Source organism: Nocardia jiangxiensis NBRC 101359 (assembly GCF_000308615.1).
Classification (GTDB): Bacteria; Actinomycetota; Actinomycetes; order Mycobacteriales; family Mycobacteriaceae; genus Nocardia; species Nocardia jiangxiensis.
This window is the reverse complement of sequence record NZ_BAGB01000015.1, coordinates 1-41527: the sequence shown is the minus strand read 5'-3', so window position 1 is coordinate 41527 and position 41527 is coordinate 1. Positions and strand designations below refer to the sequence as shown.

Annotated in this window: 38 protein-coding genes and 1 pseudogene; 17 read left to right on the top strand and 22 right to left on the bottom strand. The window is 67.4% G+C overall.

Annotation, left to right across the window (positions count from 1 at the left end):
- Window positions 1-252: 252 nt before the first annotated feature.
- Complete coding sequence (locus tag ON40_RS06690; RefSeq protein WP_040819679.1) at window positions 253-1335, bottom strand: enoyl-CoA hydratase/isomerase family protein; 1083 nt, start codon at window positions 1333-1335, stop codon at window positions 253-255.
- A gap of 134 nt (window positions 1336-1469) precedes the next feature.
- On the opposite strand from ON40_RS06690, the gene icmF reads away from it, so the two are divergent.
- Window positions 1470-4709, top strand: a complete 3240-nt coding sequence (gene icmF, locus ON40_RS06685; protein ID WP_040819705.1) for a fused isobutyryl-CoA mutase/GTPase IcmF — start codon at window positions 1470-1472, stop codon at window positions 4707-4709.
- Window positions 4710-4747: 38 nt separating this feature from the next.
- On the opposite strand, the gene ON40_RS06680 is transcribed toward icmF, so the two are convergent.
- The 4 genes from ON40_RS06680 to ON40_RS06665 all read right to left on the bottom strand — a co-directional run bounded on the left by ON40_RS06680 (window position 4748) and on the right by ON40_RS06665 (window position 10386).
- Window positions 4748-5515 carry a helical backbone metal receptor gene (locus ON40_RS06680; protein WP_040819678.1) on the bottom strand — a complete coding sequence of 256 codons (768 nt, stop codon included), beginning with the start codon at window positions 5513-5515 and terminating at the stop codon, window positions 4748-4750.
- A gap of 65 nt (window positions 5516-5580) precedes the next feature.
- Window positions 5581-6348, bottom strand: coding sequence for an SWIM zinc finger family protein (locus ON40_RS06675; protein WP_040819677.1), 768 nt, complete (start codon window positions 6346-6348; stop codon window positions 5581-5583).
- Window positions 6349-6376: 28 nt separating this feature from the next.
- Window positions 6377-9223 carry a DEAD/DEAH box helicase gene (locus tag ON40_RS06670; RefSeq protein WP_040819676.1) on the bottom strand — a complete coding sequence of 949 codons (2847 nt, stop codon included), beginning with the start codon at window positions 9221-9223 and terminating at the stop codon, window positions 6377-6379.
- 218 nt (window positions 9224-9441) lie between these two features.
- Complete coding sequence (locus tag ON40_RS06665; protein WP_245567694.1) at window positions 9442-10386, bottom strand: hypothetical protein; 945 nt, start codon at window positions 10384-10386, stop codon at window positions 9442-9444.
- A gap of 578 nt (window positions 10387-10964) precedes the next feature.
- Between ON40_RS06665 and ON40_RS06660 the strand changes: the two genes are divergently transcribed.
- A complete protein-coding gene (locus ON40_RS06660; protein ID WP_373281858.1) occupies window positions 10965-11669 on the top strand; it encodes an HNH endonuclease family protein in 705 nt (234 codons plus the stop codon).
- A 41-nt stretch (window positions 11670-11710) separates the two neighbouring features.
- On the opposite strand, the gene ON40_RS06655 is transcribed toward ON40_RS06660, so the two are convergent.
- The 4 genes from ON40_RS06655 to ON40_RS06640 form a co-directional block, all read right to left on the bottom strand.
- Window positions 11711-12517: a sulfurtransferase gene (locus ON40_RS06655; protein WP_245567695.1), complete on the bottom strand. Its 807-nt coding sequence runs from the start codon at window positions 12515-12517 to the stop codon at window positions 11711-11713.
- Window positions 12518-12577: 60 nt separating this feature from the next.
- Window positions 12578-14095 (bottom strand): benzoate/H(+) symporter BenE family transporter, encoded by a 1518-nt coding sequence (locus ON40_RS06650; protein ID WP_245567693.1) that lies wholly within the window; start codon window positions 14093-14095, stop codon window positions 12578-12580.
- Between the two features lie 84 nt (window positions 14096-14179).
- Entirely contained in the window at window positions 14180-14983 is an 804-nt protein-coding gene (locus tag ON40_RS06645; protein WP_040819673.1) for an SDR family oxidoreductase, read from the bottom strand.
- Window positions 14984-15339: 356 nt separating this feature from the next.
- The gene (locus ON40_RS06640; protein WP_051192763.1) at window positions 15340-15882 is read right to left on the bottom strand and encodes an Lrp/AsnC family transcriptional regulator; all 543 of its coding nucleotides are present in this window, start codon (window positions 15880-15882) and stop codon (window positions 15340-15342) included.
- 201 nt (window positions 15883-16083) lie between these two features.
- Here ON40_RS06640 and pdhA point away from each other — a divergent pair, with 201 nt between their 5' ends.
- From pdhA to ON40_RS06625, 3 genes are all read left to right on the top strand, one after another.
- On the top strand, window positions 16084-17436 hold the full coding sequence (gene pdhA / locus ON40_RS06635) for a pyruvate dehydrogenase (acetyl-transferring) E1 component subunit alpha (RefSeq protein WP_306305374.1): 1353 nt from the start codon (window positions 16084-16086) through the stop codon (window positions 17434-17436).
- The gene (locus tag ON40_RS06630; RefSeq protein WP_040819672.1) at window positions 17433-18413 is read left to right on the top strand and encodes an alpha-ketoacid dehydrogenase subunit beta; all 981 of its coding nucleotides are present in this window, start codon (window positions 17433-17435) and stop codon (window positions 18411-18413) included. The genes pdhA and ON40_RS06630 overlap by 4 nt, the downstream gene beginning before the upstream one ends.
- Window positions 18414-18547: 134 nt before the next feature.
- Window positions 18548-19900 (top strand): dihydrolipoamide acetyltransferase family protein, encoded by a 1353-nt coding sequence (locus ON40_RS06625; protein ID WP_040819695.1) that lies wholly within the window; start codon window positions 18548-18550, stop codon window positions 19898-19900.
- 14 nt (window positions 19901-19914) lie between these two features.
- Here the strand turns inward: ON40_RS06625 and ON40_RS06620 are convergent, their stop codons facing one another.
- A complete protein-coding gene (locus tag ON40_RS06620; protein ID WP_245567692.1) occupies window positions 19915-20358 on the bottom strand; it encodes an acyl-CoA thioesterase in 444 nt (147 codons plus the stop codon).
- Window positions 20359-20426: 68 nt separating this feature from the next.
- Here ON40_RS06620 and ON40_RS06615 point away from each other — a divergent pair, with 68 nt between their 5' ends.
- From ON40_RS06615 to ON40_RS06600, 4 genes are all read left to right on the top strand, one after another.
- Window positions 20427-21605, top strand: coding sequence for an MFS transporter (locus ON40_RS06615; protein WP_040819669.1), 1179 nt, complete (start codon window positions 20427-20429; stop codon window positions 21603-21605).
- A 32-nt stretch (window positions 21606-21637) separates the two neighbouring features.
- A complete protein-coding gene (locus tag ON40_RS06610) occupies window positions 21638-22213 on the top strand; it encodes a TetR/AcrR family transcriptional regulator (protein ID WP_040819668.1) in 576 nt (191 codons plus the stop codon).
- 70 nt (window positions 22214-22283) lie between these two features.
- The gene (locus ON40_RS06605; protein ID WP_040819666.1) at window positions 22284-23072 is read left to right on the top strand and encodes an oxidoreductase; all 789 of its coding nucleotides are present in this window, start codon (window positions 22284-22286) and stop codon (window positions 23070-23072) included.
- Window positions 23073-23103: 31 nt separating this feature from the next.
- Window positions 23104-23394: a hypothetical protein gene (locus tag ON40_RS06600; protein WP_051192762.1), complete on the top strand. Its 291-nt coding sequence runs from the start codon at window positions 23104-23106 to the stop codon at window positions 23392-23394.
- On the opposite strand, the gene ON40_RS06595 is transcribed toward ON40_RS06600, so the two are convergent.
- The 4 genes from ON40_RS06595 to ON40_RS06580 form a co-directional block, all read right to left on the bottom strand.
- Window positions 23388-23615 (bottom strand): hypothetical protein, encoded by a 228-nt coding sequence (locus ON40_RS06595; protein ID WP_306305373.1) that lies wholly within the window; start codon window positions 23613-23615, stop codon window positions 23388-23390. The genes ON40_RS06600 and ON40_RS06595 overlap by 7 nt on opposite strands.
- A gap of 253 nt (window positions 23616-23868) precedes the next feature.
- Window positions 23869-25281, bottom strand: a complete 1413-nt coding sequence (locus ON40_RS06590) for an NAD(P)(+) transhydrogenase (Re/Si-specific) subunit beta (RefSeq protein ID WP_040819690.1) — start codon at window positions 25279-25281, stop codon at window positions 23869-23871.
- A gap of 17 nt (window positions 25282-25298) precedes the next feature.
- Window positions 25299-25598, bottom strand: a complete 300-nt coding sequence (locus ON40_RS06585) for an NAD(P) transhydrogenase subunit alpha part 2 (protein ID WP_040819663.1) — start codon at window positions 25596-25598, stop codon at window positions 25299-25301.
- Window positions 25598-26839: an NAD(P) transhydrogenase subunit alpha gene (locus ON40_RS06580; protein ID WP_051192761.1), complete on the bottom strand. Its 1242-nt coding sequence runs from the start codon at window positions 26837-26839 to the stop codon at window positions 25598-25600. Before ON40_RS06580 ends, ON40_RS06585 begins: the two co-directional genes overlap by 1 nt.
- A gap of 360 nt (window positions 26840-27199) precedes the next feature.
- Here ON40_RS06580 and ON40_RS06575 point away from each other — a divergent pair, with 360 nt between their 5' ends.
- Genes ON40_RS06575 through ON40_RS06565 form a run of 3 tightly spaced genes read left to right on the top strand, consistent with a single transcriptional unit; the run spans window position 27200 to window position 29142 of the window.
- Window positions 27200-27676, top strand: coding sequence for an HIT domain-containing protein (locus ON40_RS06575; RefSeq protein WP_040819662.1), 477 nt, complete (start codon window positions 27200-27202; stop codon window positions 27674-27676).
- Complete coding sequence (locus ON40_RS06570; RefSeq protein WP_040819661.1) at window positions 27673-28485, top strand: maleylpyruvate isomerase family mycothiol-dependent enzyme; 813 nt, start codon at window positions 27673-27675, stop codon at window positions 28483-28485. Before ON40_RS06575 ends, ON40_RS06570 begins: the two co-directional genes overlap by 4 nt.
- Window positions 28486-28491: 6 nt before the next feature.
- Window positions 28492-29142, top strand: a complete 651-nt coding sequence (locus tag ON40_RS06565; RefSeq protein ID WP_040819660.1) for a Type 1 glutamine amidotransferase-like domain-containing protein — start codon at window positions 28492-28494, stop codon at window positions 29140-29142.
- A 39-nt stretch (window positions 29143-29181) separates the two neighbouring features.
- On the opposite strand, the gene ON40_RS06560 is transcribed toward ON40_RS06565, so the two are convergent.
- Window positions 29182-29799, bottom strand: a complete 618-nt coding sequence (locus ON40_RS06560) for a TetR/AcrR family transcriptional regulator (RefSeq protein ID WP_051192760.1) — start codon at window positions 29797-29799, stop codon at window positions 29182-29184.
- Window positions 29800-29949: 150 nt separating this feature from the next.
- On the opposite strand from ON40_RS06560, the gene ON40_RS06555 reads away from it, so the two are divergent.
- Complete coding sequence (locus tag ON40_RS06555) at window positions 29950-31470, top strand: MFS transporter (protein WP_051192759.1); 1521 nt, start codon at window positions 29950-29952, stop codon at window positions 31468-31470.
- A gap of 87 nt (window positions 31471-31557) precedes the next feature.
- On the opposite strand, the gene ON40_RS06550 is transcribed toward ON40_RS06555, so the two are convergent.
- Window positions 31558-31878: a GroES family chaperonin gene (locus tag ON40_RS06550; protein WP_040819659.1), complete on the bottom strand. Its 321-nt coding sequence runs from the start codon at window positions 31876-31878 to the stop codon at window positions 31558-31560.
- A 108-nt stretch (window positions 31879-31986) separates the two neighbouring features.
- Between ON40_RS06550 and ON40_RS06545 the strand changes: the two genes are divergently transcribed.
- Together ON40_RS06545 and ON40_RS06540 are read left to right on the top strand one after the other, a co-directional pair.
- Window positions 31987-33387, top strand: coding sequence for an FAD-binding oxidoreductase (locus tag ON40_RS06545; protein WP_051192758.1), 1401 nt, complete (start codon window positions 31987-31989; stop codon window positions 33385-33387).
- Between the two features lie 59 nt (window positions 33388-33446).
- The gene (locus ON40_RS06540) at window positions 33447-33740 is read left to right on the top strand and encodes a GNAT family N-acetyltransferase (RefSeq protein WP_040819655.1); all 294 of its coding nucleotides are present in this window, start codon (window positions 33447-33449) and stop codon (window positions 33738-33740) included.
- Here ON40_RS06540 and ON40_RS06535 read toward each other — a convergent pair.
- The 3 genes from ON40_RS06535 to ON40_RS06525 all read right to left on the bottom strand — a co-directional run bounded on the left by ON40_RS06535 (window position 33737) and on the right by ON40_RS06525 (window position 36245).
- Window positions 33737-34042 carry a hypothetical protein gene (locus ON40_RS06535; RefSeq protein ID WP_040819652.1) on the bottom strand — a complete coding sequence of 102 codons (306 nt, stop codon included), beginning with the start codon at window positions 34040-34042 and terminating at the stop codon, window positions 33737-33739. The two genes, ON40_RS06540 and ON40_RS06535, sit on opposite strands and share 4 nt — an antisense overlap.
- A 152-nt stretch (window positions 34043-34194) precedes the next feature.
- Window positions 34195-35352: an acyl-CoA dehydrogenase gene (locus ON40_RS06530; RefSeq protein WP_040819650.1), complete on the bottom strand. Its 1158-nt coding sequence runs from the start codon at window positions 35350-35352 to the stop codon at window positions 34195-34197.
- A gap of 167 nt (window positions 35353-35519) precedes the next feature.
- Window positions 35520-36245: a TetR family transcriptional regulator gene (locus ON40_RS06525; RefSeq protein WP_083895455.1), complete on the bottom strand. Its 726-nt coding sequence runs from the start codon at window positions 36243-36245 to the stop codon at window positions 35520-35522.
- Between the two features lie 197 nt (window positions 36246-36442).
- Here ON40_RS06525 and ON40_RS06520 point away from each other — a divergent pair, with 197 nt between their 5' ends.
- The gene (locus ON40_RS06520) at window positions 36443-38005 is read left to right on the top strand and encodes an alpha/beta fold hydrolase (protein ID WP_157186219.1); all 1563 of its coding nucleotides are present in this window, start codon (window positions 36443-36445) and stop codon (window positions 38003-38005) included.
- Between the two features lie 13 nt (window positions 38006-38018).
- Here ON40_RS06520 and purE read toward each other — a convergent pair whose 3' ends face one another.
- Both purE and ON40_RS06510 read right to left on the bottom strand, forming a co-directional pair.
- The gene (gene purE, locus ON40_RS06515; protein WP_051192764.1) at window positions 38019-38492 is read right to left on the bottom strand and encodes a 5-(carboxyamino)imidazole ribonucleotide mutase; all 474 of its coding nucleotides are present in this window, start codon (window positions 38490-38492) and stop codon (window positions 38019-38021) included.
- Between the two features lie 34 nt (window positions 38493-38526).
- Window positions 38527-39753, bottom strand: coding sequence for a 5-(carboxyamino)imidazole ribonucleotide synthase (locus ON40_RS06510; RefSeq protein ID WP_051192757.1), 1227 nt, complete (start codon window positions 39751-39753; stop codon window positions 38527-38529).
- Window positions 39754-39817: 64 nt separating this feature from the next.
- Between ON40_RS06510 and ON40_RS06505 the strand changes: the two are divergent.
- Window positions 39818-40354 (top strand): annotated as a pseudogene (locus ON40_RS06505) (GtrA family protein); the annotation flags it as partial.
- A gap of 340 nt (window positions 40355-40694) precedes the next feature.
- Here ON40_RS06505 and ON40_RS06500 read toward each other — a convergent pair.
- On the bottom strand, window positions 40695-41527 hold an 833-nt coding region (locus ON40_RS06500), incomplete at its 5' end, for a sensor histidine kinase (protein ID WP_040819644.1).

Genomic DNA, 41527 nt, shown 5'->3' with positions numbered 1-41527 from the left:
GCAGATCCAGTGCGGCCGAAACGTCAACCAGCACCTGGGAATTGAGCGCGTTGAGCGCCTTGGGCCGGTTCAGCGTGATCACCGCGACGCGGCCGGTGCGCTCCAGGAGAATGGTCTCGAAATCCGGTCCGCCGTTCTGCACGGATTCGTCCTGCGAAGTCATCTCGTGTTCCTCTCCCGATCGAGTCCGGACATCGGTGACCATAGCGGAGTGGTCCCCGATCGCCTCGGCATGGTTGACATTCGGTGCGTTCAGCGCTCGTCGCGCGGTGCGGCCGAACCCAATTCGTGTGCACCCAGTTCGCGGAAATATGCCTCGACCTCGGCATCGGTGACCTCGGCGAGCGTGGCCGGGGACCAGTGCGGATCGCGGTCCTTGTCGATGACCTGCGCCCGGATCCCCTCCACCAGGTCGTGTGTGCCCAATGCGGCGATCGACACCCGGTACTCCCGGTTCAACGACTGCTCGAGATTCGCGTCCGCGCGGGCCTCGCGCAGCGCACGCAAGGTGACCTTCAGCGCCACAGGCGATTTCGCGAGGATATCGGCGGCGGCGCGGGCCGCCTCGGCGCGTCCGTCGTTCTGCAACCGGGACACGATCTCCTCGACGGTGTCCGCACCGTAGCAGGAATCGATCCAGCCCCGATTCTCGACGAAGACCGAAACCGGCGCGGGCTGAGCGAATTTGGCGATGGCGATATCGGCCTCGGCGGTGCACAACGCATCGAGCAGCGCCGGAATCTGTTCCGAGGGCACGAAATAGTCGGCGAATCCGGCGGCGATCGCATCCCCGGCGCTCATCCGCGCGGTGGTCAGCGCGACGTGTGTGCCGATCTCGCCGGGCGCATGTGAGAGCAGATGGGTGCCGCCCACGTCCGGGACGAATCCGATACCGGTCTCGGGCATGCCGACCAGGGAACGTTCGGTCACCACGCGGTGCCCGGCGTGCCCGGACAGGCCGACGCCGCCGCCCATCACGATGCCGTCCATGATCGCCACATACGGCTTGGGATACCGGCCGATCAGCGCGTTGAGGATGTATTCGTCCCGCCAGAACCGCCCGCTGGGCGAATCGGCCCCTGCCGTGTCGCCGTTCTCCACGGCGTTCTTCGCGTCGCGGTGGATGGCGACGATATCGCCGCCCGCACACAATCCGCGTTCGCCCGCACCGGTGAGCACCACGGTCCGCACCCGCTCGTCATCCACCCAGGCGCGCAGGGCGTCGAGGATGACCAGCGCCATCGGATGGTTGAGCGCGTTGATGGCCCTGGGCCGGTTGAGCGTGATCAGGCCGAGCCCGTCACGCACCTCGATCAGAACCTCGGGCTCGCTCATACTGTGTCCTTTCCGGCCGTTCCTGCCGCCGGGCCAACTACTAGCGTTGCGCCCCCCGCCACAGTACAGTTACTTTGACGTCCTACTATCGGGACATCAAATTATTCGACGGGCCTCTTCTGATGGAGGATGTCATGGCCGACCTGCACAATCCGGTACATCCGGTTCGTTTCGTGACCTCCGCGGCCCTGTTCGACGGGCACGACGCTGCGATAAATATCATGCGGCGGATCCTGCAGTCGCAGGGCGCGGAAGTCATCCACCTGGGGCACAACCGTGCCGTGCGCGAGGTGGTCGACGCGGTGCTCACCGAGGATGCGCAGGGCGTCGCGATCAGCTCGTACCAGGGCGGACACGTCGAATACTTCGAATACCTCGCCACCGCGCTGCGCGAGGCGGGCGCCGGGCACGTGCGGATCTTCGGCGGTGGCGGCGGCGTCATCGTGGATCAGGAGATCAACCGCCTCGCCGAGGCCGGGGTGCGGATCTTCTCCCCCGAGGACGGACAGCGACTCGGCCTGCCGGGCATGATCAACGAACTCGTGCACGACTGCGATGTGGATCTGTCCCTCGAACCCGCCGACATCGAGGCCGTCCTGGCCGGTGAGCGCAAGGCGCTCGCACGCACCATCACCTGCCTGCAGCAGGACGCGCTGCCCGAGGCCGACCTCGCGGCGCTGCGAGCCGCGGCAGTCGGCCGGAACGTTCCGGTACTGGGCATCACCGGCACCGGCGGATCCGGCAAGTCCTCGCTCACCGACGAACTCGTGCGGCGGCTGCGCTCGGATCAGCAGGACAAGCTCCGAGTGGCGATCCTGGCCGTGGACCCGACCCGCCGGCGCGGCGGCGGCGCCCTGCTCGGCGACCGGATCCGGATGAACTCGCTGGACGGCGATCACATCTACTTCCGTTCGCTGGCCACCCGCGGCGCGCACGAACTGCCGGTCAACACCGACGCCATGATCCTGGCCTGCAAGGCGGCCGGATACGACCTGGTCATCCTGGAGACGCCGGGCATCGGCCAGGGCGATGCGGCCGTGATCGATCACGTCGACCTCTCGCTGTACGTGATGACGCCGGAATTCGGCGCGGCCTCACAGCTGGAGAAGATCGACATGCTCGATTTCGCGGATGTGGTGGCCATCAACAAGTTCGAGCGTCGCGGTGCGGCCGATGCGCTGCGGGACGTGTCGCGGCAGCTGATCCGCAACCGGGAGGCGTTCACCAGCACGCCGGACGATATGCCGGTCTTCGGTACCAGTGCGGCCACCTTCAACGACGACGGCGTCACCGCGCTGTACCAGCATCTGGCCGCGCGCCTGGCCGAGTCGGGACTACCGCTCGCCGAAGGCGTGCTGCCGCGCGTGGACACCCGCGCCTCGACTCGTTTCGCGCAGATCATCCCGCCCGCGCGAGTGCGGTATCTGGCCGAGATCGCCGACACGGTCCGCTCGTACCACGCCGACACCGCGGCGCAGATCGTTGCCGCGCAACGTGTTCAGCGATTCGAGCAGGTACTCGAGGAGATTTCGGGACTGGTCGGGAACGCCGGGACGAGCGACGGCGAGTCCGCTGTGCTCACCCTGCTGGAGTCCGCCCGCGCCGAGCTGCACTCCGATAGCGCTGCGCTGCTGAAGAATTGGCCCGCGCTGGCCGAGTCGTACCGCGGCGAGGAACAGGTCGTGCACATCCGCGATCGTGAGCTGCGCACCACACTGCGACGGAAGTCGTTGTCCGGCAGTTCGATTCCCCGTGTCGCGCTGCCGCGGTTCACCGATCACGGTGAGCTGCTGCGATTCCTGCGTTCGGAGAATCTGCCCGGCCGCTTCCCGTTCACCGCCGGGGTGTTCCCGTTCAAGCGGGACAACGAGGATCCCGCGCGTATGTTCGCCGGTGAGGGCGATCCGTTCCGGACCAACCGCCGATTCAAGGTGCTCTCGGAACATTCCGATGCCAAACGCCTGTCCACGGCCTTCGATTCGGTGACCCTCTACGGCCACGACCCGGCCGAACGGCCCGACATCTACGGAAAGGTCGGCACCTCTGGGGTTTCCATCGCGACGCTGGACGATATGAAGGCGCTCTACGACGGCTTCGATCTCACCGCGCCGACGACCTCGGTGTCGATGACCATCAACGGGCCCGCACCGACCATTCTCGCGTTCTTCCTGAACACCGCGATCGATCAAGCGCTGGAACGCTTCTCCGCAGCCGAGGGCCGCGCACCCGACGCGCAGGAGACCGCGGACATCCGGGCCCGGACCCTGGCCACCGTACGCGGCACCGTGCAGGCCGACATCCTCAAGGAGGATCAGGGCCAGAACACCTGCATCTTCTCCACCGAGTTCAGCCTGCGCATGATGGCCGACATCCAGGAATGGTTCGTGCGCAACGATGTTCGCAACTTCTACTCGGTCTCGATCTCCGGGTACCACATCGCCGAGGCCGGTGCGAATCCGATCAGTCAGCTGGCCTTCACGCTGTCCAACGGATTCACCTATGTCGAGGCGTATCTCGCGCGCGGCATGGACATCGACGACTTCGCGCCGAACCTGTCCTTCTTCTTCTCCAACGGCATGGATCCGGAGTATTCGGTGATCGGCCGGGTGGCGCGGCGGATCTGGGCGGTCACCATGCGTGACAAGTACGGCGCGAACGAACGCTCGCAGAAGCTCAAGTACCACGTGCAGACCTCCGGACGGTCGCTGCACGCACAGGAGATGAGCTTCAACGACATTCGCACCACGCTGCAGGCGCTGATCGCGCTCTACGACAACTGCAACAGCCTGCACACCAACGCCTACGACGAGGCGGTCACCACGCCGACCGAGGATTCGGTGCGCCGCGCCCTGGCCATCCAGTTGATCATCAACCGGGAGTGGGGCCTGTCGATGAACGAGAACCCGCTGCAGGGCAGTTTCATCATCGACGAGCTGACCGATCTGGTCGAGGAGGCGGTGCTGCAGGAGTTCGAGCGCATCTCCGAACGCGGCGGCGTCCTGGGCGCGATGGAGACCGGCTACCAGCGCGGTCGCATCCAGGACGAGTCCATGCTGTACGAGCAGCGCAAACACGACGGTTCGCTGCCGATCATCGGGGTGAACACGTTCCGCAACCCGCACGGCGAGGAGCATCGCGAACTCGAACTGGCGCGCGGCACCGAGGCGGAGAAGCAGTCCCAGCTGCACCGCACCCGCGAGTACCAGACCGACCACCGCGATGCCGCCCACGACGCCCTGGCCCGCCTCGACGCCGCCGCCCGCACCGACGAGAACGTCTTCGAGGTCCTCATGGACGCCGCCCGCGTCTGCACCCTCCAGCAGATCACCGACGCCTTCTTCACCGTCGGCGGGCAGTACCGCCGCAACGTCTAGGTCGTCCGGCATGCATGCACACCGTGCATGCATGCCGCTCAGGCTCGGGTCAGTTGGTCGGACAGGCGCGCTCGCGCGCTGACCAGGGAAGGGCCGTACCAGGTGAGGTCGCGGCCGGAGACCAGGGCTACCGGGATGTCCGGGAAGGCTTCGGGGCCGTCGGTTTCGGTGAAGACGTAGGGTTCGTCGGGGAGTACGGCGAGGTCCACGCCGGACAGCAGTTCGGTGGTGGACACCTTCGGATAGCGGTCGGGGCGGTCGGCGTGCACCAGCCGCAAGCCGAGGCGGTGCGCCAGATCGCCGGTGAAGGTGTCGCGGCCCACCACCATCCACGGGTCACGCCAGATCGGGATCACGGCGTTGCGCGCGGGCTCCGGCGGCGGTGCGGCCCAAGCGGATTCGGCTTCGGACAGCCAGTCCGGGCGTTCGACGCCGAGCGCCGCGGTGAAGAGGCGGCCCATCGACTCGAATGCCTCGTCGACCGTGCGAATCCTGGTGACCCACACCGTGATTCCCGCATCGCGCAGCCGGTCCACGTCGATACGGCGATTCTCCTCCTGATTGCAGATCACCAGATCCGGCGCCAGCTCGGCGATCCGCCGCACATGCGGATTCTTGGTCCCCCGCACCCGCTCCACCGCCAGTTCCCGGGGATGCGTGCACCAGTCGGTGGCCGCCACGAGCATTCCCGGACAGCTCAGGGCGATCGCTTCGGTCAGCGACGGGACCAGCGATACGACCCGGCCCACCGGGCGGGCGATCGGCACCGGTGTCCCGAGATCGTCGACCGGCTCGGCATCGGACATGTTTCCAGCCTAGTTCCCCGCCGGAGAACACGGACATTCCCGCGGCGGGACCGGGCGTGACCAGGTCAACGGTCCAAGGTGCCGTAGAGGGTGTCGAGGTCGCGCAGGCCCGATTCGGCGGTCTGTTCGTCCTCGGCGGTCATGCGCAGGGCCTGGCGGAGCGGAATCGGGTCCAAATCGTCCACGACGGGGTGGAATTCGGGTTCGGGGAGACTCGGGAGGGTGAGGTTCTCGCCGTAGAGGTCGTCGGAAACCGTTGGGCCGCTGTCATTCTGAACGCCGCCGATCAGGGTGTCCAAGTCCAGGCCGCGCAACGTGAGCATGACCGACGGTTCCTCGTCCAGGCGTTCGGCGATGATGTAGCAGACCGCGGCCACATGTTTACAGGGCCAGCCGTCGTCCGGGCAGCTGCAGGCGAAGTCCAGTTCGGCGGCGGTGGCGGGCAGTAACAGGGGACCGAGTGCCTTCGGCAGTGCACCCGAGGCCAACTGGGCGAGCATGCCGGGAGTGGCGCGGACCAGATCGATCAACTCGTCGAGACGTTCGTCGCGCAGCGTGCGCAGGGTCAGCGCGGCGGAGAACGGGCGCGGCTGACTGCCCTGCACCTCCGCGGCCACCGCACCGGGTTCGATGTGGTAGTTCACCACCTGACCGGCTCGCGCGTAGGTGCGCCCGCGAGTCAGCCGTCCGGCATCGGCGACCTGCTCGACCGCCTCGATGAACGACCTCCCCCACCAGGTGCGCGCGAACGAACCTCTGCGGCTGCGTGATTCGACTCCTCCGCGCACCGGTCGGCGTTTGCCGTATCGGTCGTAGTCGATGAACGGACTCATCCCCGCACCTCCCCCGCGACGTGGCAGCTCATTCGCCGACCGCCTCGGAACCCAGGGCGAACAGCGCGCCGATCTCCTCGGTGCTCAGTTCGGTGATCCAGTTCTCGCCCGCGCCGACGGTCAGATTCGCCAATTCCCGCTTGCCGCTGATCATATCGTCGATGCGTTCCTCGATGGTGTCGACGCAGACCAACTTGCGCACCTGCACATCGCGCCGCTGACCGATCCGAAACGCCCGATCGGTGGCCTGGTTCTCCACCGCCGGATTCCACCAACGGTCCAGATGTACAACATGATTGGCGGCAGTGAGATTGAGCCCGGTACCACCGGCCTTGAGCGACAACAACATCAGCGGCGGACCGTCCGCGCCCTGGAACCGCTCCACCATCGTATCGCGTCGCTTCTTGGACACCCCGCCGTGCAGGAACGGGATCTGCGTGCCGAACCGCTCGTCCAGATACGGTCCGATCAGATCGCCGAATTCGCGAAACTGGGTGAACAGCAATGCCTTCTCGCCGTCGGCCAGCACCGATTCCAGGACGTCCTCGACCAGGCCCAGCTTGCCGGACCGGTGGCGGCCGCGGCGCAGCACACCCGATCCGTCGCCCAGGAAATGGGCGGGGTGATTGCACACCTGCTTGAGCCTGGTCAGCGCGCCGAGTACCGCACCCCGACGCGACATCCCCTGTGCGTCCTTCAGTTTCGCCACCATATCGTCCACCACGGCCTGATACAGGGCGGCCTGTTCCACGGTCAGATTGGCGCGCACCGTCATCTCGATCTTCTCGGGCAGATCGGAGATCACGGCCGGATCCGTCTTCACGCGCCGCAGCACGAAAGGCGCTGTAACCGTGCGCAATCGGGTGATCGCGTTCTCGTCGCGCTCACGCTCGATGGGGATCGCGAATCTCGCGTGGAACTGGGATGCCTTGCCCAGCAGGGCCGGCGCCGCGAAATCGAGAATCGAGCGCAACTCCTCGAGCCGGTTCTCCACCGGAGTTCCGGTCAGCGCCAGGCGATGCGGGGCGGGCAGCGCTCGCGCGGCCCGCGCCTGCCGAGTGTTGGCGTTCTTGATGTGCTGCGCCTCGTCCAGGGTGATCCGCCGCCAGGGCTGCCGCTTCAACTCCTCGAAATCGCGGGCGAGCAACGCGTAGGTGGTGATCACCAGATCCGAATCCGCCACGGCGGCACCGAGTTCGGCACCCGAACGGCGCGCCGTGCCGTGGTGCACCAGAACCCGCAGGCCCGGGGCGAAGCGCTCGGTCTCGCGCTGCCAGTTGCCGACCACCGACATCGGGCATACCAGCAGTGTCGGCCCCGGCTCGGAATCCGCTGCCGCGCTTTCCCTTTCGTGCACCAGTAGGGCCAGGACCTGCACCGTCTTGCCCAGGCCCATATCGTCGGCGAGGATGGCGCCGCAGCCGAGCCGATTCATCGTCGCCAGCCAGGACAGGCCGCGCAGCTGATACGGCCGCAGCTGCGCCTTCAGCCCCGAGGGCGGCTCGACCGGATCCGCCGAGCGAGTCGCCTCGAACAGTTCGGCCACCCAGCCGTTCGCCGTGACGTCCTCGATCGGCACGTTGCGGACCTCGGAGGCAGCGATCTCGGCCAGCAGCGCGGTGAGCGATCCGACCTGTTCATCGGTGCGGCCGTCCAGGTACATCGCCGCCGCGGCGAGCATCCGATGGTCGGCCTGCACCCACTGACCGCGCAGCCGCACCAGATCGGATTTCGACTGCACCAGCCGGGACATCTCCCCCGGGGTGAGCACGATATCGCCGAGCGCCAACTCCCAGCGGTAGGCGACCAATCCGCTCAGACCGACCTCGGTCTCGGTGGCCGCGGGGCTCTGCACCCGCAGGCGCATACTCGGGGCGGCGATGCGCCAGGCCCGCGGCAACAGCAGATGCACTCCCGCGGAACGCAATTCGTGCGCGCCGTGGGCGACGAGGTCCTGCACGACCGCGGTCGGCAGCAGGAAATCCATCCCGCGCGGATCGCGCGGCAACTCCCGCAACATCGGATACGCCTGGATCGCCGCGGTCACCCGGTCACCCGCGATCCGCACCAGCGCGGGATCGCCGAGGATCGGAACAGGCTGCGGCGCTTCACCTTCCATGCGGAGGCAGACCTCGAGCCGCCACAGCGCGTCGACGGTTGCCGTGTCCTGCTGCGGATCATCGTCCGGTTCGAGCAGGCGCAGCACCAGTTCCGGTTCGCCGGTGGTCAGGCTGGTTCGCCACTGGTCGAGCGCATCGGCCACCCGGTGTGAGCCGGAATCGAGCGGGGTATCGGCGATCAGCGCGGTCAGCAGTGGATGGGCGGGGTGTCGATGCGAGCCGATGGCCGCGACGTCCAGGTGCATCCGGGCGATCGGATCGGTCAGCTCGGCGACGAGGTCCTCCAGCAACGCCGCCGGACGTCCGGCCACCCGCAGCGCGGGCGGCATCGCCGCGGCCAGCTCGGCCAGCCAGGCTCGCTGCCGCTGCCCGCCGACCAACCGCCACCGCACCCACCACTCACCGTCGTCGCGACGGACCTCCGGCACGATCCGACCCGCTCGCACCCAACGTTCGACACCATGCGTCACGTGCGCGAGAAACCGCAGATCACCCGCCACAACGGCGGGCGGCAACCGCTGCAACAACACCTGCGCGGCCATCGGCGGTGCGAGCGCATGCCCGCGCACCTCCGACTCCTGCGGCCCTTCTGCCCCCGTGACCAGGACCTGAGCCCGATGCCGGAACCGCGCCGCCTGCACCACCCCGCCCAGCGGATCGGGCAGAGTCACCATGTCGATCGCGGACACCGCATCGGCCTCGGGATGGCGCCACAGCACCAGCCCCGACCCGGGTGTCCACAATCCGTGCAGCATCCAACCATCCAACCAGGTGGCACCGACAACTCGACACGGCATCGGATCGCCGCAGGTGACGCAGGTCTACTCCACGATGCCACGGCCCATCTTCGCCGGGCAGGCAGCCTGCTGTGTCCGGACAGATATGACGCAACCGGCTACTGCGAGCAGAACTGCGCCGCAGGACCGAATGGCCCTGCGGCGCAGAAGTTTCGAACTCGAATATTGGATCCGGGTCAGACCGCGCTGCCGATGGCGGCACCGGCGACACCGCCGAGCGCACCGCCGACGACGGCGGCGGGAATGCCCACTACCGCAGCACCGGCCGCAGCACCGATCGCCGCACCGCCAATGGTCCCGATCGGGACGGACGCACCCACGGATGGAACCGCCAACGTCGCGCCTCCAGCAGTACCGATTACACCGCCGATCACGCCGCCCACGACACCACCGGCCACCGCGGCGGGCACACCGGCCGCCGTGGCGCCCAGGGCCGCACCGGCCAGCGCGCCTGCGGCGACCTTGTCCGAGCGGCTGGGGTTGATGCCGACCGAATTCAGGTTCGTGGAGAGGTTGGCCTCGGCCTGTGCGGCGGTGACGTTGACGTTGTCGAGCACGTCATTGGGCACCGAATCCGGGACCGGGGAGGTGAAGTTGCCCAGGCGCAGCGTCCGCGGCGGCGGAGCGATCGGCTTGACCGGCTTGACCGCGGTGGGCGCGTGCAGCTGGGTCCAGTTGACGGCCGGAGCGGGCTCGTTCTCGTCCTGCGGGATGGGCCGGAAGTCCGGCGGGACGACGTACGGCGCGGGCACGGCCGGGGTGACACCGGGCTGCACGGTGACGTTCGGGCTGACACCCGGCTGCACGGTGTGCGGGGTATACAGGCTGTCGGACCAGGACGGCGTCACGCCGGGTTGCGGGGTGCTCGACGGTCCCGCCTGCGGCTGCGGGCCCTGCTCGTGGCTGGACGGCGGAGTGACCGCTGTACCGGGCGAAGTCGGCTGAGTCGGCTCCTGGGTCGGCGCGTTCTCGGTGGTGGAGGTCGATGCGGCAGTGGACGATTGCCCCGCCTGATGGGTCGTGCTGGAGCAACCGACAACCAGGGCGAGCGGAATCGCGCCCACCGCAGGCAACATCACCCGCCGTGCTGCCGTGCCGAACTTACGATGCCGACCTGCCACGTGAACACTCACCTCATCAGTTTCCGGAAACATCAGCCCCCCGTGACCCCTAGTCACGTGTGCACGCAGGATCGTAACTACCGAATAACGTTGTCACGAAACCATTGTGATCAGGAGCACACTACCGGACGTCCACGACGAATAGATTGATTCTCCCGAACAGCCCTGCCTACCAGTACAATTGCGCCCCATATATTCCGACGGCAGTCAGACACGCCGAAATTCGCGCCGCGCCGAAATTCGGCCCCCGACCCCTTCTGGTCAACGCGTCCGCACACCATCCGGATACGGCCGCAAGACTTTTCCGCGCATACATGCTCAGTTCCACAGAGCTGTAGCCCATCTCGGCGAACACATCGGTCCGCAGGTATACGACCCCGCAGAGGCCCGGTCAAAGCCGAAAGATCTTCGCACCAGTCCCATTTCACATTCCCGCGGCCGGTATTTCCTTCTTCTGCATGGCATGTTGAGCCGTCCGGATTCGTGAAATACCTGCCGCGAGACCGATCTCCGGGGTAGACCGACCGCGACTCGCGCCTCGCTGAAACCTGTCGGTGCCACCGTGTAGAAGTTGTGCCGTGCATTCGAACAGGGGCGGATGGGGGTGGGCACTGGCGGCGCCGGTCGTCGCGGTGCTGGTGGCTGCTGTAGTGCTGGTGGGGCCGGGTCTGTTCACCACGTCGTCGCCCGCGCCGGGCAGTCCCACGCGCGCCCAGCTCGAACGGTTGCTGGCCGTGGTGCGGGTGCTGCCACAGCGGCCGCATCCGGGCGGATACGAGCGCGGCTGCGCGGCCGGGCAGGGCTGTGTATTCGGTACGGCCTGGGCCGACGGGTCCGGCGGCTGCGATTCACGCAATGCCGTGCTCGGCAAGCAGCTCAGCGCCGTGCGGTTCCGCACGAGCACCGAGAAGTGCGTGGTTTCCGCGGGCACCCTGCACGATCCCTATACGGGCAGAGATATCGCCTTCGACAGATCCCACGCCCGCACGGTGCAGATCGACCACATCTATCCGCTGGCCGCCGCCTGGGATATGGGCGCATCGGATTGGCCACTGCCACAACGCATCCGCTTCGCCAACGACATCCAATTCAACCTGCTCGCCGTCGACGGCCGGACCAACCAGGACAAGGGCGACCGCACCCCCGCCGACTGGCTACCGCCCGCCCTCGCCTACCGCTGCTACTACGCGGGCCGCTACCTCACCACCGCGGTCCGCTACACCCTCCCCATCACCGCACAGGACCGCGATGCCCTGTCCCGCCTGGCCGAGGGCTGCCCATGACGCGACCGAAGGCGAATCGATGCGGTGGTGAACCCGTTCGCTCAGTCCGTGGCGACGGGGCGTTGCGGATCGCTGGACCACTGGGACCACGATCCCGGGTAGAGGGTGGCCTCGATACCCGCCGCGGCGAGGGCGGCGATCTGATGTGCGGCGGTGACGCCCGAACCACAGTAGACCGCCACCGGACCCGTGCCGAGCCCGGCGAACCGGGCGCGCAGCTGATCGGGGCTCTTGAAAGTGCCTTCAGGGGTGAGGTTCTCGGCGGTGGGGGCGCTCACCGCGCCCGGAATGTGCCCGGCACGCGGATCGACCGGTTCCACCTCACCGCGGTACCGCTCGCCCGCGCGGGCATCGAGCAGCAGACCCTCCCAGGTCGCCGCGCCGTCCGCATCGATGACCGGCAGAGCGCCCCCGGTCAGCACCACATCACCGGGAGCGGGATCGGATTCGCTGCCGGTGGCGATCGCACCACCGGACTGCTCCCACGCCGGGAGGCCGCCGTCGAGAATCCGCACGTCGTCCATGCCCGCCCAGCGCAGCAGCCACCAGGCGCGCGCGGCGGCCATACCGCCGGTGGCGTCGTAGACGACGACCGGTTCATCGGTGCGCAGACCCCAGCTCCGGGCGCATTTCTGCAGACGCGCGACCTCGGGCAGCGGATGACGGCCGCGTGCCGGAGAGGGCGGCGCGGCCAATTCGGTCTCCAGATCCACGAACACCGCGCCGGTGATGTGACCGTCCAGGTAGTGCTGCGGCCCGTCCGGGTCACCCAGCGCCCAGCGCACATCGAGCACATGCGTGCCGGTCGCGGTGTCGCCCAGCTGTTTCCGAAGGTCCTCCGCCGAGATCAATACCGAGGCCAAGCCGACTCCTCTGTCACATCTGTACCCCCGGGACGCGAACGGCTCTCAGCCTACGGCAGGACGTTCCCCGGTGGGTCGGCGTGGCGAATCGCCCGTGCGGCGTGCCGAGAGCACCCCGCGCACCAGCAGCCCGGCCACCAGCGCCCAGAAAGCCGCGCCGATGCCGAATACGGCGAACCCCGACGCCGCCACCAGGAAGGTCACCGCACCCTCGATCCGATGCTCGGCCGAGCCGAGGGCCGCGGTCAGCGCGGTGGCGAGCGTTGCGATGAGCGCAAGTCCCGCAACGGTTTCCAACACACCCTTCGGCGCGGCGGCGACCAGGACGACCAGTGCGCCCGAGAGCAGCGCCAACACCAGATAGGCGCAGCCGACGGTGAACACCGCGATCCAGCGCCGCCGCGGATTCGGATGCGCGGACGGCGCGGCCGACAGCGCCGCACTGATCGCGGCCAGATTGATCGCGTGCGCCCCCGCCGGTGCGCCGATCACGGTGCCGATTCCGGTCACGGCCATCGCCGACCGCCACGGCACCCGGAAACCGAAGGACTCCATGATGGCCACGCCCGGGATGTTCTGCGCGGCCATCGTCACGATATACAGCGGTATCGCGATACCGATCACGGCCGGCCAACTCCAGTGCGGCACGGTCAATTCCAGCCTCGGCGCCATCGCCGCGAGATCCAGGCGCCGATGTTCGACCGCGATATCGATACCGGCGCCGATCGCGGCGACCGCGAATGCCGCGAGCACGGCCCAGCGCGGGGCGAACCGCTGCAACAGCAGCCAGACCACGATCACCGGGACCACGATCGCCGGACTGGCCGTCAGCGCGTGCATCGGGGCCAGGCACAGCGGCATCAGCACTCCGGCGAGCATGGCCTGCGCGATCTCGGCGGGAATGGCCGCGATCAACCGACCCAGCCGCTGCCAGAATCCGGTCAGCACGATCAACACACCCACCACCGCGAACGCGCCCACCGCCGCGGGCCAGCCACCGGAGACCGCACCGGTTCCCGCCAGCAGTGCCGCACCCGGCGTCGACCAGGCCAGCGCGATCGGCATCCGATACCGGCGACTCAGCACCAGCATCCCCACCGCCTGCGTCAGACAGATCGCCAGCAGACCCGACGCCGCCTGCGCCGGCGTTGCACCCACCTTGGTCAATCCCGCGAGCACCACGGCGAACGTGCTGGTGAAACCCACCAACGCGGCGACGATCCCGGCGCTGACCGGCTGCCAGATCCCCGGATCAGCAGTGCCGCCGTCCTGCGGCAACGCCTCCTCCGAGCCGCCGGAACCGCCCTCGTCGACCAGCATCGGCGATTCGGTTTCCCGCTCCCGCTCGTCCACACCGCTCAGCGTGGCGACGCCATGCGGCGAATCCGCATCGCGCGCAGCAACAACACCGTCCCTAGAAGCGGAGGTGTCCCTCGTCCGCGTCCGGTCCGGGTCGGCGGTTCCGGGGTCGCCCGAGCCGGGCCCGACGGACGGATCGGACTGCGTGGTGAATCGACCGGACCGCGGAGCGGGATCACTGGTCTGCGGTTCGGTAGAGGCCATTGGGCCATCGTCCCCGGTCGCGATCGGTTCGGTCAGCGGCCAATCGTGCGAAAGTGGACCGAATTCGGTCAGGTGTTCATTACGTCACTGGTGCAATGTGGCCTGGTAACGCCGCATCCCGGACAACCAGCGGTCGTAGTCGGCGCTCTTGTGCCGGTACATCTCCAGCACCTGGGCGTGCGGCAGGATCAGGAAACGTTCGTGGGCGACACCGGCGAGCACATCACTCGCCACCTGTTCGGGGGTGAGCACCTCACCTGCGGAGACGACCGCGCGGATCGCCTCCTCGTTGGCCGCGGCCTCGGTGAAATCCTCGTTGCCCGCGCGCAGCAGATCGGTGTCCACGCCCATCGGGCAGATACAGCTGACGCGAATTCCCTTGTCCCCGTACGTAATATTGAGCCACTCCGCGAAGCCGACCGCCGCATGCTTGGTGACCGCATACGGCGCGGACCCGATCTGGGTGAGCAGTCCGGCCGCCGAGGCGGTGGCGACGAAATATCCGCTCCCCCGCTCCACCCATCCCGGAATCAGGATCTGCGCGGCCCGCACGTGCGCCATCACGTTGACTTCCATTGCCGCGGACCACTGTTCGTCGCCACCGTCCAGCCCCCGCGCACCGAAGATCCCCGCATTCGCGAAATACAGATCCACCGGACCGAATTCCGCTTCGGCCCGCGCCACCAGTCCTCGAATCACTTCCGAATCGGTGACATCCCCGACCACCGACACCGCCCGCTCCGCCAACTCCGCGGCAATCCCGGCCACCGCCTCGCCCAGATCGGCCAGCACCACACTCGCACCGGCCCCCACCAGCGCCCGAGCCAATGCCGCCCCGATCCCCGCCCCGGCCCCCGTAACGATCGCCACCTTGCCCGAAACATCCATATCCCGCACCCTAACCCCGCCCCGATCCCCTCAGGCCGGAACACTCGCACCGACGCACGCACCCCGCATGCACGTCGCCCAGTTCTGCTCCCGCCATGCCGGAACACTCACCGAGGCGCACGCACCGCACACACGCCACCCGCTTCGCCCCGTCACACCGGAACACTCGCACTGAGGCACACGCGCGCAATCACATGCTCCCGTCATGCCGTAACGCTCGCACGGTGGCGCACGCCCCGCATGCTCGTCACTCGACCGAGCGAAAGGTGCCGAATCCGTGGCCCGAACAGTCCGGATCGAACAAGTTCAGAGCATTCACCCGGCTGCGGGCGTTCGGCCGATTCGGACGAGCACGGTCAGCGCGAGGGACGAGTGGCGCTGCGCGAGACGTCCTGGCGGGCGGAGCCGTTGCTACGCGCGAGGCGTTGCAGGAGAGGTGCGGTGCGGGGGCCGACCAACTGCTGCATGACCAGGGCCATATTGGTGCGTTCGACGCCGGGGATCTTCAGGATGCGGCCCGCGATGCGATAGAGGTCGTCGGCGTCGCGGGCGACGACGCGGACGGTCAGATCGGTCAGTCCGGTCATCCCGCAGACCTCGGTGACCTCGGGAACCTCGGCCAGTTCGGCGACGACCGCGTCGAGCTGATGCTGATCCACCACCACCGCCACGAATGCGGCCAGCTGGTAGCCCAGGGCGCGTGGATCGACGCGGCGGTCGAATCCCGCGAGGACACCGGCCGCCTCCCAGCGAGCCAGGCGGGCCTGCACGGTATTGCGCGACAGGCCCAGCCGAGTGGCGAGTTCGACACCGGTCGCCCGGGGGTTGGCAACCAGTTCGAGCAACAGCCTCGCATCGGTCGCGTCGACGACGGCTCCGGCGGGTTCAGCACTGGACATGTAACGCAGTATGACAGCAAATAGCGACCAGAGACCACGCACTCTGCACAGTTGGCATGTCGCTACTTGCGCAGGTCGCCCAATCGTGGATGCTGTGAGGTAGAGCACATCGCTTCCCCGCACGGCCCGGAGACCCCGGACCGGCGACATGCCAGGAAGGCAGACGTACCAGAGCGGCTACGTTTCAGGAAGGCGGCAGCCATGCCCACCCCCGCGGCAAAGCCCACGACCTGGGCCACAGCCACTGCCCACGACACCGCGTCCCCCATCGATGCGATCGCCGCCGAGACGGTCACCACCGACGCGACCTCGGCCCATGCGATCACCACCGGCGCGATCACGATCGATGCATCCTCCGCCAAGCCGACCATCGGCCATACAACCGCCACCAGAACGTCCTACACCAACGCGACCTTCGCCGATGCAACGCCCAACGACGGGATCTCGACCGGCAGAATCACCACAACGACCAGCCCCCCGGAGAAGATCGCCTACCCGGTGCAACTGGTCCAGCCGGACGGCCGACGCGTCCTCGATCGCGAACACGCCGCCCTGGTCGCCGACATCGGCCCGGACCGACTGCGACAGCTCTACCTCGACATAGTCGTCGCCCGCCGCATCGACACCGAGGCGACCGCACTACAACGTCAGGGCCAGCTCGGACTGTGGCCGCCCCTGCTGGGTCAGGAGGCGGCGCAGATCGGTTCCGCACACGCCCTGCACCCCGACGACTACGTGTTCTGCAGTTATCGCGAGGCAGGTGTGGCCTACTGCCGTGGCGTCGATCCGGCACAGATCACCCGCCTGTGGCGCGGCGTGGCGCATTCGTGCTGGGATCCCGCACAGATCAATATGACCAATCCGGCCATCGTGGTCGGCTCGCAGGGATTGCACGCCACCGGTTACGCCTACGCCGCTCATCTGGACGGCGCGGAGATCGCGGTGATCACCTATTTCGGCGACGGTGCGACCAGTCAGGGCGATATCGCCGAGGCCCTGGGCTTCGCCGCGACCTGGAGTGCGCCGGTGGTGTTCTTCTGCCAGAACAATCACTGGGCGATCAGCGAACCCGTGCGAATCCAGAGCGCGACACCGATCGCGCGACGCGCCTACGGCTACGGCATACCGGGCATCCAGGTCGACGGGAACGACGTCCTGGCTGTTCTGGCCGTGACCAGGCAGGCCGTCGCGCGCGCCCGCGCGGGCGGCGGCCCGTCGTTCATCGAGGCGATCACCTACCGGATGGGTCCGCACACCACCGCCGACGATCCCACCCGCTACCGCTCGGCCGCCGAAACCGAGCTGTGGCGGCGGCGCGATCCGATCGATCGGATTCGCCGGCTGCTCGAACGAGAAGGCTTGTGGGGCAGCACCTTCGAACGACAGGTGCGAGAGCGCTCGGACGAGGTCGCCGCCCGCCTGCGCACCGCGACCATCGAGATGCCCGATCCCGAACCGAAGGATCTGTTCGAGCACGTCTACGCCACCCCGCATTCGCTGCTGGATCGAGAACGCCGGGAGTACATCGCGTATCTGGAAGGAGTACGGCCATGACCAGCACGTTCGCGGCGGCACTCAACCTCGGGCTGCGCCGGGCCCTCGAGGACGACCCCAAGGTCGTACTGATGGGCGAGGACATCGGCCGGCTCGGCGGCGTCTTCCGGGTCACCGACACCCTGCAGAAGGATTTCGGCGACAACCGGGTCATCGACACCCCGCTGGCCGAATCCGGGATCATCGGAACGGCTTTCGGCATGGCGCTGCGCGGCTATCGTCCGGTGTGCGAGATCCAGTTCGACGGATTCGTCTATCCGGCCTTCGACCAGATCGTCTCCCAGGTCGCCAAGATCCACTATCGGACAGCGGGACATGTGCTCGCGCCCATGACGATTCGAATTCCGTTCGGCGGCGGGATCGGTTCGGTGGAGCATCACTCCGAATCGCCCGAGGCGTATTTCGCGCACACCCCGGGCCTGCGCGTGGTGTCGCCGAGCACCCCGGCCGACGCCTATCTGATGATCCGCCAAGCGATCTCGCTGGACGATCCGGTGATCTTCCTCGAGCCCAAACGCCGCTACTGGGACAGGGACGAGGTGGACTTCGCTGCCCTGGACCGCGATCCGTATCCGCTGGAGCGGGCCCGCATCCGCCGCGCGGGCTCGGATGCGACGGTCGTCGCCTACGGCGGTATGGTCCGCACCGCGCTGACGGCCGCCGAAATCGCAGCCGGGGAAGGGCATTCGCTGGAGGTCGTCGATCTGCGCAGCCTGTCACCGATCGATTTCGACACCATCGAGGATTCGGTGTTGCGCACCGGGCGGCTGATCATCACGCACGAGGCCCCGGTCTTCGCCGGACTGGGCGCGGAGATCGCCGCCCGCATCGCCGAACGCTGTTTCTACCAGCTAGAAGCACCGATTCTGCGCGTCGGAGGCTTCGACATTCCGTATCCCCCGGCTAAGCTCGAACGGCACCACCTGCCCGACCCCGACCGCATCCTGGACGCGGTCGACCGAACGCTTGCCGCCTGATCCGCCCGTTCAGACAGAGGTGCCCGTTGGACGACGCTGCCGCACACGACCCCCGGCCGATCGGCCGGAACCCGGAGGAGCCCACCCGCGCGAGTGCGGAGGATCCCCTACCGAACGGCACCGAAGATGCCCGTGTGCTCGAGTTCCGGCTCCCCGATCTGGGCGAGGGACTGACCGAGGCGGAACTGGTCTCCTGGGCGGTGTCCGTGGGCGACACGGTCGAATTGAATCAGACCATCGCCGAGGTCGAGACGGCCAAGGCTCAGGTGGTACTGCCGTGCCCGTTCTCCGGTGTGGTCACCGAACTGCTGGCCACGCCGGGCGACACCGTGGCGGTGGGCGCGCCGCTGATCCGGGTGCGCAGCGATCGCGGGACGGCCACACCGCCCGCGCCGAGTGAGCGCCGCTCGGTCCTGGTCGGTTACGGCCCGGATGAGGAGAGCACCGCGCGGCGCACTCGAAAACGGACGAATCCCGATGTGCCGGTGCATAATTCACCGGATATCACACAGCAGCTGCCCGCGCCGGCGTATCCGGATCGCCCCTCGGCCACGCCCGGCGCTCGCGCGCTGGCCCGGGAACTCGGCATCAACCTGGCCTTCGTCGCCGGTTCCGGGCCGGGCGGAGCGGTCACCGTGGAAGATGTGCGGCACGCGGTGCCGGTGTCGCAGCCGGTGCACCGGGTGCGCCCCGAGGAGGAGGCGCTGCCCAACGCGCCGCGTCCCAGCATGCCCACGGTGCCGACGATGCGCCCGGACGGCGGCGTCATCCGCCCGACCCCGAGCACCGGTGAGACCCGCGTCCCGGTGACCGGCGTGCGCAAGCGCACCGCCGCCGCCATGCTCACCAGCGCCCGGACGATCCCGCAGGCCAGCGCGTTCGTCACGACGGATTTCACCGCCTCGATGGAACTGCTGGATCATCTGCGCACGACCGATTCGTTCACCGGACTCTCACTCACCCCGCTCGCACTGGTGGCCAAGGCGACGCTGGTGGCGATGGCGGAATTCCCGGACGTCAACTCGTTCTGGGACGAGGAGAACCGCGAGATCGTCACCAAACACTTCGTGCACCTGGGGATCGCGGTGGCCACCGAACGCGGACTGCTGGTGCCGAACGTCAAGGACGCGCACACCCTGAGCCTGCGCGAGCTGTGCCGGGAGATCGGCTGGCTCGCCGATATCGCCCGCGGCGGTTCGGCCACGCCCGCGGATCTGCGCGGCGGCACGTTCACCATCAGCAATGTGGGCATCTTCGGCGTCGATGCCGGTGTGCCACTGGTCAATCCGGGCGAGGGTGCGATCCTGTGCCTGGGTTCGATCCGCAAACAGCCGTGGGTCTACCGCGACGAACTCGCCGTCCGCTGGGTCACCACCCTGGGCCTGAGCTTCGACCACCGGATGATCGACGGCGAGCTGGGCGCGCGTTTCCTGGCGACCGTCGCCTCACTCCTGGAAGATCCGCTGACGCTGCTGGGCCGGATCTGAGTTGTTGCCCGCGCTCACACGGTTTTCGGTTCGACGACCAGGGCGGCGGCGGCTTCTCGGATGACGGCCGGGATCTCGATCGATCTACGGGTCTCGTTGTCGACGTAGACGTGCACGAAACCGCCGGTTGCGGCGAGTTCGAGGTCCTGTCCGGTCTCGCGGAAGATGGCCAGGTCGTAGGTGATGCTGGAGCGGCCGAGGCGGCTGATGCGCAGGCCGACGCGCAGCTGGTCCGGGAAGCTGAGCGATCCGTGGAAATCGCAGGAGGTCCGCGCGACCACTCCGATGGCGGGCAGGTCGCGGATGTCGGTGCCGGTGGCGTGCATCAGCCAGGCGTTGACCGCGGTGTCGAAGTACGAGTAGTAGGTGACGTTGTTGACGTGACCGTAGTGGTCGTTGTCGGCCCACCGGGTCGGTACCGGCCAGAGCACGGGGTAGTCCTGCGCGGAAGATGTCACCACCAAACAGTAACCATCCGTCCGGTTCGGCCGAGCACCCCGCCACCGCGGCCAATACAGTTGTTGCGATGGGCGCTTCCACACTGGTTCCGATGGTCCGGATCTCGCGAGCCGCCGTCTTCACCGTTTTCGGTCTGAACGGATTCCTGTGTTCCATGTGGGTGGTGCACATCCCGGTGATCACCCAGCGCACCGGCGTGTCCAAGGGCACCCTGGGGTTGTTGATTCTGCTGGTGGCGCTCGGCGGCATCGCCGGGATGCAGGCCGCCGGACCACTGGCCGACCGGTTCGGCAGCCGGACACTGGTGGCCGTGGCCGGGACGTGGCTGTCGCTCGCGGTGCTCGGCCCCGCCTTCGCAACCGGCCCGCTGACGTTGGCGGTTGCGCTGCTGCTGTTCGGCACCGGCAACGGAGCGCTGGACGTCTCGATGAATGCGCAGGCGGTGCAGGTGGAACGGGCCTATCCGCGGCCGATCATGTCGGCGTTCCACGCCATGTTCTCCTGCGGCGGACTGGCCGGATCACTGGTCGGCGCGGCGACGATGCATCGCGGCTGGGACGTTCGCGTCACCATGACCGCCGCGGGCGCGATCGGACTCCTCACTGTGGCGCTGAGTATCCCCAGGCTGCTGCCGAGGGTCGAATCCGATTCCGACACAACGACATCCACCGAGGACGAATCGCCGAAGGCACGACGATCCGCATCGTTGCGAGTGCTCGCCCTGGCCGCCATCGCCTTCGGTTTCCTGCTGACCGAGGGGGTGGCCAACGACTGGAGCGCCCTGCAGGTGCGCGAGCATCTCGGCGTCAGCGATGCCACCGCCGCCCTGGCGTTCGGCGCGTTCTCCACGACGATGACCGCCGGACGATTCACCGCCGACCGGGTCAGCGCGCGCTTCGGGCGGGTAGCGGTGGTGCGCTGGGGCGCGGTGCTCGCGGCCGTCGGATTGATGCTGATCGTCTCCTCGATCTGGCTGGTTCCCACTCTGCTGGGCTGGGCCCTGCTGGGCATCGGACTCGCCGGTGGCGTGCCACAGATCTTCAGTGCCGCAGGCAATCTCGGCACCCGGTCGGCAGCGACGGATATGTCTCGGGTCTTCGGCCTGGGCTATCTCGGTTTCCTGGCCGGACCGTCGGCGATCGGCCGGCTCGCGGACCTGAGTTCACTCACCGCGGCGCTGATCTTCCCGCTGGCGCTGATCCTGGTGTGCGCGGCGTCGGCCCGGATCGTCGCACCCAGTTCTTGACCTACAGGTCCAGAATGTCTATCGTTCATGTCATGGGCAGACCACGCACCTTCGAGGACGACGACGTCGTCGATCGCGCGATGGGGGCGTTCTGGATCAATGGCTACGCCAACACCTCCCCGGCGCAGCTCGCCGAGGCGACCGGCCTGGCCAAGGGCAGCCTGTACAACGCCTTCGGCAGTAAACGCGAACTGTTCGAGCGGGCGCTCGCGCGCTACGACCGGATGGGTGCCGACCTGACCGGGGAATACATGTCCCGGCCCGGAAGCACTCGCGAGGTCGTGGGCGCCTATCTGCGGCATCTGGTCGACGCCGACCTGGCCGATCCGGATCGACGCGGCTGCCTGGCCGCCAATACGGCACTGGAACTGTCCGGACAGGACGCCGAGATCCGCCGCATCATCCTCGCCATCACCGAACACAACCTCACCGCCCTGGCCGACCGGATCGATCAGGGTCGCCGCGACGGTGACGTCAGCCGGGACACCGATCCCCGTGCGGCCGCGGAGTTCCTGATGAATTCCATCGCCGGACTGCGCGTCATGGCCAAGAGCTACGACCTGGCGGTTCTGTACCGCATCATCGACACCACCCTGAGCACGCTCTGAATTTCCCCGTCCGATCGCAGCGCTTTCTGCTGCCCTAGTTTTTGACCAGTAGTTCAAGAAAGGGAAGGTCATGGATCTCGAGTTGAGTGGCAAGACCGCCGTCGTCACCGGCGCCGGCCGCGGTATCGGACTGGCCGTCGCGCAGACGTTGACCGAGGAGGGCGTCCGGGTCGTCGGCGGCGCGCGCAACGTCACACCTGAGCTCGAAAAGTACAGTGTTGCAGCGGTTTCCGCAGATCTCAGCTCCGCCGAGGGCGTCACCGCGCTGTTCGATGCCGCGCAGGCGGAACTGGGCGGGATCGACATCCTGATCAACAATGTGGGCGGCGGCGACGTCGACAAGATGGTGGTGGGCGGATTCCTCGACATCGGCGACGATCAGTGGGACACGCTGCTCGAGCTCAACTTGATGAGCGCGGTGCGGGCCACCCGGGCGGCACTGCCGAGTCTGATCGAACGTCGCGGTGCGATCGTCACCATCTCCTCGATCAACGCCCATCTGCCCGCGGTCGGTCCGATCGGCTACAGCGAGGCCAAAGCCGCACTGACCTCGTTCACCAAGCGGATCAGCGAGGAGTTCGGGCCGCGCGGCGTGCGGGTGAACACGGTGTCCCCGGGCGTGGTCGGCACCCCGCTGTGGCGGGAACCTGGTCGTTTCGGCGCGAAACTGGCCGAGGTCAGCGGCGTCGGCCACGAGGAGTTCCTCGCCGCGCTGCCGAAGGAGTTCGGCATGGCCTCGGAGCGGATCACCGAGCCGGAGGAGGTCGCCGCGCTGGTGGCGTTCCTGGCCTCGGGACGCGCCGGGAACATCCTGGGCGCGGATTACGTCATCGACGGCGGCACTCTCAAAGTCGTATGACCCGCCGGGTCCGGGCGGCTAGAGTTCGGGAATGTTCGAGAATCGGCGGCTGGAACGCAGGCTGCAACGTATCGAGTACAAACTCGATCTCATCATGCGGCATTTGGCGATCACCGATTCCCCTGCGCTACCGCAGGATTCACCGACTCCACCGCTGTCCGGACCCACACCCCTGTCCGGTGCGGACCTGGCCGAGATCGATGCGCTGATAGCGCAGGGCAAGAAGATCCACGCCATCAAGCTCTATCGGGAAATACTGCCCGGGACCTCGCTGAAGGACGCCAAGGATGCGGTGGAGGCCCGGGAGCGGCCGTACTACTGAGTCTTCTGCACCGTGACCGTCAGGTTCGGCCACGGCGGACGACGCACCACCGCAACGCAGGACAGCGTCGCGGCCGAGAGGCCGATCAGCAAGGCCAGCAAGGTGATTCGGGTGTCATCGGTGGCCGGGACCCAGGTGGAGTCGCCGCCCTGGACCACGATCGCGCCCAGGGGGCGCGGCCCGTGACGGAAACGTCCGCCGGGCTGGGCGACGGTGATCACCGTGGCGCCGTCCGGTGTCTGATACGGCGTACCGAAGATTGCCGAATCAGATACTGCCGCTGGAAAATCAGGAACGTTCGATGTCACCGTGCCCCCATCACTCGAATGTCGGCCTCGCAGCCGCGAAGCGATACAGCCGACAGCCTACGCAATACAGAGCGCGTGCATAGCCGGACACCCTGCCGATATGAGAACGGCCCGCACCGGACGATCCGGTGCGGGCCGTGGCGTTGATTCCCGGCAGCGCCTCGAGTTACAGCGCCTTGAGTTCTTCGGTGACCGCGGAGACGGATTTCTTGGCGTCGCCGAACAGCATCGAGGTGTGGTCCGCGTAGAACAGCGGGTTGTCGATCCCGGCGAACCCGGAATTCATGGACCGTTTCAACACGATCACACTGTGTGCCTGATCCACGTTCAACACCGGCATCCCGTAGATCGGGGACGAGGAATCCTCCCGCGCGGCGGGATTGGTGACATCGTTCGCACCGATCACCAACGCCACATCCGTACGCCCGAACTCACCATTGATATCGTCCATCTCCTTCAACGCGTCATAGGAGACCTCCGCCTCCGCGAGCAGCACGTTCATATGCCCGGGCATACGACCGGCCACCGGGTGGATCGCGTACTTCACCTCCACCCCCTTGGCCTCGAGCAGCGACGCCATCTCCTTGACCGCGTGCTGCGCTTGCGCCACGGCCATGCCGTAGCCGGGCACCACGATCACCTGATTCGCATACGCCATCTGGATCGCCGCGTCCGCCGCACTCGTGGCCTTGGCCTGCTTCTGTTCGCCGCCCGCACCACTGGGCGCGGTACCCCCGCCACCGAACCCACCGGCCACGATCGCGGGAATCGACCGGTTCATCGCCTTGGCCATCAAATTCGTCAGAATGCTGCCCGACGCGCCGACGATCATTCCGGCCACGATCATCGCGGTGTTGTTCAACGCCAACCCCGCCGCCGCCGCGGACAACCCGGTCAACGCGTTCAACAACGAGATCACCACCGGCATATCCGCGCCACCGATCGGCAACACCACCATCAGCCCGAGCACCCCGGCCAGGACCAGCACCGCGATCATCCACAGCTGCGAGACCCCGTGACCGGTCGCCCCGACCCCGATCACGACCGCGCACACGATCGCACCAACGAACAACAGCAGATTGAGCGGCTGCTGCAGCTTCCCGAGTCCGATCGGACGGCCCGGCAGGATCTCCTGCAACTTCCCGAACGCGATCAACGACCCCCAGAACGACACCGACCCGATGATCGCCGCGAACAAACTGCCCACGACGATGTGCACGGTGGGCTGCTCGTCGAAATGCGAGAACCCGTGCGAGTTGATGAACTCGGACCACGCGATCAACGCGACCGTGCCACCACCCACACCATTGAACGCGGCCACCAACTGCGGCATCGCGGTCATCTTGGTGAACCTCGCCGGCGGCACCCCCAGCACCACACCCACCACGATTCCGGCGACGATCAGGATCCAGTTACCGGTGTGCCGCACCGAAATCAGGGTGGCCACGACCGCGATCACCATGCCCGCCGCGGCGATCAAGTTTCCGCGGACCGCGGTCTTCGGGCCGGTCAAACCCATCAAACCGTAAATGAACAAAGCGAACGCGATAATGTACAGGCCGTTCACCAGATAACTCATGTTGTCGAAGGTATGCATCACTTATCAGCCTTCTTACCCTTGAACATGCCCAGCATCCGGTCCGTGACCACGAAACCACCGATCACGTTCAACGTCCCGAACACCACCGCCACGAACAAGATGATCTGCGTCAGAACCGACGGATCCTTCACGTTCCCCAACGTCACCAACGCACCCAGCACCACGATTCCGTGAATCGCGTTCGTCCCCGACATCAGCGGGGTGTGCAGCGTATTGGGAACCTTCGAAATCACCGCGAAACCCACGAAACCGGACAACACCAGAATCGCGATATTCGCCAACAACTCGGTATACATCAGCCCTGCTCCTTCCCCGCCGAACCCGAACCAGCCGAGGCCGAACCCGCCGAATCCGTGACATCAGTGGACGATCCCGCACCGGCCCCGTTCGAAGCCGCGCCAGCCGCAGTCGATTCCGCGTCCGAACCACTCGCCGGGGTCGAATCTTCTTCGGCAGCAACCGAATCCGTTGACGCGTCGACTTCCGGGTCCCGGGTCACGCAGGAATCCGCCAGGACCTGATCAGTGAAATCAGGAGCCAACCGGCCATCGACCAGCATCAACTCCAACAACGCCGAAATATTCTTCGCATACAACTCACTCGCGTGCTCGGGCATCGTCGCGGGCAGATTCAACGGCGAAGCGATCGTGACATCGTGCACGACCACCGTCTCACCCGGTTCGGTGAGCTCGCAGTTACCACCGGTCTCCCCGGCCAAATCCACGATCACACTGCCCGGCTTCATCCCCTCCACCGCCGCAGCGGTCACCAGACGCGGCGCGGGACGCCCGGGCACCAACGCGGTCGTGATCACCACGTCGAAACCCTTGATCGCATCCTCCAGAGCCTGCTGCTGCTGGGCCTTCTCGTCCTCGGTCAGCTCACGCGCGTATCCGCCCTCGCCCGCGGCGTCGATCCCGAGATCCAGCCACTGCGCACCCACCGAGCGCACCTGATCGGCCACCTCCGGGCGCACGTCGTATCCGGTCGTGCGGCCACCCAGACGCTTGGCCGTGGCCAGCGCCTGCAACCCGGCCACACCCACCCCCAGCACCAGAACCGTCGCCGGTTTCACCGTCCCGGCCGCGGTGGTCAACATCGGGAAGAACCGCGTCGACTCCGACGCGGCCACCAGCACCGCCTTGTACCCGGACACATTCGCCTGCGAGGACAACGCATCCATCACCTGCGCACGAGAGATACGGGGAATCGCCTCCACCGCGAACGCCTGCACCCCCGCAGTCCGCAGGGCCTCGATCTTGTTGTCCGCATTGCGCGGAGCCAGGAAACCGATCAACGTCTGCCCCGCAGACAACTTCGCGATCTCCGCATCCGAGGGCGGAGCGACCTTCACCACCACCTCGGCCGACCACGGATCACCGATCACGGCACCCACCCCGGTGAACGCCACATCCGGGATCAACGCTCCCTGCCCCGCACCGGCCTCCACGACCACCTGCACACCCTGCTTCACCAGGCCCGCAATGATCTTCGGCACCAACGCCACCCGACGCTCACCCGAATTGGTCTCACGCACGACACCGACGCGCGTACGCTGTGAGGTGCCCCCATCATCACCGGGTGGCGCTGCGTCGACTCCGCTCTGCGTTGTCTCCACTGGTCAACATCCTTACTTGTGACGGTGGCCGGCCCCACGGTTCGTGCGGGGCCTCGAGCCGCTTCTTCGGCCCTGAAAACCCACAGGTGGGTCTCAGGTCGCACAACTGTACCGACTCGGCCGTGAGCGTAACCGAGATCAATCTCACACGCCTTTGTGGTTCTTCCAGATCTCGGAGCGCGCTGGTCCCGACCGCGCCAGGACCACCGAAAACCGCCCTGACCATGGCAAACCCGACAGGGGTGTCCCGCAGGCTTCGTACGCCGTAATGTCTCGACTGTGAGCGCCTGCATATTTTGCGGAATCGTCGCGGGCACGGCACCGGCGACGAAAGTCCACGAGGACGACACGTTGTGCGCGTTCCTCGACATCCGGCCCATCACCCGGGGCCACATGTTGGTGATCCCCAAACTCCATGCGACCAACCTGGACGATCTCGACGCCGCACTGGGCGCCCGGCTGTTCGCCCTCGGCCATCGGATGGCAAAGGCGTTGCGGCGCAGCACCCTCGGGGCCGACGGCGCGAATCTCATCCTCAACGACGGAAAATCGGCCTTCCAGACCGTGCATCACGTGCATCTGCACGTGGTGCCGCGCCACACCGGCGATATCCGATCCTTCGCCACCGGAATGCTGTTCCGCGGGCGAGTCGGCAGCCAACCCGATCCCGCGACCACCGCCGCGGCCATCCGCACCGGCTTGGACCGGCTGGACCTCGAGGAATCCGGTGCCAAGGACAAGGAGCAGCACGCATGACCGACCGCAACGCCCTCACCACCGCCCTGTCGCAGGAGTGGGATTCGCTGACCAGCCTGGTCGCCGATCTGGACGAAAATCACTGGCGCACACCATCTCCGCTGCCGGGATGGACCGTGTTCGACGTGCTGGCCCATCTGGTCGGCATCGAATCCATCCTGCTCGGTGAGCCCAATCCGACGGCCGCCGCGGTGATCACCGACGCGCCGCACGTGCACAACGAGATCGGCGCGCTCAACGAAGCCTGGATCGACTCGCTGCGTCCGCTCAGCGGCCAACAGCTGCTGGCGAAATTCACCGAGGTCACCGATCGCCGTCGCAAGGCGCTGGCCGAGCTGACCGACGAGCAGTGGAACAACCCGTCGCAATCACCGGTGGGCGTAGTGCGGTACGGCCGGTTCATGCAGGTCCGACTGTTCGATTGCTGGATGCACGAACTCGATATCGCCGATGCGCTCGGTGTCGCGGTGCCCGAGGACGGGCCGCGCGCCGAGATCGCCTTCGACGAACTGACCCCGACTCTCGGACGCGCGGTGGTCAAGGGTGCGCACGCCCCCGACGGCTCGCGCATCAGCGTGGTGCTGACCGGGCCGGTCACCCGGGAACTGCATCTGGTGGTCGAGGGCCGGGCGAATCAGGTCGACGAGCTCGACGGCCCCGCCACCGTGCGGATCGAGCTGCCCTCCGGGCTGTTCGCCCGACTGCGCGCCGGAAGGACCACGGCCGCAGAGCATTCGGACGAGATCACCATCACCGGCGACACCGACCTGGGCCGTCGCGTGGTCGACACGCTCCGCTTCACTATCTGAGCGCCGATGCGACTGTTCCTGTCCAGCTACCGATTCGGGGCGCACTACGACCGATTCGCCGCGCTCGCAGGGGAACCGGGACCGGTCGCGATCATCCCCAACGCCTGTGACGCCTGGCCCGCGGCCTGGGACAGCGCGGTCGCCAGTGATCGAGCCCCTTTGCGCCGCGCGGGTTTTCGTCCCGACATGATCGACCTGCGCGATTACGTCGGTCGCACCGGCGAATTGGAGAAGACCCTGCGGCGGTATCCGCTGCTCTGGGTCCGCGGCGGCAACACCTTCGTACTGCGCGCCCAGTTCGCCCGCAGCGGAGCCGATCTCGTCCTGCGGGATCTGCTGGGCGAGGACGTCCTGGCCTATGCGGGTTACAGCGCCGGAGCCTGCATGCTCGGACCCGATCTGCACGGACTGGAATCCGCCGACGACCCGGCCGAGGTCCTACCCGCCTGCGGAATCGAACCCCGTTGGGACGGACTGGGATTGGTGGACCGACGCATCGTCCCGCACGTCGATTCCCCGGCGACCGACCCCGACGGCATCTGCACCGCCCTGGCCACACGACTGCGCACCGACGACATCCCGCACTGGGCCCTGACCGACGACGACGCGGTGATCGTCGACGGCGACCGCGTCGAGGCACTGCTCAGCCGGTCCTGACACCTGTTCGGCCGCAGTGCTTCCCACCCGGCCGGATGCTCATCGGGCGTCGGTTTCCGGCTGTTCGGCGGGGACGTCCGGGATCCGCTGGGCGATACTGCGCACCGCGGTCTTGACCCATTGCCGCCACAGGCCGGGGTCGGCGTCGTCACCCAGGACGAATCGGGCGGACTGGGGCAGCGCCTCGCGGTAGTTGATCAGACCGGTGAGCAGCGTCAGGAGGTAGCCCGGCGGCATGTCGTCGCGGACCAGGCCACGCTGCTGCGCGTCGTCCACCCGGTCGACCTTGTGCTGGTAGCGGCGCGCACGGGCCTCGCCCGCGGTGATCCGGTCCGGTCCCATCTCCAGCGCCTCCCACATCTGCAGACGCAGGAATTCCGGATGGGCGCGGTGATAGTCCAGGTGGGCGTCGACCCAGGCGTCCAGATCGTCCAGGTCGATGGGGACCGCCTCGGCCACATCCAGCATGACCTTCTCCAGCACCTGCCGGAACAGCTGCTGTTTATCACCGAAATAGGCGTAGATCAGCTGTTTGTTGGCGTTGGCGTTGCGGGCGATGCGATCGACCCGGGCCCCGGCGATCCCGTACGCGGCGAACTCGTCGATGGCCGCGGAGAAGATGCGCGCCTTCGTCGCCTCGGGATCTCTCGGAGCCATGGGCCGAGTCTAACCAACCGAACAGTTGACAAGCCTCGCGGCCGACTGGAATATTCACAACCAACCGGTTAGTTACAGGGATTCGAGAGGCATCCTCGACCCGACACGAGCGCAGCGCCCGCATCCGCACACCGATTCCGGGAGATCGTCATGTCCACTCTCGAAACCAACCCCGCCCCACCACTTCTCGCAGCAGATGACCCCGGGAAATCCGGCGGAACCGAACGGCGCGCCACGCCCATCCCGCCCGAGCCCGAACCCGCCGCCCCCTTCGCCGCGCGCTGGCGGGTGCTGCCCGTCGTGCTCAGCGCCATGTTCATGGCAATGTTCGACTGGTTCGTGGTCAACGTCGCGGCCTCCTCGCTGCAGCACGATCTGCACACCGGACAGTCCGCACTGGAACTGATCGTCGGCGGCTACGGATTCGCCTTCGCCTCGGCCCTGATCACCGGCGGACGCCTCGGTGATCTGCACGGCCACCGGCGCATGTTCGTCCTGGGCATGCTCGCCTTCGGCGCGGCCTCCCTGCTGTGCGGGCTCGCACCGAACTCGTGGACGCTGGTCGCCTTCCGCATTCTGCAGGGCGGCACCGCGGCGCTGATGGTGCCCCAGCTGCTCGCCCTGATCAACACCCTGTTCCCGATCGCCGAGCGCCCCCGCGCGATGGCCGCCTACGGTGCGACCATCGGTCTGGGCGCGGTCGCCGGGCAGGTTCTCGGCGGACTGCTGCTCGAGGCGAATCTGTTCGGCTGGGGCTGGCGGACCGTGTTCTACATCAACGTGCCGATCGGCCTGGCCGCGGCCGCACTGGCCGCCCGCTGGCTGCCGCGCGCCGAAACACGTCATCGCACGACGCTGGATCCCCTTGGTGCACTCGGTATCTCGGGCGCACTCGCGCTGCTGCTGGTGCCGGTGACAGTGGGACGCCCCGAGGGCTGGCCGCTGTGGACGTGGATCTCGATGGCCGCGTCGGTCCCGGTCGCACTGCTCACCGTGGGCTACGAGTCCAGGCTCGCCCGCCGGGGCGGCGCGCCGGTCCTGGACGTGGGCATGGTGCGCCGCCGGGTGTTCAGGGCGGGCATGCTGATCGGCGGCGGCTATCTGACCTTCTTCGCCGGATTCATGCTCTGCCTGACGCTGCTGCTACAGGACGGACTCGGCCTCTCACCCCTGCGCGCGGGACTGGCGTTCGCGCCGCTGGGCCTGTGTTTCGCGGGCAGTTCGTTCTTCCTCGCCCGCCGGGTCGCCGACCGGATCGGCAACCGGGTCATGGTGGCCGGCGTCGGCGCGGGACTGCTCGGCGCCCTGATCGTGCTGGCCGTACTGACCTGGTCCGGCCGCGAGGTCAGCGTGTGGGCCCTGATTCCGGGCATGATGATCGTCGGTGTCGGCAACGGCCTGACCCTGCCCTCGGTGATCGGCGCGGTGCTGTCCTCGGGCATCCCGCCGCAGCAGGCCGGGATGGCGGCCGGGGCCCTGACCACCTCACAGCAGTTCGGAAATGCCATCGGCGCAACGATTCTCGGCACCACCTTCTTCGCCGTGCTGGGATCCGCCACCGGCACCGGCGATTACGTGAACGCGATGCGGGCCGCCGCCCTGGTCGGCCTCGCGGTCCTGGCGATTGCGTTGGCCGCCGCCTTCGTCCTGCCCAGGCATACGCAGCACTGAATTCGGTTCACCGCGAGAATGATTGCGCGCGAGCCGGTCCCGACCGCCGCTGTTCCCGTCCGTCCGGCGCACACCGGACGGGCGGGTTCACAGGTACAGGCCGGTGCCGTGCTCGGTGCGCTCGTTGGCGACCGCGTGCAGGTCGCGCTCCCGCATGACCATGTACGCCTGGCCCTGGATCTCGACCTCGAACTGATCGTCGGCGCTGTACAGCACCCGGTCCCCGACCTCGACGCTGCGCACGTGGGAGCCCACACCGCACACCTCGCCCCAGATGAGACGTTTGGCCACCTGCGCGGTCGCCGGAATGAGAATTCCCCCGCTGCTGCGCCGCTCTCCGGCCTCCGGCGTCTCCCGCACGATGACCCTGTCGTGCAACATCTGAATCTCGAGCTTCGGATCGGGCATTGGACGATTGTATGGAAAGGCGACGACAGCGCCACCACGCGCGTCGACTACCCGATTCACCTCACCGTTTTGGTTGCGGAGGCGCGCAACAACTGATCTGGTAATCACATGGGTAACTCACCGGGAACGCCGAGTCACGCAGAGGCGGGCACGCACGTGAAATCGCTCGCCGAGCACCTGCCTGCCGGGACCGTCGTGACCGATCCGGACATTCTCGCCGGATATCGCCAGGACCGGGCGCTGGATCCCGATGCCGGGACTCCGCTGGCGCTGGTCCGGCCGACCACCACCGAGCAGGTCTCGACCGTGCTGCGGTGGGCGCACCGGCATCGGGTGCCGGTGGTGCCGCGGGGAGCGGGGACCGGACTGTCCGGCGGGGCCACGGCGCAGGACGGGGCACTGCTGCTGAGTACCGAGCGGATGCGGGAGATCACCGTGGATCCGGTCACGCGGACCGCGGTCGCGCAGCCGGGACTGTTGAATGCGGAGGTCAAACGGGCGGTCGCCGAGCACGGGCTGTGGTATCCGCCGGACCCGTCCTCGTTCGAGATCTGCTCGATCGGCGGCAACGCGGCCACCAACGCGGGCGGTCTGTGCTGTGTGAAGTACGGCGTCACAACAGATTACGTCCTCGGTATGGAGGTGGTGCTGGCCGACGGCGCCGTGGTCCGGTTGGGCGGCCCGCGGCTGAAGGATTCGGCCGGGCTGTCGCTGACCAAACTGTTCGTCGGCAGCGAGGGCACCCTCGGCATCATCACCGAGGTGACGTTGCGTCTGCTGCCCGCGCAGACACCCCAAAGTACCGTGGTGGCAACGTTTTCCACGATCGAGACGGCGACCGCGGCGATTCTGGCGGTCACCGCGCGGCTGCGCCCCTCGATGCTGGAGTTCATGGACTCGGTGGCGATCAACGCCGTCGAGGACGAACTGCGCATGGGCCTGGACCGCACCGCGGCGGGAATGCTGCTGGCCCGCTCCGACGCACCCGGCGAGCACGCCGCCGCCGAGGCCGCGATCATCGCGGAAACCTGCGAGAAAGCCGGGGCCACCGAGGTATTCAGCACCGAGGATCCGGAGGAGGGCGAGGCGTTCACCGCCGCGCGACGTTTCGCCATCCCGGCTGTCGAACGCAAGGGCACGCTACTGCTCGAGGACGTCGGGGTGCCGGTGCCGCGCCTGGGTGAGCTGGTCACCGGCATCGCCGAGATCGCCACGCGCCGTGCGGTTCTGGTATCGGTCATCGCGCACGCCGGGGACGGCAACACGCATCCGCTGATCGTGCACGATCCGCGCGATGCCGACGAGACCGCCCGCGCGCATCAGGCCTTCGGCGAGATCATGGAGTTGGCGATCGCGCTGGGTGGCACCATCACCGGCGAGCACGGCGTCGGACGCCTGAAGAAGGCGTGGCTGCCCGATCAGGTCGGCCCCGATGTGATGGACCTGACCCGGCGCATCAAGGACGCGCTGGACCCGCACGGCATTCTCAATCCCGGCGCGGTGATGTAAACGCGGCGAATCGGGGTACTGCTGGAACAAACTCACCTTCCCGAGGAGTTTGACCGCATATGACCACCAGGTTCGAGCACAATGTCGCCGACACCCGCTACGAGATCTACCTCGACGACACCCTCGCCGGATACGCCGACTACAGCGAGCACGCCGACGGCGATCGCAGGACGCGCGATTTCCAGCACACCCTGACGTTTCCGGAATTCCGCGGCCGCGGCGTGGCCGCCCAGGTGGTCGAGTTCGCGCTGCGCGATGCCCGGGAGGCGGGGTTCTCGGTGATCCCCACCTGCTGGTACGTCGAGAAGTTCATCGCCGAACACCGCGAATACGCCGACATGGTCGGCAGCTAATTACGCCGCCAGACCGAGAACTGGCGGTCCAGCGCGGTGCCGATGGCCTGGTTCACCCGCCGGTTGTCGAAACCCGGTAACGATCGCAGCCGCACCAGAAACGCCGTGTCGGCTGCCGAATGGGGTACCACACATCCATTTCCCTTCGTCCCGATCAGCACGAAGAACATCGCCTCGGCGAACGGTCCGTCCGCCGTGGTGATGACCCGAACCTCCGAAAGGTCCCGCCACAGCACCTCTTCGATCCGTCCGTTGTCCAACGTGCGCCGGACGAATTTGTCGTTGATCTCGACTCCGGCCATGCCTCAATAGTGCTCCGTGCGAGCCACATTCGATAGACCCGAATTCGCCCGATTGCGACTGTATTTACGTCTGCAAGAACAGATCTGGCCGGCCCCCGAAGGGGCCGGCCGGGTCTGGTTGCTTTCCAGCGAACCTGGTTCCGCGGACTATCTCACCGCAGCAGGGCGCGGGACATCACCAGGCGCTGGATCTGGTTGGTGCCCTCGTAGATCTGGGTGATCTTGGCATCACGCATCATCCGCTCCACCGGGAAGTCGGTGGTGTAGCCCGCACCGCCGAACAGCTGCACGGCGTTGGTGGTGACCTCCATCGCGACGTCCGAGGCGAAACACTTTGCGGCAGCGGAGATGAAGCCGAGGTTCTTCTCGCCGCGCTCGGCGCGGGCGGCGGAGGTGTAGACCATCAGACGGGCCGCTTCGACCTTCATCGCCATATCCGCGAGCATGAACTGGGTGTTCTGGAAGTCCGAGATGGCCTTGCCGAACTGCTTGCGGTCCTTGGTGTATGCGATCGCGGCGTCCAGCGCGCCCTGCGCCAGACCGACCGCCTGCGCGCCGATGGTGGGGCGGGTGTGGTCCAGGGTCTCGAGCGCGGTCTTGAAACCGGTGCCCTCGGCGCCGATCATCCGGTCACCGGAGACGCGGCAGTTCTCGAAGTACAGCTCGGCGGTCGGCGAGCCCTTGATGCCCAGCTTGTGCTCGAGCGGTCCGACGACGAAGCCCTCGTCATCGATGTGCACCATGAACGCGGAGATTCCGTTGGCGCCCTTGTCCGGATCGGTCACCGCCATCACGGTGTACCAGCTGGACTTGCCGCCGTTGGTGATCCAGCACTTGGAGCCGTTGATCACCCAGTCGTCGCCGTCGCGGCGGGCGCGGGTGCGCATTCCGGCCGCATCGGATCCGGCCTCGCGCTCGGACAGCGCGTAGGAGGCCATCGCGCCGTTGACGATATCGGGCAGCACCTTGCCCTTGAGCTCGTCGGAGCCCTTCAGGATCAGGCCCATGGTGCCCAGCTTGTTGACCGCGGGGATCAGCGAGGACGAACCGCAGACCCGGGCGACCTCCTCGATCACGATGCAGGTCGCCACCGAATCCGCACCCTGGCCGCCGAAGGCGTCCGGCACGTGCACCGCGTTGAACCCGGCGGCGTTCAGCGCGTCCAGCGCCTCCTGCGGGAAGCGGGAGTGCTCGTCGACATCCTTGGCGTAGGGGGCGATCTCCTTCTCCGCCAGGCCGCGGATGGCCTCGCGCAGCTCGTTGTGGACATCGTCGAGCTTGAACAGGTCGAAATCGGGATTGCCCGCCATGGGTCTCTCCTGGTCGTCGGGGTCGGATCACCTGGGTCCGCGAATTTTCAGCATGTCGGCACTCAGTGCCAGTCGTGGACGAGTATACGTGGCCATTTCACGCTCATATCGCGTGATACCTCTCATCCGCCCTGGCACTGAGTGTCAATGACTGAAAGTGATCGTTATCACAGATTACCGAGACGCCGACCGAGGAATTCTGTCACCTGGGCGGGCGGCATGTCGCGCGGGAAGACCGCGACGACCATCTCCCCGGACTCCTCGCGCCCGCGGCCGATGCCCGCCAGCGCGGCGCGCAGATCTGCCACCCCGCCGTCGGACTCACTGCGCACCATCCGCCGCAACAGATAGTTGTGCGTGGCCGTCACCGCCGCGGTGAACTGGATCAGCGTCAGATCCGGCGTCTGCGGCAGCGCGGTGCGCAGATAGTCGGTGAACAACCGCTCGTACCGGAACACGGTGACGATCTCCCGATCACGCAGCGCCGGAACCTGACGCACCACCCGATACCGCCGGGCCGCCAAATCCCTTGTGCGGGTGAACCCTTCGAACACTCCCACCACGGCCTCGCACACCGCGTCCCACGGATCGCCCTGCGCCGCATCAAGATACGCCCGAGCTCGCGCCAATTGCGCCTCGTGGTCGGCGAATACGACGTCCTCCTTGGACCGGAACTGTCGGAAGAAGGTACGTCGCGAGATGCCTGCCGCCTCGGCGATCTCGTCGACCGCCGTCGCCTCGTACCCCTTGTCCGCGAACAATCGCAACGCGTGATCGACCACCGTCAACCGGAACGCCGCGTCGCCACCCCGGGAATTCTGCGAGTCGTCGGATGCTCGGGCCGGCGGTTCGCTGTCCGGTCGGCGCGTGGACGTGCCAGACGAATTACCCATGTGCTCGCGAAATCAGTCGGCCGGTCGGCATGCCCCGATTATCCCAGAAGGGAGTGCGCACCTCGGCCGGGCCGCAAAACGCCGGGGAGATTCCGGGAAATCGCGCGCAGGTGCGGTTGACTCTCACTGATTTCCGCTCGGTCTGCGGTGGCTCCCTGTGTGATTCGGTCTCGACGTGCTGAAAGGGGCAGTTTCTGGTGGATAGTGAAGATCGGTTCTCGATCGCGTCCCCCGAGCGTTGCCGCTCTCGCGGTGTGCTGCGGGATGCCGGGGGTGTCGTCACCGCGGTGATCGCCGCCGTTCTGGTCGCCGCGATGGCCGCCGGTGTGGCGGTCGCCCAACCGGTGGACCCGCTGGCGCGCTTTCACCGGCAACGCGTCGACTGGCATCCGTGCGAGGATCCGGCTCTGGTGGCGGAGCATGCGGACTGTGCCGGTATCGCCGTGCCACTCGACTACAGCAGGCCGGACGGGCCGGACATCACGATCGCGATCTCGCGAATCCGGGCGCGCGACACCGCACACCGTCGCGGTGTGCTGCTGACCAACTCGGGCGGACCGGGCACGCCGGGCCTCGATGCGTTCGACCTGGTCGGTGACGTGCTGCGTCCGGACGTGCTGAGCCGCTACGACCTGATCGGCTTCGACCCGCGCGGAGTGGCCCGGTCCGGGCGACACCAGCGCTGCGGCTGGCCGGTCGCCACGCCGATCCGCTCGGCGGGCGTCGGACTACCCGCATTCGTCACCGAGACGGCTCTGCAAGGGCAATTGGCCGCACAGTGCCTGGTGGGCGATCGGGACTGGATGCGGCAGCTCAGCACTCGCAACACCGCCCGCGACATGGACGTGATCCGGGCCGCGCTGCACGAGGACCGGCTCAGCTATTACGGCTTGTCCTACGGCACGTACCTGGGTGCGGTCTACGCCCAGATGTTCCCCGGCCGGTCCGATCGCATGGTGCTGGACAGCGCCATCGATCCGCGACGCTATTGGCTGGGGTTGCAACAGGATTGGGGCCCGGCGGTGGAAACGGCCTTCGACGACTGGGCGGGCTGGGTCGCCGCGCGGGACGGGCAGTACCACCTCGGCGCCAGTGCGGGCGAGGTGCGTCGTGGCGTCGAAGCCCTGATCGACCGGGCAGCACTGTCGCCGATCGTGGTCGAGGGCTTCGGATTCGACGACCATCTGCTGCCGACCGTGCCGTGGACGATGCTGCGCGACGCGCGGTTGAACGCGGCCCTGGCCGCATCGATGCGGGCCCTCGCCGACGCGGCCGCGGGACGCGCACCGCAGGTGCCACCGGAACTGCACAAGCTGATCGAGGACGACGAGCACGACGAGAATTCGGTCATGGTGCAGATCTGGTGCGCCGACGCGCCGATGCCCGCCGATCCCGCCTGGTACTGGAATGCGATCCAGGCGGCCCGGCCGACCCAGCCGATCTTCGCCGCACTGGCCAACAACATTCAGCCCTGCGCCTTCTGGCCGCCGCCCGCCGAACCGCCCACCGTGGTGGACAACGCGGTGCCCGCACTGATCCTGCAGGCCACCGGCGACAACCGGACTCCCTACCCGGGAGCCGTTGCGCTGCATCATCAGATGTCCGGGTCACGCTTGATCACGTTGACCGACACCAGAATTCACATGGTGCTGCGGCCGGGTCTGAGCACCTGCATCCTCGACACCACCAACCGCTACTTCCGCGACGGCGCCTTCCCGACAGGAGACCGGACCTGCCGGCCCACCACACTGCTCGAGTAGGCGCCGAACCGCCTCAGCCCAGCAGGCGCGTACGCAGCGCGGCGTCCTTCTCCAGCACCATCGTTTCCAGGCTCGCCTGGAAACGCTCCATGCGCGAGCGCAATTCGGGGTCCGCGGCGGCGAGGATGCGCACCGCCAGCAGACCCGCGTTGCGGGCGCCGCCGATGGAGACCGTGGCGACGGGAACGCCCGCGGGCATCTGCACGATCGACAGCAGCGAATCCATGCCGTCGAGGTACTTCAGCGGTACCGGGACGCCGATCACCGGCAGCGCGGTCGCCGAGGCCACCATGCCCGGCAGATGAGCCGCACCGCCCGCACCCGCGATGATGACGCGGATGCCGCGCGAGGCCGCCTCGCGGGCGTAGTCCAACATGCGCTGCGGAGTACGGTGCGCCGAGACGACGCCGACCTCGAAGCGAATCCCGAACTCCGCCAACGCCTCCGCCGCGGCCTCCATCGTGGGCCAGTCCGAATCGCTGCCCATGATCAGGCCGACGACCGGGCCCGCTCCGCTCTGCTCAGTGCTCACCGTGAGGATCCCATCCGTCGGTCCATTCCGCATGCGACATCCAGTGCGCCGCACGCTCCGCCTTCTCCCGCACCTGCGCCACATCCTCGCCGAGAATGTTGACGTGCCCGATCTTGCGGTGCGGGCGTTCGCCCTTGCCGTACAGGTGAACTCGCGCCTCGGGCAGCCGGGCGAACAGGTGGTGCAGCCGCTCGTCCATCGACATCTCCGGAGCGTTCTGCGCGCCCAGGATGTTCGCCATGACCGTCACCGGCGCGAGCGGCGAGGTGTCGCCGAGCGGATAGTCCAGCACCGCCCGCAGATGCTGTTCGAACTGACCGGTGACCGCGCCGTCCATCCCCCAGTGCCCGGAATTGTGCGGCCGCATCGCCAGCTCGTTCACCAGCAGCGCGCCGTCTTGGGTCTCGAACAGCTCCACCGCCATCACACCCGTGGTGCCCAGTTCCACCGCCAGCCGCAAGGCCAGCGACTGAGCCTGCGAGGCCAGTTCCTCGGACAGCTCCGGCGCGGGCGCGATCACCACCGCGCACTGCCCGTCCCGCTGCACCGTCTCCACCACCGGCCACACCGCGGCCTGACCGAACGGCGAACGCGCGACCATCGCCGACAGCTCGCGACGCAGGTCCACCTTCTGCTCGGCCAGCAACGGGACGCCCTGGGCCAGCTGCTCCCCGGCGATCGCGGCGGCCTGCTCGGCGTCGTCGACCATCCACACCCCGCGACCGTCGTATCCGCCGCGCACCGCCTTGAGCACCACCGGCCAGCCGTGCTCGTCACCGAAGCCGACCACGTCCCGCACCGACTCCACCGCGGTGAACTCCGGGACCGGCGCGCCGAATTCGGACAGCCGACGCCGCATCGCCAGCTTGTCCTGGGCGAAGATCAGCGCCTGCGGCGGCGGCTGGACGTTCACCCCCTCGGCGACCAGCGCCTCGAGATGGTTGGTCGGCACATGTTCGTGGTCGAAGGTCAGCGCGTGCGAGCCGACCGCGGCCTTGCGCAGTGCGGTCAGATCCGTATGCGAACCCAGCACCACCTCGGGCGTCACCTGGGCCGCGGGATCGTCGGCACGCTCGGCCAGCACGCGCAGGCGCTGCCCGAGCGCCACGGCGGCCTGATGCGTCATGCGGGCAAGCTGGCCGCCACCGATCATCGTCACGGTGGGCATGCCCGAATTGTCGAAAGAACGGGACGTCACGAGCCACAATGTTGTCATGCGCCGACACCGGCAAATGCGTGCGGGTTGGTTGCCGGAGCTGGAACGGACGTAGACTCGTCCCGTGTCAATCGTCGACAATGCGGTCACCGTCCTGCCCAAAACGGTGCGGGACCTCGTAATCCGTCATAACGAACTGATCAAGTTCGCCATTGTCGGAGCGACCACTTTCATCATCGACAGCGGCATTTTCTATGCCTTGAAGCTGACGGTGCTTTCGCCCAAACCGGTCACCGCCAAGATCATCTCCGGTGTGATCGCGGTCATCGCGTCCTACATCCTGAACCGGGAATGGTCGTTCAAGGGCCGTGGCGGACGTGAGCGTCATCATGAGGCGCTGCTGTTCTTCGTGGTCAGCGGCATCGGTGTGCTGCTGAGCAATATTCCGCTGTGGATCTCGAGCTACGTGTTCGAGCTGCGGCAGCCACATGTGAGCCTCACCACCGAGAACATCGCCGACTTCTTCAGCGCCTTCATCATCGGCAACATTCTGCAGATGGTGTTCCGGTACTGGACCATGAAGCGCTGGGTGTTCCCCGACGAAATCGACGCCCTCGTAGACGAATTCGAGGAACTCTACGAAGAAGAACAGAACACTGCGTAATTTTGGCCTCCGCTTCGCTCCGGCGGGTTTTCCACGCTGTAAGGCTCGTCGCTACACCCTCGAGACTCGGCCTTCGGCCATGCGCTTCGAGGGCGCAGCGACGAGCCCGCGCCGAAAACCTCGGAGTGTTCTTACTGAGCCTTTCGCTTCACGGGCGACTCCCAGCGGACGGAGACGCTTCGCCGCTGAGCACGTTCGCCGTGGAGACTGAGCACGTTCGCCGAAGAGACATTGGCATGTCAGGTCACTCGAGCGAGCCGGTTGCCCGGCAGCGCCGGAGCACGCAGGCCCTGCGCTTTCGAGCGCGTTCGCGATGGGTACGCCGGATCGTCAGCGCTCAGCGTGGTTCACCTGCGACGCCGTTCGCTGTGCGCACCCGGGTCGGCTTGCCCAGGAAGACCGCGAACAGGGCCGGACGTCGCCGCTGTAGTTCCAGACGACCGCCGTCGGCCTCGATCAACGCCCGCGCCAGCGCCAGCCCCACACCGGTCGATCCGGCGCCGGAGAAACCGCGATCGAAGATGTGCGGGGCCAGGTCGTCGCTGACGCCGTCGCCCTCGTCGGCCACCTCCACCGCGATCAGCGGCTCGCGATCCGGACCGCCGTAGACCGTGCGCACCGACACCGTGCAGTCGCCCGCCCCGTGCATCAGGGCGTTGTCCACCAGCACCGCGAGCGCCTCGCGCAGTCGCGAACCGGTCACCGGCGCGCGCAGCGTGGGATCACCCGACAGGATCAAGCGGCGACCGGCATCGGCGAACGGATGCCGCCACTCGGCCACCACTCCGCGCAATTCCTCCACCACCGGCACCGGGTCGCGGTCGGCGGCGTTCTCGTCGCGGGAAGCGCGCACCAGCTCATCGATCGCGGCGGTGAGCCGATCGACCTGGGCCATCGCCTCCTCGGCCTCGTGCACCACCGCCGGATCGGCGTGCGCGGACAGCTCGTCCAGGCGCAGGCGCACCGCGGTCAGGCGGCTGCGCAGCTGATGGGACACGTCGGCCACGAGGGTGTGTTCGCGCTGCAGCCGCCCGGCGATCTCCACCGCGGCCGAATCGAGCACATCGGAGACCCGATCGAGTTCGGTGATGCCGTGCCGCCGGCCCTCCAGCCGGAAATCGCCCATCGCCAGGCGCGCGGCGCGGCCCGCGACATCACGCAGCGGATCGG

What these genes read in the sequence shown, in the direction of transcription:
- ON40_RS06690 (WP_040819679.1), bottom strand. Translation starts at nt 1,335, where the DNA reads ATGAGCGAGCCCGAGGTTCTGATCGAGGTGCGTGACGGGCTCGGCCTG.
- icmF (WP_040819705.1), top strand. Translation starts at nt 1,470, where the DNA reads ATGGCCGACCTGCACAATCCGGTACATCCGGTTCGTTTCGTGACCTCC.
- ON40_RS06680 (WP_040819678.1), bottom strand. Translation starts at nt 5,515, where the DNA reads ATGTCCGATGCCGAGCCGGTCGACGATCTCGGGACACCGGTGCCGATC.
- ON40_RS06675 (WP_040819677.1), bottom strand. Translation starts at nt 6,348, where the DNA reads ATGAGTCCGTTCATCGACTACGACCGATACGGCAAACGCCGACCGGTG.
- ON40_RS06670 (WP_040819676.1), bottom strand. Translation starts at nt 9,223, where the DNA reads ATGCTGCACGGATTGTGGACACCCGGGTCGGGGCTGGTGCTGTGGCGC.
- ON40_RS06650 (WP_245567693.1), bottom strand. Translation starts at nt 14,095, where the DNA reads ATGGCCTCTACCGAACCGCAGACCAGTGATCCCGCTCCGCGGTCCGGT.
- ON40_RS06645 (WP_040819673.1), bottom strand. Translation starts at nt 14,983, where the DNA reads ATGGATGTTTCGGGCAAGGTGGCGATCGTTACGGGGGCCGGGGCGGGG.
- ON40_RS06640 (WP_051192763.1), bottom strand. Translation starts at nt 15,882, where the DNA reads ATGTCCAGTGCTGAACCCGCCGGAGCCGTCGTCGACGCGACCGATGCG.
- pdhA (WP_306305374.1), top strand. Translation starts at nt 16,084, where the DNA reads ATGCCCACCCCCGCGGCAAAGCCCACGACCTGGGCCACAGCCACTGCC.
- ON40_RS06630 (WP_040819672.1), top strand. Translation starts at nt 17,433, where the DNA reads ATGACCAGCACGTTCGCGGCGGCACTCAACCTCGGGCTGCGCCGGGCC.
- ON40_RS06615 (WP_040819669.1), top strand. Translation starts at nt 20,427, where the DNA reads ATGGGCGCTTCCACACTGGTTCCGATGGTCCGGATCTCGCGAGCCGCC.
- ON40_RS06610 (WP_040819668.1), top strand. Translation starts at nt 21,638, where the DNA reads ATGGGCAGACCACGCACCTTCGAGGACGACGACGTCGTCGATCGCGCG.
- ON40_RS06605 (WP_040819666.1), top strand. Translation starts at nt 22,284, where the DNA reads ATGGATCTCGAGTTGAGTGGCAAGACCGCCGTCGTCACCGGCGCCGGC.
- ON40_RS06600 (WP_051192762.1), top strand. Translation starts at nt 23,104, where the DNA reads ATGTTCGAGAATCGGCGGCTGGAACGCAGGCTGCAACGTATCGAGTAC.
- ON40_RS06590 (WP_040819690.1), bottom strand. Translation starts at nt 25,281, where the DNA reads ATGAGTTATCTGGTGAACGGCCTGTACATTATCGCGTTCGCTTTGTTC.
- ON40_RS06585 (WP_040819663.1), bottom strand. Translation starts at nt 25,598, where the DNA reads ATGTATACCGAGTTGTTGGCGAATATCGCGATTCTGGTGTTGTCCGGT.
- ON40_RS06570 (WP_040819661.1), top strand. Translation starts at nt 27,673, where the DNA reads ATGACCGACCGCAACGCCCTCACCACCGCCCTGTCGCAGGAGTGGGAT.
- ON40_RS06565 (WP_040819660.1), top strand. Translation starts at nt 28,492, where the DNA reads ATGCGACTGTTCCTGTCCAGCTACCGATTCGGGGCGCACTACGACCGA.
- ON40_RS06560 (WP_051192760.1), bottom strand. Translation starts at nt 29,799, where the DNA reads ATGGCTCCGAGAGATCCCGAGGCGACGAAGGCGCGCATCTTCTCCGCG.
- ON40_RS06555 (WP_051192759.1), top strand. Translation starts at nt 29,950, where the DNA reads ATGTCCACTCTCGAAACCAACCCCGCCCCACCACTTCTCGCAGCAGAT.
- ON40_RS06550 (WP_040819659.1), bottom strand. Translation starts at nt 31,878, where the DNA reads ATGCCCGATCCGAAGCTCGAGATTCAGATGTTGCACGACAGGGTCATC.
- ON40_RS06545 (WP_051192758.1), top strand. Translation starts at nt 31,987, where the DNA reads ATGGGTAACTCACCGGGAACGCCGAGTCACGCAGAGGCGGGCACGCAC.
- ON40_RS06540 (WP_040819655.1), top strand. Translation starts at nt 33,447, where the DNA reads ATGACCACCAGGTTCGAGCACAATGTCGCCGACACCCGCTACGAGATC.
- ON40_RS06535 (WP_040819652.1), bottom strand. Translation starts at nt 34,042, where the DNA reads ATGGCCGGAGTCGAGATCAACGACAAATTCGTCCGGCGCACGTTGGAC.
- ON40_RS06530 (WP_040819650.1), bottom strand. Translation starts at nt 35,352, where the DNA reads ATGGCGGGCAATCCCGATTTCGACCTGTTCAAGCTCGACGATGTCCAC.
- ON40_RS06525 (WP_083895455.1), bottom strand. Translation starts at nt 36,245, where the DNA reads ATGGGTAATTCGTCTGGCACGTCCACGCGCCGACCGGACAGCGAACCG.
- purE (WP_051192764.1), bottom strand. Translation starts at nt 38,492, where the DNA reads ATGGGCAGCGATTCGGACTGGCCCACGATGGAGGCCGCGGCGGAGGCG.
- ON40_RS06510 (WP_051192757.1), bottom strand. Translation starts at nt 39,753, where the DNA reads ATGACAACATTGTGGCTCGTGACGTCCCGTTCTTTCGACAATTCGGGC.